Origin of the sequence: Paenisporosarcina sp. TG-14, from assembly GCF_000297555.1 — a bacterium.
Taxonomy (GTDB): Bacteria; Bacillota; Bacilli; order Bacillales_A; family Planococcaceae; genus Paenisporosarcina; species Paenisporosarcina antarctica.
The window spans coordinates 57,672-115,342 of record NZ_AMGD01000007.1 but is presented as its reverse complement, the minus strand read 5'-3'; the positions used below and the strand labels follow the sequence as shown (position 1 = coordinate 115,342).

Here is a 57,671-nt window from a genome sequence, read left to right as displayed (position 1 = left end):
CAGGCTTGAATAAGTCCTTTAATTCATACTGTTTTCCTGTCGTCACATCAAACGTTAAAGATTTAACAATGGTCATTCCATGTGCGCCACCAGTAAAAGCATAAACGGTGAGGATTAAGCTTAAAATATTTCTCTCATTTGTCTTGATTTCAAATTGTCCAACCATCTCAATGAGGTTTGAATCATTATATCCAAGCTCAATCATCGTATTATTTAATGTAGAAACAATGGCTGAGTTTATCTTCATTTCCGCCTGAATATTGCCTAGACCTAATACAAATGGATAATAAACGTTAACTTTTGGCGTTTGTTTTTGAAGTATTCGGTAGCCAACTGCAACTGGTAAATCCAAGAGAACATCCTTTCAATAGAATAGTAGCAAATCAAGTGCTTTTTGATCAGTCATTATCTTCCAAAATAGTTACCTCAAATGTGCCTAGACCAATGGAAGATGATAGTTGATTCGTAAGTTCTTGAATGTAGTTTTCCGCTTTGCTTCGATTTGAATCGATTCCATGTAATACAATGGTCATTTGTTTTTTCTCCATACTAAAAATCGTGTACCCAATACTTCCGGTAGGTTTGTACCCTTCATCTTTTAATTTAGTAATAAGCTTTTGTTGAAAATCAGTTTCAGTTAACTTATTTGTAACTACTTCGACATCATTAACGGAACGAATATAAAGATCCTGATCAGATTCAGGTGACAAATTTGCTAATACAATAATTAAAATGACAACGGTAAGTAACAGGAAACTAAGCAGAATTACTACTTTGTTTGAACTTTTCACACTATTCCTCCAATTAATCAATCGTTGTTAAAGGATATGCGACAAAATATTAAATATTCCCATAATTACAACTACAAAATAGGCAGCTGATGGACTTTTTCAAGTGAAGTATAAAAGATGAAGAGCATAGTTCGAGGGGATTTCACCAACAATTCTTGTAATTAACAATAATAAACCCGACACCATATATGATGTCGGGTTATCCTTTATTCCACTTCTTGATAATCCAAAACTGCTGCGCCCAAAGTTTTTGCAGCTACTAACATGGCATTCTCATCGAAATCAAATTTTGGGTGATGATGAGGATAAACTTCACCTTGAGGCTCTGCACCTGTGAAGAAGAAAGTGCCTGGTACTTTTTCTAAGTAGTAAGCAAAATCTTCGCCACCCATTTGTTGTTGAGTTTCACGAACTTCGCTAACCCCTGGCACTTGTTCAGCCACTTCTTTTAAGAAATGAGTTTCAGCTTCATGGTTAACTACTGCGTTATAGCCTCTTTCATATGAAAATTCATATGTGCAATCATTCGCAAGGCATGTTCCTTGAATTACACGATCCAATTCCTTTTCGATTAAATCACGCACTTCAGGGTTAAACGTACGGACTGTACCGATTAACTTCGCGGAGTCTGCAATGACGTTGAAGGCATTTTGTGCAACGAATGAACCAATCGTCACTACTGCTGAATCAATAGGATTAACTCGACGAGATACAATTTGTTGTAAGCTTGTAACGAGTTGCGAAGCGATGACTATTGAATCTTTTGTTTGGTGTGGGCTTGCTCCATGACCTCCACGACCTTGAATAATAATTTCGAACCGGTCAGATGCAGCCATGATAGGTCCGACTCGGTATTCGATTGTTCCTGAAGGAGTCAAAGACCATAAATGTGTACCAAAGATAGCATCGACGCCTTCTAAACAGCCGGCTTCAATCATCGGTTTTGCTCCACCTGGTGCATACTCTTCTGCATGTTGATGTATTAACACATATTCACCTGATAATTGTTCACGCATGTCATATAAGGTTTTTCCTAGGACTAATAGCGTAGCAGTATGGCCATCGTGACCACATGCATGCATGACACCAGGTACAGTTGATTTATAGGATACATCTTTCTCGTCTTGAATTGGTAATGCATCAAAATCTGCACGTAATGCAACAGTTTTACCTGGCAATCCACCTTTAACACGCGCCACCACGCCATTTCCTCCAACGTTAGGTGTAAATTCAATCCCTAAGTTTGCATAGTAATCTTGAATATACTTCGCTGTATTGGTCTCTTTAAACGATACTTCAGGATGCATATGTAAATGGCGCCGGATAACGAGCATTTCTTCAAATGCGTAATCCAATTTTTCAAATAGTTGTTGTTTCATAGTAATTCTCCTTTCGACTCGCGAAATGGTTTTAATCTTTGTAATTATATCATTCGAAAAGCTACAGAACAATTGAAGGATTTTTAATTATACAATAATTAAGGGGTGTATCTAATTTCAATTAGCTGTTGTTAATGTGAATTAAAATACATTATATATAGGAAGAACAATATACATTTACTTTCTGATAACAGGAGTTTCTTTTTCTTATAGCTAAAAATCATATAAAACTTTCTAATCACATATAATTTCTTCTGCCATACACTATGAATATTGAGCGGAAGGAGTGTAGCATAAGTGAATGGTCAACCAGAGAAATCTGTAGAGTTTGTAAGTCATTTCGATCCATATGTGTATCAAACTTTAACATCAATTATTGGTACAAAAATTGTTGTCCAATTAACAAATAATAGTGTCGTTAAAGGTGAACTAAGCAAGGTTTTGCCAGATCATATTGTTGTTGAAACTAACGAAACACCATTTTTTATCCGTACCCAACAAATCATTTGGGTGTCACCGGCTATTTCCTAGCACAAACAAACATATGCTCTTGATCTCAGTCATATAAATCATATAAATAACAATGCAGGGGCTAAACCCCTTAAATGATTAAATGTGAAAGGAAGATATTTCATTTTTAAACGAATGAATAGGTTGCAAATTGAGCTACCGATACCTGAATATGGTGATGCTAACGCCGCTGCTGCAGTACAAGAGCTTTTAGGCGGTAAATTTGGTGAAATGTCCACATTAAATAATTATATGTATCAATCATTTAATTTTCGTCAAAAAACTAAATTTAAACCTTTCTATGATCTGGTTGCAAGCATTACTGCGGAAGAATTTGGCCATGTAGAGCTAGTAGCTAATACTATTAACTTATTGCAAAAAGGGACTTCATTTGCGGGTGATCCGGATGTAACTCCTTTACAAAATGCCAAAGATAAACGCAACACCTATGCCTTTATCGCAAATGCTCAGACTGCTTTAGCAGGTGATTCAATGGGCAACGCGTGGCGAGGTGATCACGTGTTTTCTAGTGGAAACTTGGTATTGGATTTACTTCACAACTTCTTCTTAGAATGTGGAGCGAGGACACATAAAATGCGCGTATATGAAATGACAAATCACGACACTGCCAGAGAAATGATCGGTTATTTACTTGTACGAGGCGGCACGCATGTTCTGGCTTATGCTAGGGCAATTGAAATGGCAACAGGGGTCGATATAACCAAGATGTTACCAATTCCGAATTTAGATAATCGTGCATTCGATCACGCAAGAAAGTTTGAAGATCAAGGTTTAGGAAACGTCTTATTTACATGGAATGATGAAGGTTATTATAAGGATATTCGATCCATTTGGAAAGGACAAAATCCAAGTAGTGGCGAGCCGCTTATTGTTCAAGAAGGAACACCTAAAGGCGGACCGATTCCAGACCTCGAAGATCTTCCTGAAGAATTTGCGCCAGGAATTGGACCTGATGAATTTGAACAAATTTCCAAACGATTATTGGAAAATATGTAAATATATATGATAACTAGGGATGGTCGGTAGTTATAGTGTTTCTCACCAAGTCAACTTTGTTATAAGAATACAAAAGCGCGCTATTCCGTTACAGGAATTAGCGCGCTTTCACGATTACTCGGTTTCTTCGTCTTTTTTTTCAGTCGTATATGTGGTTACATAAGAGGCACTTGAGAAAATATTAGGACGTTTGTCAATACCATCACCAGTACCGCGTTTTTCATGTGCTTTGTTATATGCTTGTGACGTTTGCCATGCAATAAATGAACTTGGCCCTGTCCACTCTGTCAAAATAATATACGTATCTGACCCAACCGGGCGTAATACACGTATTGCAATAAAACCAGGTTCGTTTTCAATTGCGCGTGCACGATTATTAAAACGATGCTCAAAAATTGGGCGACCTTCATCGGTTACCGGAATATTGTTGAAGACAAAATAGCCTTGATCACTTAAATCGCCGGAAGCGTCAATTATCTCGTATTTTCGTGGCGTTTGAAAAAACGTTTCAGAAGTTGATTCGTGAAGTAGGACCGCGTTTCCTTCACCGTGAAGAACGAATAAATTTTCTTCAGCATGTTTTTCCTTTAAAGAATTCATAAATTCAGGTGTACCTGATGTTAAGTAAATGTTCATTTAATATCCCTCCGCATCTATTATGTACATTATAATCTTCCTTACTCTAAAACGCTCGAAACAAACCTTTGTCAAAAGAGTGTCTCCTAATCTAGACATTTCTATGACAATTGCACGTGAAATCTATACAATAAGATAGTGAAGGTCTATATTAAGAACGAATATAAAATAATAATATAAAACAACAACTACAAATGTGTGAAGTTGAAAGGCGGGTAATGGATTCATGAGAAAGATTAACGATATATTTTTACGTGCTGCTAGAGGCGAGAAGGTTGAATACACACCGGTTTGGTATATGCGTCAAGCAGGGCGTTCACAACCCGAATATCGCAAAATAAAAGAAAAATATTCATTAGAAGAAATAACGCATCAACCAGAACTATGTGCGTATGTCACTCGTTTGCCTGTTGATAATTACAATGTAGATGCAGCTATTTTATATAAAGACATCGTAACACCGCTTCCGGGTATTGGAGTGGACGTGAAAATTAAAGCAGGTGTTGGTCCTGTGATATCAAATCCAATTCGTACGGTTCAAGATGTGGAAAAACTTGGAGAACTTTCACCACAAGATCATATTCCTTTTGTTCTTGAGACAATCAAGATTTTGACAAAAGAACAACTCGATGTACCTTTAATTGGTTTCTCAGGAGCTCCATTTACACTTGCGAGTTACATGATTGAAGGCGGACCGTCAAAAAGCTACAACAAAACTAAATCATTTATGGTATCAGAACCTCAAGCATGGTTTGCGTTAATGGACAAGCTTGCAGATATGATTATCGTTTATACTACAGCGCAAATTGATGCTGGCGCAAAAGCTATCCAAATTTTTGATTCATGGGTGGGTGCATTAAATATTGAAGATTACCGCATCTTTATTAAACCAGTGATGACTCGCATCTTTACAGCAATTCAAGAACAAGGTGTACCAGTTACAACTTTTGGAGTTGGCGCAAGTCACTTAGCAAAAGAGTGGCATGATATGCCAGTAGATGTAGTTGGTTTAGATTGGCGCTTATCGATAAATGAAGCTCGTGCAATGGGCTTAACGAAACCTCTTCAAGGTAACCTAGACCCATCACTGTTGCTAGCAGATTGGTCTGTCATCGAAGCACGTGCAAAAGATATAATTGATCAAGGAATTGCGCATCCAACTCACATTTTTAATTTAGGTCATGGTGTATTCCCTGAAGTAAATCCAGATATTTTAAAAAGATTGACGGACTTTGTTCATGATTATAGCCGACAACAAATAAAAGCACATTCATAAAGCGTTCATATTCGCACTAAAAAATTGAACATGGCAAAATGAAGATTGTAAAAAATTAAATGAGGTGATGAAATTGTCTAAGAAAACGATGGGTCTGCTTGTCATGGCTTATGGTACACCATACAAAGAAGATGATATAGAACGGTATTATACACATATTCGTCGTGGTCGTCCGCCAACTCCAGAAGCGCTAGAAGAATTAACGGGACGTTATCGTGCAATTGGTGGGATATCTCCATTAGCTAAAATTACACAAGATCAAGCGGAAGCTCTGCTTGTTCGTTTGAATGAAGTACAAGACGACATTGATTTCAAATTATATATCGGTCTAAAACATATCGAACCATTTGTAGAAGATGCAGTCGAGCAAATGCATAAAGATGGCATTACAGAAGCTGTTTCAATCGTATTAGCACCTCATTTTTCCACGTTCTCGGTTAAATCGTATAACGGACGTGCAAAAGAAACAGCTGAAAAATTAGGCGGTCCACATATTACTTCAGTAGAGAGCTGGTACAATGAGCCGAAATTTATTCAGTATTGGACTGAAAAAGTATCGGAAACCTTTAGCTCTATGTCTGCAGAGGATCGAGCAAAAGCTTGTTTAATCGTTTCTGCACACTCATTACCAGAGAAAATAATCTCCAATGGAGATCCATATCCAGATCAATTAAAAGAAACTGCAGATTTAATTGCACAAGCAGCAGGTGTGGAAAATTATGAAGTGGGTTGGCAAAGTGCTGGTCAAACACCGGAACCTTGGATTGGCCCAGACGTTCAAGACTTAACTCGTGAATTACACGAACAAAAAGGCTACACAACTTTCGTCTACACACCAGTTGGATTTGTTACAGATCATTTAGAAGTACTGTTTGACAATGATTATGAATGTAGAGTTGTAACGGATGAAATAGGTGCTAAATACTACCGACCTGAAATGCCAAATACACAGCCCCTATTTATTGATGCCATGTGTGATGCTGTAGTAAAACATTTAGCTAACGAAAACAAGTAAACTGAAACCGGAAAGTGATGATGACTGTGTCTCAAGAGAAACGAAAAGTAGCGATTATAGGTGGCGGAATTACCGGATTAGCGGCAGCTTATTACATGCAAAAAGAAGCGAAAGAAAAAGGCTATCCGCTTGAAGTCATCTTGATTGAAGCAACTCATCGATTAGGTGGGAAAATTCAAACTGTACGTAAGAATGGTTTTATTATTGAGCGGGGTCCGGATTCATTTTTAGCGCGTAAAAAAAGCTTTGGACTATTAGCTGAGGATCTGGGTATTAGTGATCAACTTGTCAGCAATGCAACTGGACAAGCATATATACTCGTCAATGATGGCCTTTACCCTATTCCGGGTGGATCTGTCATGGGGGTTCCTACACAAATATCGCCTTTCGTTACTTCAGGACTGTTCTCATGGAGCGGGAAATTCCGCGCAGCTGGAGACTTCATTTTACCTAAGTCCTCGGTTAATGGTGATCAATCGGTTGGACAATTTTTACGCAGACGTTTTGGCGGTGAAGTAGTTGAAAATTTAATTGAACCTTTATTAGCAGGAATATATTCAGGAGACATTGATAAAATGAGTCTCCAAGCAACGTTTCCCCAGTTTTATAAACTGGAACAGGAACATCGCAGTCTGATTATCGGTTCGAAGAAAACTGCACCAAAACAACCCGTCCAAAAGTCCAAAGAAGGTATTTTTAGAACATTTAAAAATGGCTTAGAAACGATTGTAGAAGCAATAGAAGAACAGCTCAATCCAGGCACCGTGATGAAAGGTGTTCGTGTGAAACGCTTTGAAAGAGTTGGGGATAAAGTGAATTTGTTCCTCAACAACGATTCTGAAATGCTTCTCGATCAATTGATCATTGCAACGCCACATCTTGCAGCTCTTCCGTTATTTGAAGAACATGGCTTGATGACTGAGTTCCATGACATGCCTGCTACTTCGGTGGCGACTGTCGCTATGGCTTTTAAAGAAGAATCTGTTAAACAAGAAAAAGAAGGCACTGGGTTTTTGGTGTCACGAAATAGTGATTATTCCATCACTGCCTGTACGTGGACACATCGTAAGTGGCCAACGACCACACCAGACGGACACGTCTTGCTTCGTGGATTTGTAGGACGTCCAGGTGATGAGTCAGCAGTGGAATTATCTGATAGCGAACTTGAAAAAGTTGTTCTCTCAGATTTACGAAAAACCATGAAAATTGATCAAAATCCTCTATTCTCAGTGGTCACGAGATGGAAAAATGCTTCTCCCCAATACGTGGTTGGGCATAAAGAAAAAGTGGCTAAGGCAAAAAAGGAAATTCAAGAACAATTCCCAATGATTAAGCTTGCTGGAAGTTCTTATGAAGGTCTTGGATTACCAGATTGTGTCGATCAAGGCAAAGCGGCCGTGGGTGATGTATTGGAAGAATTGTTTATAAAGACATTTAAATAGTATGGTTAAATCCAAGTCCCAGCATGGGCTTGGGTTTTTTTCTTTTTTATTAATAAATGATGTATATTTAAATTAAGATAAAATGAGTTTAGGAGTGAAGAATATCATGTATGCTATTTTAAAATTTTTAATATTCATGATCCTAATATATGTATTTGATTATCTCTTGAAAATCACCATCTTCCATCCATTAGGTTTTGATGGAATCATGAGCCTTTTTGTGCGAGCCATTATCGCAACGGCATTGGCTATTATTAGCTCGTATTATATTTTAAGGATGATTGATGATTTATAAAGAAGAAAAGATTGATGAAATTTTTACTTGCATTGTATCCACAAAGCAAGTAAGATAATGACTAAATGACCAATATGGTTTTTTAGTCATTTTTTATTTAAGTGAGGTGACATTCAAATGGATCGACGACAGGTAATTTTAGAAGCAGCAACCAAATCATTTTCTTTATTCGGCTACAAAGCGACTACGATGGATCAAGTAGCGAAGCTTGCGAATGTTGGTAAAGGAACAATTTATACATTTTTTTCCAACAAAGAAGAATTGTTTCATGAAATCGTCTTTACGATGATTACTGAAATGAAAGTAGAAAAAGATGCGATCATTTCTGAGCAGTTTTCGTTCCAGGAAAATGCCCATCTCGTGTTAATGAAAATGCTAGAATTCCGTGAACGACATGCTTTGTTAGCTAAATTGATTGCTGAAGAAAAAGATATGCAAACACCAATCGTTCAAGCAGTTCTTGTTAAAGTAGAACAGGAAATTGTACGCTATATTGCAGAGCATATCGAACGAGCTATTGCTAAGGGCGAAATAAGACAAGTTGATGTCGATCTAGTTGCGTATTTATTATTTAAAGCTTATATGGCTTTTGCAGTAGATTGGCAAGTAACACATGAACACGCTTTATCAGAAGAAAAAATTGTAGCCGTATTTAGGGACACAATTTTTCGCAGTCTCATCAGATGAGACTCTTTTTTTGAAGTAATATGACCAATTGAATGATTTAGTCAACGAGTTTTAAAGATATCTTATTAGGAGGGAATTTTAATGATAAAACAAGAATTCTTAAATATCTTTAAGAATAGAAAATTACTTATTCCGATACTAGCTGTGCTTTTTATCCCCGTATTATACGCAGGGATGTTTTTATGGGCATTTTGGGATCCATACGAACAATTAAGCGAGCTACCTGTAGCAATTGTTAATGAAGATGTAGGAGCAGAACTAGACGGTGAACAATTGTCTGTAGGAAAAGATGTTACAAAGAAACTAATTGAAGGTAAACAATTTCATTTTGTAGAAGTATCAAAAGAACAAGGTAAAGAAGCACTTGAAAATCAACAGTATTATATGGTTATAGAAATCCCTTCAAACTTTTCACAACACGCAACAACACTTCTTGATGAGCAACCTGAAAAATTAATGATTGAATACAAACCAAATGAAGGTTTTAACTTCTTATCTGCACAAATTGGCGATACTGCGATGGAACGTATTCGTGCCGAAGTTAATAAACAAGTTGTCGCTAGTTATTCTGAAAAGCTGTTTGCCTCGATTACGAAAATGGGTGATGGCTATGTCGATGCTGCTGAAGGAGCTGGAAGACTATCAGAAGGTGCAAGCAAGCTTTCTTCTGGTGCGACAGATTTAAAAGGTTATTTAGAGCAGTTAGCTAGCGGTTCTGTCGATCTAGCTGATGGGTCTACTAAGTTAGCTTCAGGCACAGTTAAGGCTTCAAATGGAGCAAGTGAATTGAACACGGGACTTGATAAACTTTCTTCATGGGCAACACAACTACAACAAGGAGCAGGCCAAGTATCTTCAGGAGCAGGTCAATTACAAAATGGTGTTGAATCTTATACTCAAGGTGTAGCAGAAGTATCGAACGGGTTGGCGACGGCAAATGAAAAAGAGCGGGAACTTATTGCTGCTTTAATCCAACTCCAAGATGGTGCTTCCACTGCTAATCAATCAGTTGAAAAATTAACTGGAGGTGCATCTGAAGTAACAGCTGGAATAGAGACATTAGCTGAGCAAATGGCACCAATTTTAGCATCTCTACCAGAAGATCAACAAGTTGCTCTCAAAGGAGCTTTTTCGCAACTACAACAAGGAAGTTCACAAGTTTCTCAAGGCTTAGGTGCATTACAAGGAGGAACAGAACAACTTAGTGGTGGCTTGAGTCAAGCATCAACTGGTGCTGAAAAATTATTGTCTGGCCATACGGATTTAGCAAATGGACTTAATACATTAAAACAATCTTCAGCTAAATTAAATGAAGGAGCTACAACATTAGCAACAGGTAGTGGTTCGCTGACGACCAAGCTAAGTGATTTTCAAAAAGGATTAGCAAGCGCATCTGATGGAAGTCAAGAACTTACGAGTGGTTTGCAAAACCTCGTACAAGGTTCAAATCGATTAACTTCAGGTACATCTGAACTTGCTTTAAAATCGGGTGAACTTGCGGAAGGGTCAACTCAGCTCGTAGATGGAACAGCAGAACTTGAGCAAGGCACAAACACTTTACAAGGAAAATTGTCAGACGCTTCAACTGAAGCTAGTGAAGTAAACCCAACAGATGAAACGATTGATATGGCCTCCTCTCCTGTAGAGGTTACAAAGTCTGCAATAAATCACGTACCAAACTATGGAACAGGATTTGCACCCTACTTTTTGTCACTTGGATTATTTGTAGGTGCGTTATTAATTTCAATCGTTTTCCCACTCGTACAATCTGCCATAACTCCGACGAGCGGTTGGGCATGGGCAACGAGTAAAATGGTCGTTTTAGGTATAGTGGGAGTGGTACAAGCATTGATTGCAGTGGCTATTTTAATCTTTGGTTTAGGGTTAGACCCAGTCAATCTCGGTTGGTTTATTGCAACCGCGGTCTTGACGAGTTTCGCGTATTTAGCCATTGTTCAATTTCTCGTTACGGTATTTGGAGACAGTGGACGTTTTGTGGCAATATTAATTCTCATCTTGCAGTTAACAACAAGTGCAGGGACATTCCCTCTTGAATTAATTCCACATCCTTTGCAGATATTTAATCAGTGGTTACCGATGACGTATTCCGTACAAGGATTCAAAGCAGCAATTTCTTCAACAGACATTAGCTTTATTCAATGGAATAATGGAATTTTACTTGTATTCTTTATAGGAGCTATTGTATTTACCACTGCATACTTCCTAATGTTGTATAAACGACGCTATTCACACTTTCAAAAAGAATAAAAACAGCCGTTCAGGATGGTAATCCTGAGCGGCTGTTTTAATGCATGGTATAAATGTGAAAAGTTTGAAAGCCTCCACCTTTTTGCAAGGAAGGCAATGTCTAGCTACCAAGCTCTAGGCCACTTCATTGGGTGAGAAAAGAGAAATACGCCTAAAAATCCTTAAGTTCCGGAGTCGAGTTGAGCTAGAGTGGCGATTTAACCTTTTCTTATAATTGAGTACATTTGTCGCAAGTATTTCCATAGCATTCATGTTGTTCTTCAATTTGTTCGCCACATTGTGTACATTTTTTCGGTGGAAGGTTTTTAAAGAATTCAATTACATTTTCAATCATGGTATTGACCTCCTTTTCTTTTCTGTACTAGTACTGTTAATATATGAATTATTGTATTATAACAGCAGGGCTTTTGTCAATACAAAAGATGAAGATTCCTATATAATATATGTAGAACATTTAAAAGGAGCGATACTACATGTATTTTATTAATAACAAAGGAATTACTGATCCTCGCATTAATTTAGCGATTGAAGAATATGCGTTGAAAACAATGGACGTTGAAAAAGACTCTTTTTTCCTGTTCTATATCAATGAACCAGCCATCATTGTAGGTAAAAACCAAAACGCGATTGAGGAAATCAACACCGACTATGTTGATATCAATGGCATTCACGTTGTGCGTCGTTTATCAGGCGGAGGAGCTGTGTATCACGATTTTGGAAACTTGAATTTTAGTTTCATCACAAAAGACGATGGTGATAGCTTCCGTAACTTCAAAAAATTCACACAACCGATTGTTGATGCACTAAAAGAAATGGGTGTGGACGCAGAACTTTCAGGTCGTAACGATATTTTAGCTGAAGGTCGAAAAATATCGGGAAATGCACAATTTACTACTAAAGGACGTATGTTTAGTCATGGTACGCTGATGTTTAATACAGAAATTGATGCAGTGGTTTCTGCGTTAAAAGTAAGTAAAGATAAAATTGAATCAAAAGGTATTAAATCAATTCGCAGTCGTGTAGCCAACATTACAGAGTTTTTGGACGAGCAAATATCGATTGAAGATTTCCGATTAAAATTACTTCATTCTATTTTTGGTGGAGAACAACAAGTTAAAACAATTGAACTAACAGAAGATGACTGGATCAACATCAAAGCATTATCTAAACAACGTTATGGAAACTGGGAGTGGAACTATGGTAAGTCGCCAGCGTTTAATATGTCACATTCTGAACGATTCCCTACTGGTGGAATTGACGTGCGGTTGCAAGTGAAAAATGGCGTCATTGAAGATGCAAACATTTATGGGGATTTCTTCGGAGTGGGTGACGTCGCTGATATTGAATCACTTTTAAAAGGTGTCACATACGATAAATCAGCTATTTCCGATGCACTTGGTGATATAGAACTCACAACTTATTTAGGTGGAATAACAAAAGAACAATTCCTGCAATTAATTTATTAGAAAATCCTCAACAGTAGTCTGACTTCGGTCAGGCTTTTTTGGTAGAATTAAGAAGTAAAGGGGGAGGTAAAGATGTCGACACATCGTATCTATATCGTAGAAGATGATCGTAAAATCGCCTCACTACTTGCCGATAAGCTACGTAAATATCACTATGAAGTGAAAACGGTTGATGATTTTGATCTCCTATTAGAAGAATTTGAAGATTTTGATCCACACCTTATTTTGCTTGATATTAACTTACCTTCTTATGATGGTTACTACTGGTGCCGTCAGTTCCGCACAAAGACGACGTGCCCAATTGTCTTTATTTCAGCGCGATCAGGGGATATGGACCAAGTATTCGCCCTTGAAAATGGAGGAGATGATTTTATAACGAAACCTTTTCACTATGAAATCGTCTTAGCCAAAATAAGAAGTCATTTACGAAGAACTTACGGTGAGTATGCATTAAAACAAGAAGAACGTACCATCAAACTTGGCAAACTGTGTTTATATTTAGAACGAATAGAAATTCATACTGCAACGCTACAAATTCCGCTTCAAAAGCGTGAATGTACGATATTAGAACTATTGATGACACAGGCACCAAAAGTTGTAACTCGGGAACAATTACTTGAAGAATTATGGGATGATCAAGCTTTTGTTGATGAAAACACATTGAACGTTAACATGACCCGTGTAAGGAAGAAGTTACAAGAATACGGAATTACCTCCACGATTGAAACAGTGCGAGGAGCAGGCTATCGCTTTGTGTTAAGTGGGGAGGAGTCGTAATGAATTTCCGCTTATTTGCAAAAGAGCATGCTGCGTACGTGATTTTCCAACTTATTATGGTGATCTTTATTATGTTGTTGTATTGGTTAGATGGCTTCCGAAATGTTGATACTGCTATTTATTCCGTTGTCATTAGCACGTTATTAATTTTATCATTTTTATTTGGACGCTACGTAAAACGGTATGCATTTTACCAAAAAGTATTGTTGTCACCTAAACAAATGGAAGCTGCTTTACAACGTGACGGGAAGTCACCAGAACAACTACAAGTTGAAGAATATCTCCAGGGATTATATCGCTTGTATCAAAATGAAGTACAAGCTTTATACGCCAATCAAAAACGTCATTTACAATTTATGAATCAATGGGTACATCAAATGAAAACACCCTTAGCCGTTGCAGAATTGCTACTACAAGAAGATGGAAATCTCGTTAAGCGAAGCATGCAAGAAGAAATTGATCGATTAAAACGCGGTCTGGATTCCGTTTTGATGAATGCACGTCTGGATACATTTGAGCAAGACATGCAAATTGAACGGGTCTATGTAAAAATGCTAGTATCCGAAGTGGTATCAGAAAACAAGCGTTTATTTATTACACACCATGTATACCCAGTGATTTCAATTGACGAAAAATTCATGGTACCAACCGATTCAAAATGGATGAAATTTGTTATTGAACAGTTTATTACAAATGCTGTAAAATATACCTTTGAAGAAGGAAAAAAAGTACATATTCGTGCACAATGTCAACAAGGACAGCTATTACTGTCAGTCCAAGACGAAGGAATTGGTATTCCATCAGCTGATCTACCTCGTGTTTTGAAAGCCTTTTTTACAGGAGAAAATGGCCGAAAGACTGGAGAAAGCACCGGAATGGGCTTGTATTTAGCTAATGAAATTTGTGGGAAGCTTGGTCATGAATTGACCATCACGTCTGAACTGGGTAAAGGTACAACCGTTTCAGTATTATTTCAGAAAGTAGCAGAGAGAGGTCTACCAGAAGATGATCATATTAAAAATGGACGAAGTGACGAAGGTATACGAGGGGAAAGTGACACATCGTGCGATTAACCAGTTGAATTTTGAAGTCAATAAAGGTGAATTTGTGTCAGTGATGGGACCTTCAGGAAGCGGCAAAACGACACTCCTCAATCTAATTTCGACCATTGATTCGCCAACTTCTGGTACTATGACAATTGATGGACTATGTCCCGAAGAAATGACTAAAAACGAGTTGGCTATTTTTAGACGAAGGCAGCTAGGATTTGTTTTTCAAGACTTTAATTTATTGCAAATGCTTACAGTAGAAGAGAATTTGGTACTTCCACTTACACTTGACGGACATTCAATAGATGAAATGAAAAAGCGCATAACTGATATTGCAAAAAAATTAGATTTGGATGAAATTCTTGAAAAGAGGCCAAATGAAATTTCAGGTGGACAAGCCCAACGGACGGCGATTGGACGAGCACTTATTCATCAGCCGATGTTTATTTTAGCTGATGAACCAACTGGAAATTTGGATTCGAAGGCATCGCGTGATGTATTAGAGTTGCTTACAAAAATTAACCGTGAACAAAAAACGACGATTCTAATGGTTACACACGATCCCATTGCCGCAAGTTATTGCGATCGTGTTATTTTTATTAAAGATGGCGAGTTTTTCAATGAGATTTATAGCGCTGATCGACGACAAACCTTTTTCCAACGAATCTTGAATGTTTTGTCTTTACTTGGAGGCAATGTCAATGACCTTTCGACAATTCGCTTATCGTAATGTCGTTCGAAATCGACGAATATATGCCGCTTTTTTCATGGCGAGTATGTTTTCCGTGATGGTGTTTTTCATGTACTCGATGCTGTTATTTCATCCTAAAATTGAAGATGAATTTTTGCGGAGCTTTGCAGCATCCGGAATGATTGTGGCTGAAGTCATTTTGTATATCTTTACATTGTTTTTCTTGTTTTATTCAATGAGTGCCTTTTTACAATCACGTTCCAAAGAGTTCGGTTTACTCCTGCAACTCGGAATGGAAAAGAAACAATTAAACAAATTGATTTTCCTTGAAACGATGTTGATTGGTATGGTGTCTGTTGCAACCGGTATTTTTTTTGGTTATGCTTTTTCAAAATTCTTCTTTATGATTGTTCGTGAATTGCTTCAACTTGAGGGTTTGCCTTTGTATGTATCGTTTAAACCGTTTGCTTTAACAATAGGTGCATTTTTCAGTTTGTTCGTCATTATCGCTATGACAAGTGTAGTGTTTATTCGTGAACAGAGAATTATAGAACTCATTCGTGGTTACCGGAAGACAGAAGAACAACAAAGTTATTCAACAGTGAAAGCAATATTTGGGATTTGTATGTTGTTGTTTGCATACGCTGCAGCTGCTTTTACTTCGATGAATGTTGTGTTGGCCCTTGCAATTGTTTTGCCACCAGTTGTCGTACTAGGGACGTATTTTTTCTTTACCGACAGCATTTTGTTTTTACTTCATCAGGTAAAAAAACGGAAGTCACTATACTGGCACCGTATTAACTTAATTTCTATTTCGGAAGTTGGAGTAAAACTACGTGAGAATGCACGAATGTATTTTATCGTTACTATTGTTTCCACAGTTGCATTTTTATCTGTTGGAACTTTAACTTCATTATCTTCGTATACTGGACAATTTCGTGAAATAAATCCACTATCCCTTATTTATTCTAGTGAATTAACGAATCCATATGAATCAAATCATATTTCATTATTGCGAAAAGAATTAGAAGAGCAAGGCTTATCCTATACACTTGTTCCTTTTTTAATTAAAAAACAAACGTCATCTTCTTCACAGAATTCAGTAGATATTTTAAGACAGTCTGATGTAAATAGTTTAGCAGTTGCACTTGGACTGCCTCTTGTTGAGTTGAAACCTGGAAAAGGATTGTTAATTCCGTATTCAGAGGAATCAATTGAAAGTTTAAAAAACAAAGAAATTCAAACAGTGTTAGAAGAAAGCAATGTGCCGATTCAAATTCGTGGTGTTTACCCACAGATGTTATTTCCTTCAATGATTATTGGTTCTAATATTATAGTCGTCAGTGACGAAGATTATCAGTTAATTAATGAACCCCTAGAAGGAAATTCACTGGACTCTTCTTATAAATTCTTTGCTTTTCACGTAGCTGAATGGGAACGAACAAAATCGATTGGATTACAAATAGATTCGCAAGTAACGGACGCTATTTATAATGGAGCTTTTACAAATCTACCATTTTATTTTGAAAACCCAGGATTAAATTACTCTGTTATACGTGCGACGTTTTCTTTGTTATTATTTACAGGTTTAATGGTCGCGGCCGTTTTGTTATTGGCAGCAGGGAGCTTTGTATATTTCAAATTATATACTGGTTTGGAGCGAGATAAACGTCAATTTGAAGTGTTGAAGCGTATGGGGTTAACCGATCAAGAATTAATCAAAATCGTCAATCGTCAACTCGTTCCCCAGTTTTTCTTGCCATGGGGTATCGCAATGTTGCATAGCGCATTCTCATTTTTATCACTTCAAGTCATTTGGCGGAACTTGGCAGAGGTATCGATTTTAAGTGAGATGGTTTTAGTTTTAGTTGGATTTACCTTTATTCAAGTTTTGTATTATTTCTTAATTCGCTGGCGCTATATTGCACATGTTCGGGCATCGTGAAAATTCGCGGTGCTTATTGTATTGTCTGAACATTTCTTATATAATGAAAGTATCAAATAATGAATGATCATTCATTCAATGTTAAGGGGATATACATATGAACTTAGTTACTCGTGTTCGTGAAACTGCTTTACAACAGCCAACTAAAACGGCGTATCATTTTATGGGAATCGATACTTCTTATGCAGAATTTGATCAATCGATTGCACGTTTTGCGTCTGCATTACGTGAATTAGGTGTGGAAAAAGGAGATCATATTGCTTTTTTACTTGGCAATACACCACACTACTTGATTTCCCTTTACGCAACGATGCGTTTAGGTGCAACGGCGATTCCTATTAATCCTATCTATACAGCAGATGAGATTTCTTTTATTATTCAAAACAGTGACACAAAAGTAGTAATTGCGCTTGATATGTTATTACCACTAGTAGAAAAGGCTGCTGGCGCATTCCCATCTGTTCTTACATACGTGATATGTGAAACTTCACCAGAGGCAGGAGATAAGATAGAAGCTCTTCCTGACAGTGTTCGTGAAAAAGTGAAATCGTTTACACAATTAATTACGTCGTCTTCACCTGAAGTATTACCAGTGAAAATCGAGCCAGATGACACAGCAGTTATTTTGTATACATCCGGAACAACAGGACGTCCAAAAGGAGCGATGTTAACGCATGAGAACTTATTCTCTAATGCGCGTGATACAGCGGATTACTTAGGATTTACTGCTTCGGATAAAGTTTTGGCAACATTGCCTGTGTTCCATGTATTTGCATTAACAGTTGTCGTAAATGCTCCACTATTAAAAGGAGCGACGATTTTGCTTGTTCCACGTTTTAGTCCACAAGATGTTTTTAATACAGTGAAAGATCAGCAAGCCACTATCTTTGCAGGGGTTCCGACGATGTATAATTTCCTATATCAATTCCCACAAGCAAATATTGAAGATTTCTCAACGATTCGTTTAGCAATTTCAGGAGGATCTTCACTACCAGTTGCACTACTTCATAATTTTGAAGATAAGTTTAATGTACGCATTTCTGAAGGATATGGTTTGTCTGAAGCATCACCAGTTACATGCTTTAACCCACTAAATCGTGATCGTAAACCAGGTTCAATCGGTATGTCTATACTTAACGTCGAAAATCGTGTTGTAAATGAATTAGGCGATGATGTGGAAGTTGGCGAAGTAGGGGAATTAATCGTACGAGGACCAAACGTCATGAAAGGTTACTACAAAATGCCAGAAGAAACTGCAGCAACAATTCGGGACGGATGGTTGTATACAGGGGATTTAGCTAAAATAGACGACGAAGGCTATTTTTATATTGTTGATCGCAAGAAGGATTTAGTTATTGTTGGAGGCTACAATGTGTACCCGCGTGAAGTGGAAGAAGTATTGTTCGCACATCCAGGTATAGTAGAGGCAGCGGTTATAGGCTTACCGGATGCGAACTTTGGGGAGGCTATACATGCATATGTAGTAGTGAAAGATCAAAACTTAGACGCTCAAGCGTTAAATAGTTTCTGTGCCGAACATTTAGCAAAATATAAAATACCAAGCAACTTTGAATTTTTAACTGAAATACCAAAAAACACGACTGGCAAAATTTTGAGACGGTCATTAAAAGAACAAGCACTAAATAATTAATAGGTGAGCCAGACACAAAGTAATGTGTCTGGCTTTTATATTGTAGACGGATGAAGTTGTCGTAAAATTTGTGGGGAAAGATCTGTGTTTATTTCGTTAATGAAAAGATGTCCGATAATAAGTCTACATAAACAATAAATTGATGAATAAAATTCAAATGAAATGAAGCCATCCCGCAGTTGCGGAATGACTTCATTTCATCGATTTACATCATTTTTTCCAATGCCATTTTTGCTTCTAATGAAGTTTTTTCATCCACGACAATTTGATTGATTACTCGACCTTCAACAAGTTCTTCCAATGCCCATGTTAAATGGGGCAAGTCGATGCGGTTCATCGTTAAACATGGACACATAAAGGGGTTTAGGGACACGATATCACGGTCAGGGTAGGTTGTAATTAATCGGTTTACTAAATTCATTTCTGTTCCAATAGCCCACTTTGAACCAACTTCTGACGCTTCAATCATATCGATAATATATTTCGTAGATCCTGCAAAATCAGAAGCGCTAACTACTTCATATGTGCACTCAGGATGTACCAATATGTTACGGTCTGGTTCTTTTTCACGCAAATTTGCTACGTGTTTAGGCAAGAAATTCATATGCACAGAGCAGTGACCTTTCCATAAAATTACCACAACATCTTCAATAGCACATTGAAGTTCTAGATTTTGTTTAATTGGGTCCCATATAGCCATTCTGTTTAAAGGAATTCCAAGTTTCACGGCTGTGTTGCGACCTAAGTGTTGATCGGGTAGAAAAAGCATGCGCGTTTTTTGAGTTAGAGCCCATTCGACCATTTCTTGAGCGTTTGAAGATGTCACCGTTGCTCCACCATTGCGACCGACAAATGCTTTTATTGCAGCGGTCGAATTGACATATGTTAACGGTACAATCGTATTACCAAAGTACTTCTGTAATTCTGTCCAGGCTCGCTCTGTTTGATCAATATTTGCCATATCGGCCATCGAACAACCAGCACGGACATCTGGGAGAATGACTGCTTGATTTGGAGTAGTTAAAATATCAGCAGTTTCTGCCATAAAATGAACCCCGCAAAATATGATATAGTCTGCCGTTTGTGTTGAGGCAATTTGAGATAGTTGTAATGAGTCCCCTGATGCGTCCGCATAAACAATGACTTCATCTTTTTGATAATGGTGGCCAAGAATATACAATCGATCACCGAGAAGAACTTTTGCTCGTTGCGCTCGTTCATGAAGTTCTTCTGTTGAAGAAGCTAAATAGTGCTTAGGCATTGCATCTGCTAGTTGTAGTTCTTCTAATAACGTAGTCATGCTAATATGGCCTCCTTACTTGAAATGGTTAAATTCAAACTGATATCTAAGTTTGAGACACTATGTGTTAACGCACCAATGGAAATGACATCTACACCGGTATGTCTATATGCCATCAATTTATCTAAATTAATTCCTCCTGAAGCTTCGGTTCGAATGGAAGAGGGGACAAGTTTTACCCAAGTTGTCATCGTTTCAGGTGTTTGGTTATCAAACATAATGACATGTGGTTGTGCTTTTATTGCTTCGTGTAATTGTGCTTCCGTTTCTACTTCTACTTCAATCATCACCATATGACCAAGTGTGGCACGAACTTTTTTTACTGCTTGTGTAATAGAACCTGCTGCAGCAATATGGTTATCTTTTAGCATTACCGCGTCGTATAAGCCAATGCGATGGTTGAATCCGCCGCCTATTCGCACGGCATATTTTTCAAACATACGAAGTCCAGGTGTTGTTTTGCGTGTATCCACAATTCGTGTATGAGAAGAGCCTAAAGTCTCCACACATTTAGCTGTTAGCGTCGCAATAGCACTTAATCTCTGAACTAAATTCAATAACACACGCTCGCCTGAAAGTAACGAAGCGATAGGACCCTTTAATCGAACAATGGCTTCGCCAGATACTACGTGGTCACCATCTTTTTTCAATAGTTCTACGTTAACCGCATCGTCTAATAAGCCGTAACCCCATTTAAAACATTGTATGCCAGCAACTACACCGTTCTCTTTAAAACGGATAATAGCTTCACCTATGTCTGTCTCTTGAAAAAGGACAGATGACACGTCACGGTCTCCTATGTCTTCAATTAAAAAATGTTTTAGCGCTTCTTCTACTTTAAAACGGTTCATTTTACAGTCTCCTTACGTTCAATTTTACGCGTACCAATCGACACCCCATAGATGGATTGTTCGATTACTTTTCCTGTCCAGTCAGTAGAGGAGGTCGGATAATCATGTCGATAATGACCTCCGCGGCTTTCCGTACGAAGATAAGCGGATTTTGCAATTAAACTACTTGTTGTATAACGATGGAAATATTGTATTTGTTGATTGCTATAATCACAAAGCTTTAGCCGTTTGACAGGAAAATCGCTAATAAACTCATGTAACTCATTTTCTTGCCGAATGATCCCAACTTGTTCGGTCATTCGAAGTTGCATGTTGGTAAGTTCACCATGTGGCATGTGCGTCTGTATCTGCAGCGTCCGCTTTTGTCCAGGAAGAATCAGGTTTTCTACCAATCTTGTGGCTAATCTCTCTGCAAAAACTAGACCTTCTAATAAAGAGTTGCTCGCTAAACGATTGGCACCGTGCACACCGGTTGATGCAACTTCACCAAGGGCATACAACTGAGGAATCGAAGTTTCTCCGACATCATTTGTTTGTACACCACCCATATGGAAATGGGCACCAGGACGCACTGGCAATAACTCATGAAGTGGATTTATACCATGTCTAACGCAGTTTGCGTAAATCGATGGGAATTTCTTTTCAAAGCCATGAATATGACGTGCATCCAGATAAACAGGGTCATTTTTTTGCCAGCTCCACTCAATGACGCGGGCGACAATATCGCGTGGGGCTAGCTCGAGTAATGGATGAACATCATTCATTACTCGCACTCCGTCTTGATTGACGAGAAAAGCGCCTTCTCCTCTGACTGCTTCAGAAATAAGACCGCATGATTTTCCGTTCAATGTGAAGATGGTTGGGTGAAATTGAACAAACTCTAAATCTTCTAATATAGCGCCAGCATGATAGGCAAGAGATAAACCATCTCCAGTTGCAACAGATGAATTGGAAGTTTGACTATAAAGTTGACCAATCCCACCTGTTGCGAGAACTACATGTGTAGCGTAAATGATGTGTCTGTGACCATGTTCATCACTTACTAAAACACCAGTGCAACGACCTTCATCTATTTTTAATTCTAAAACGGTATGAAAAGGGAGTCGGGTTACTTTTTCTTGCGTTTGTTTAAGCAAGTAGTGCATTAAAATCTTCCCAGTTTGATCGCCACCTGCATGTAATATTCTTCGTTTAGTGTGTGCAGCTTCCTGACCAAGATCAGGTATCCCACTAGAAGTCGCGTCAAAAGGAAGGCCTTGTGACATTAATTTCTCCACAAGAGCTTTTCCTTCATGCACAAGAAGATCCACTCGTTCCGTGTTTGCATGATTTGCAGTGGCAAGCATCGTATCTAGGGCATGTGTCGAAGGTGAATCATAGGGAGCAAGGGAAGCTGCAATCCCGCCTTGTGCAAGAGATGTATTACTAGTGAAAGAATCTTCTTTTGTGAGGATGACAATTGACATGGAAGAGGGGAGAGAGTGAGCGAGCATCAACCCTGCGACACCACCACCGATTATGCAAATATCAAACATTGTTTACACCAACTTTACGATAAGTTTACAGATGTCTTGACACTATTAATGACATAAAGATAAAGTGATTACAAGTAGAAAATCTTATTTTGGAAGGAATTTGGTGAATAGATGATGATTTATTTAGATACAGCTGCCACATCACCAATGAGAAAAGAGGCAATAGACGCCTATATAGAAGCTGCAAAGACAGCTTTTGGGAATACACAAAGTTTGCATGATGCAGGTTCCACAGCTGCTGAATATATAACATCATGTAAACAAATGTGGGGCCGCTTTTTTAATGGGCGTGCCGAAGGTGTTTACTTTACAGCAAATGCTTCTGAAGGAAATCAATTCACGATTCGTTCTCTTTTAAGAGGTAGGCCTTCAGAATTTAGAGATATCATTACAACGAAATTAGAACATGCTTCTGTACTAACAACTATGCATGAGTTAGAAAAAGAAGGATACCGCATTCATTACATTCCGGTAGACTTATTTGGAGTCCTAGATATAAAAGAATTTGAACGAGCTGTGAATCAAAAAACGGCATTAGTTGTCATGCAACTTGTAAATTCTGAAATGGGTGCGATTCAACCTGTTGAGGCATGTGCAACTTATGCGAAGCAATTAGGTGTTCCTATTCATTGTGACATCGTTCAAGGCTTCGGAAAGATTCCGCTAGACTTGACTACTCTTGGCGTCACATCTGCCGTTTGCTCGGCACATAAGATCGGTGGACCAAAAGGAGTAGGGATCGTCTATATAGACCCTGCAGTACACTGGGAATCGGTTTATGAAGGCACAACACATCAGAATGGATTTCGTGGAGGTACAGTCGATGTTCCTGCCATTGTAGCAGCGACAATCGCCGCTAAATATGCGTTAGCTGAGCAACAGGATGCTTATCAACAGGCAATATATTTACAGGATTTTATGTCGTACAATTTACCCGAAGGTGTCCAACTTGTGGGGAACGTAGAAACAAAATCTCCTTTTATTCAAGGGTTGATTCTGCCGCATGTTGAGGGGCAATGGATGATGCTTGAATGTAATCGTCAGCAAATTGCAATTTCGACAGGAACGGCATGTAAAATAGGATTTGGAGAAGCGATGTCTGCTATGGGTGCAATCGGTTTTGAAAGTGACGTAGCAAGAAAATTTGTACGCATTTCTTTTAATCCACATACGACCCTTAGAGAAGTAAAAGCATTTATAGAAGTCGTAAATCAATCTTTGATTGAAAACAAAACGAGAGCCACCCAATAGCAGGTGGCTCTCGTTTTATGTATATAACAACTTGTGTAAGCATCAATTAATAACTGAACTTACATTGTGTAAATAAAATGAAATTCTAACAACCTTTACTTAACATTACCCTCATACTCTATATCAATGGCAAAAAAACAAAAACAAAAACAAAAACAACTTAACCGAATTGAATGTTCACTTTCAGAGGGAAATTTAAAAAACAAATTAAATAAAAAGCAGAAATGACTTGAAGTGAATCAAGTCATTTCTGCTTTTTTGTTAGTAGCTTAGAGTTACAAATGTACCTGGTAAGCTGGTGATTCTTGGTCGTTCCTGCTCCGCTTGTGTAGATTGTTGGTTTACAAAACCTAAAATAAGAAACGCAGCAAATAATGTAACTACTAATTTTTTCTTCATTATAATTCCTCCAGAAATGTAATAGACTTTTGTGAAAATTGATATTCAAGTGCTTTTTGGTACATTAATGATGAATTCTTATATTTTCTGTGGTGACTATATAAATCAGCTAGTTTTATAGCGTATTTATTTGCATGTCTGAAATCTTTAGTATGTTCAAAAAAATCTATAGAAGCCTTAAATAGGTCTTCATCCTTAAGATTATTATTGTGAAAAACACTATAAATTTTAAAGTGATGAAAATAAGAAAAGTTTTTATCTGTAAGGTTTGAATCTAATAAACTTAAACCTTTTCCACACCATTCAAGAATTTTATTTGTATTTTTTTGTTTAGAGTATTCCTTAATAATTGAAAATATAGTCAGTAAGTAACCATCTGTGTTTTTGTTGCTATTTAAACTTTCAATATAATAATCGATGGCTTTGGAATGGTTATTCTGTTGAGCGTATAAAAACCCTAAATTCTGAGCTATAATACCTTCATATTCTTGCAACTTTAAGTCTTTTGCAAGTTTTTTTGCAAGTAGATAACTTTCTTCTGCACTTTTATATTTAGAAGTAATAGTCTGGGCAATCCCAATGACTATATAACAATCAATCGCTCTTTTAAAAATTAAATTATCTTTATAAAAATTAAGAGCTTTAGTTGAGTATTCAATAGTATTTAACAAATGATTGTTGGAAAGATAAGAAATGCTTAAGGCATTATAGAAATCAGTAATTTCCCATTCATCCAGATGGAATGTACTAATAAGCTCTAAAGAAGTTTCGAGATGTTTAAGTGAGATTTTATATTGTTGATCAACATAAAATAGTAATCCAGAATTGGTGTTAAGTAAAAATTGTTGTCGAGGGTCAAACTTTTCTTGCATTTGCTCCAATGCATTCATAAGATTTTTCACAGTATCAATATCAGTATCAGTTATTAAATATAATCGAAATAAATAGAGATTATACGTATAGAAATTACTCTCATCTTTAAAGAGAAAATTTCTCTCCTTGTAGGATAGTAGCTTTTCCTTAATGTCATCTTTATTTCTATCAATAATTGCTTCTTTGTAAAGCAAATAAAGCTCGGATAGGAATTCAATTTCTTGTTCAGTAGAAATGTCCTCATAATCCAGGTTGAGTCTATCCGACAAAAGTTGCAGTACATCTTCACTAGGGAAGGTCTGGTTATTTTCAATCTTACTTAGGTAGGACGTTGAACAGATTCCTTTAGCAAGGCTAACTTGTTTCATATTCTGTTGTATGCGGGACATTTTTATGAGCAATCCTATATTATTCATATATCCACCTTTTATACTACTAGAGTAATTGAGCAATATCTACTACTTGAAGTTGGGAAACATAATGTGAATATCATTAAAAAAACGCGTGTTTTGGAAATAAGTTTCCCAACCTAATTATCTTCCTTATTCCATCTTAACGAATTATGATTATATTGTAACTAATTAAACAATTAATATGTCTATTCTTCGAATTTTAAATTTATTACAAATATTTAGCAACTAATAACTTTCAACAAACAAAACCATCATTAAAAAGGGAGCTGTTCACTATGTTTAGAGGAAGAATGTACAAATTGGATCGATTTGAAGAAGATTTAGCTGTTCTTTTAGAATTCCCTAGTGAATCAAATGTATTAGTAGTTCCAACAGATGACTTACATCATGATATGAAAGTTGGCGACGTATTATTAGTGGATATAAAAGAAGAAGGATTTAATATTTCTAAAGTGAACAAACGAACTGCTAATCAACAGAAGAATGTAGAACCAATTTGTCCATCTCAGAAAATTAGTAGTTACTATATCGACTACGAGCATGGTTGTTTAGTTTATACGACGGCAAGTTAACAATTGCGTTCAAAGACATTCTTGCCAATGTCTATGACATATATATATAAACCTGTAACTATTCCTACGACCTCGGGAAATAGCTACAGGTTTTTTGCATTTTATAAATCTTCCCAACAAGAAATCTTGTTTTTTTTGAACATATTTTCATTAGATAAGGCAAAGTATTTCGCTGCATTTTTGTATTTACTATTTTTATAATAGAAGTTGCCTAATAATAATGAGTACTTTTCAGTATGACGATAGTCTTTAATATCTCTAAAGAAATTATATGCACTTATGGTTGTTTTCTCAAAGAGTAGTTGGTCGGTTTCTCTAGCCAAATAAACGCTAAAATGGTGTGAGAATGTTTCAAAACCAGGGTTCTGATTTTCATTAATTAATGAAAGGCCAAATTTAGCCCACGTTATAATTTGCTGGGAATTCTTTAATTTTGAGTATTCTTTTACTAATGAATAAATAGTAGGTAATTTTTCATCATTATCTTTTCTAGATTCAAGACTCTCTAAAAAATATTGAATGGCTTTATCTGAATGACCTCTAACAGAAGCAGTATTTCCTAAGTTTTGTGTAATTATTGGGAAATGTTCTTTTAAATTAAGTTGTAATGCAATTTTTTGAGCGAGTAACAGATTTTGATAAGCTTTTTCATATTGATAAGAATTGTCTTGAGCAACAGCCAGCATTAAGTGACATTCAACAACTCGCGTATTGAAGAACCCATTCTTAAAAAACTCTAAAGATTTTAGAATGTATTCAATTGAAATGACCCAACGTTGTTGCGTTATGTAACAATGACCTAATTGGTAGTGAAAATCAGCTTCTTCCCATTTTTCCATATTAATCTTTTGGGAGTAAGTAATTGCTTTTTCATATGCTTGGAGTGTCGAATTAAAGTCTAATTTAAATGAATAATAGCTTCCCACACATGAGTTAAACAAAAACATCTGGTATTCATTAAAGTTCCCAGAAAGCTCAGATAAAGCCATAATCAACTCACTTGTGTCATGGCGGATATCTTGTACGATGAGGGTTAATCTTAGGACCATAAGTTGATAGGTATAATAGTTCGTTGAATCACTGAACAGATAACGTTCAGTATTAATTTCCTTTAGTTGTATAGCTGCAAGTTCACGGTCTTTATTCATGACTGCATTAAAATTGATTTCCCGTATTTGTTTAAGATAACTTTCATCGTTTAAAGTTTTATTTTGGCTGATCGATAGTTCAAGTCGTTTTAATAGTAAATCGATTACCTCTTGGCTTGGTACAATTGAATTATTTTCAATTTTACTGAGGTAAGAAGGGGTACAAATCCCTTGAGCTAATGTTATTTGTTTCATATTCTTTCTAACTCTCTCAAGCTTGATAACGTGTCCAAAGTTATTCATAATTGTTTGCTCCTTAGTTGCACGCATTTTACAAGTCTAACTTTAATTCTACTATACGGTGAATGGACTTTAAATAAAAGGTTGTATAGGAAATATATTTCTTGAATTTACTGTTTTTATGCTTAAAATGTGAATACTTTCCCAACTTATTCGACATTTTTCGACGTTTTTTTCAAGTAGACTAGTACTAGAGAAAAGATTTGAAGAAATATTGTGTATTATGGAGGGGAGAGATGGCATGAAGTATGCAACGTTGGGGTTCGTTCTCGTTGAGATAGCTTTTAGTTTGTTGCTTATACCCAAGAAAGGCACTCTGACTAAACCAATTCACTTTATTGCAATCACTTTTTTTTCGTTGCTTATGATCTATGCGATAGGTACCTTGCTCCCAATTATGGGTGAAGGTGTAGATGTTGTGTTGAAACATATGAACACAGATGCATTTCGATTTTAAACGTGATATTACAAATAATGTTTTATAATACATAGTAGCGGGAAATAGTTGATTCACAATTGGGTTATAATAATTCATTAAAAAGTGAGAAAGATAAAAAGCCAAACCTTTTTGATTCAAAAAGGTTTGGCTTTTTTACAATCACATTTTTTCCAAAGGATTCACAGCAGGCCCTTCTAAAACTTCTCCTTTATAAGAGAAACGTGAACCGTGGCATGGACAATCCCACGAACGTTCCCCGTCATTCCAATGTACATCACAACCTAAATGGGTACATGTTGGTTTGACTAAGTGAAGTTGACCATTTTTATCCTTATAGGCACCTGTTTTATGGTTATCCACCATTACAATGCGTCCTTCATCATTTTTTAAATCATCCACAGAGTCTGAAGGACGATTGAATTTACCAGTCACTAATTCTTTTGCGACATTAGTGTTCATTTTCACAAAATGTTTAATGTCTTCTTTTTTAATTTTTGTTCGAGTTGGTGAGTATAAGGCCGAATATGAATTAAATTTATTTTGTGCGAGATCTGCAAGTAAAAGACCTGCCATTGTTCCATTCGTCATCCCCCATTTATCGAATCCCGTTGCTACAAACACATCAGAAAAGCCACTCGTCATTTCCCCAATATAGGGTAGACGATCGAGGGTCTCATAATCTTGAGCTGACCAATGACTATCGATGGATTCAACCGCAAAATGTTGTTTGGCAAATTGAGTTAGCGTTTTATAACGATCATTAGTAGAGTCATCATGACTAGAGTCTTCATGCTGTCCGGTTTTGTGTCCTTCTCCCCCGACTATCACATAACTTTCCCCTTTTTCTCCTTTCGCTGTTCGAATGGAGCGGGTTGGCTTTTCGACATTAATGTACATGCCATCTAGGTCAACACTAGGTACTTTTACACAAACTACGTAGGAACGTTGAGGTGACAAGCGTGAAAAATAGAGACCTTCTTTATCATTAAATGGAAAATGACTTGTTACTAGAACTTGTTTGGTCTTAATTTTATTCCCTTCGATCGTTTCAATGAGAATATTTTCACCATGAATTAGTGTTGCTGCGCGCGTATTTTCGTGAAAAGTCACCCCTAGATTTTGTGCTTCTTTAACTAATCCATACATATATTTGACCGGATGAAATTGTGCTTGATTAGGTAATGTTAACGTTTCACTAACTGGAAATGGAAGCTCATTTTTGGAAGTGGACAGGTCACCAGGGATTCCAAGTTGTTCATAAGCTGATTTCTCTTTCTTCAATTGTTCAACACCTTCAGGAGTTTGTGCGTAGAGAACAGCATGTCTTTCTTCAAAATCACAATCAATAGAAAGGGTGTCTATCCAATCTTTTATTTGTTCGAGTGCATGTTGATTGGCATCAAAATATTGACGTGCTTGCGTCTTACCAAATATTTTCGTTAATTCATCATAAATAACTCCGTGCTGGGCAGTTATTTTAGCCGTCGTAAACCCTGTTGTCCCACTGACGATTTTACTACCTTCAATAACCGTTACATTGACACCTTCTTTAGCAAGTACATACGCTGCGGTAATGCCCGCAATTCCAGCTCCGACAATACAAACATCCGTTGTGATATCCGAATCTAATGCTGGAAATGTTTTGTTTGATAGTTTTTTTCTCCAATATGATTTTGTGAATTTTGGCAACTCGAGTGCACACATAGTAAACCCTCCCACTCATTATTTACTAGTCATTACCTATTTCGAAGGAAAACAATCAATTACTATAGGAATAATTTGTTGAAAATTAAAGGGAAACTCTTACGGTTGTCGAAATAGTATAGATGCGACAACGATAAATGAGGAGGAAATAGCGTGATAAAGCGTAAATTGACGATAGAAGATTTAAATAGATTGGTGTCGGTTACACAGCCTACTTTGGCGCCGAATCAACAAGAAGCGGTTTTTGTTCAAACAAAAATTGATGAAAAAGAAAATACATATCAAGCAAATTTATGGCATGTAGATTTAGCTTCCAAAAAAGTAACTCAATGGACACATGGAAAAGAAAAAGTTTCAAGCCCAACATACTCTCAAGATGGAACAGAGCTTGCTTATCTTTCCACGCGTGAAGATATAAATCAATTATATGTAGTACCTACTAACGGCGGAGAAGCACGCAAAGTTACATCATTAGAGAAAGGTGTAACTAGCTTTTTATGGTCTCCATGTGGAAAGAAAATTTGGTTTGTGGCTTCTTTAAAAGAAGGAAAGCTTTTTACTGACGATCCGGAAAAAGAAGAAAATAAAAAGCCTGAACCTTATATAGTGGATAAAATGAAGTACAAAATGGATGGTACGGGTTTACTTCCTCAAGATACCTATAAGCATATTGGCGTCATTGATACTCAAACGGGTGAAGTGACACAATTTACAGAAGGTAATTATTCGTATGCCTTGCACGCTATTTCTCAAGATGGAACGAAAATCGTATTCAGTGTTAACCGTTCTGAAAATCAAGACTTTGAATTCCGTCAACCGTTGTATTTGGTAGATGTAGAATCGAAACAGGAAACGACGATTATTGAAGAAGATGGAAATTTTGGTGGAGCCGCGTTTTCATTTGATGACGCGAAGTTAGCGTTTGTAGGGAGTGAAGGAGCTTACAAGAATGCGACTCATTCGGAACTTTATGTCTACGATATAGAGTCAGGTTCACGGGAAGTTTTGACGGAAGGCATTGATGCTCCGGTGGGAGATTATGTCGTTGCAGATCATCAACAAGGATCAAATGCACCAAGTGTTGTGTGGACGAAGGATAATCATCTGTATTTCCAAGTTTCAACAATGGGCGACGTACGTTTATATGCTGCTTCTTTAGAAGGAGAAATGTATCCAGCTACGGGTGACGATGAACATGTATATGGTTATGATGTAGCGAAATCTGGTGAGTTTGCGCTCGTTACTATTTCAAATCCTACGAAAGTCGGCGAACTCTATCTACATACAATCGCTACGGGTGAACGACAAGCTTTAACTTCATTCAATGCGTCATTTGAAAACGAAGTTGAACTTATTCCAGCACAAGCTATTTTTTACAAGGGGGCAAAAGAGTGGGACGTTCATGGTTGGCTAATGAAACCAACAGGTTATGTAGAAGGACAAAAGTATCCGTTAATTGTCGAGATTCATGGTGGTCCACACGCAATGTATGCCAATACATTTTTCCATGAGCTTCAGCTTTTAACAGCACAAGGGTATGGAGTTCTTTATGTAAATCCACGTGGAAGTCACGGTTATAGCCAACAATTTGTAGATGCTGTACGAGGCGATTATGGGGGTGGCGACTATGAAGATATTATGGCAGGCTTGGACTTCGTTTTATCCGAAAATACCTGGATAGACGAAAGTCGTCTTGGTGTAACGGGTGGAAGTTACGGTGGCTTTATGACGAACTGGATAGTCGGTCATACAAATCGATTTAAAGCAGCTGTTACACTGCGTTCTATTTCGAACTGGGTCAGTTTCTTTGGTGTTTCTGATATTGGTTATTATTTTAGTGATTGGCAAATTGGGGCAGATATGACAGACGTGGAAAAGTTGTGGGACCATTCTCCACTGAAATATGCCAAAAATATTGAAACGCCTTTATTAATTATGCACAGTGAAAAAGATTTCCGTTGTCCAATCGAACAAGCAGAGCAACTCTATATCACGTTGAAACAAATGAAGAAAGAAACTGGCTTTGTACGTTTCCCAGACTCTGACCACAACTTGTCACGGACTGGCTATCCTAATTTACGTTATGCAAGGCTGAAACAAATCACAGAATGGTTTGATAAATATCTATGAAGTGATGTTACTTAAACGATGGAGTTGGACATGTATTTATTAATAAGTTTTAGAATTTCTAATAATTTTTAACAAGGACCCCTTTCGTAAATAGAAAGGGGTCCTTTACGATTTGAGGGTAGAAAAAAAGAATAAACTATGTTATAAATAAGTCTATTAACCTAATACCAAGTAAACAGGTTGGAATAATATATATAAAAAGGAGAATTTACTATGGGACGTGAATTCGTAGAAATATTTGATGAGTGGGTACATTCTTATGATGAGTCAGTTTCTGGCAAAGATCCTGAATATCGGGATGTATTTGCAAAATATGATGAAATTCTTTTGGCAGTTGCAAAAAAATCTTTTGGTACGGTTGTTGAATTTGGCACAGGAACTGGCAACTTAACGGCGAAGTTAATAGCAGCCGGTTATTCGGTTATTGGCATTGAACCAAACGCTGCGATGCGCACTGTAACAGCGAAACGTTTTCCTGAATTGACGATAATAGATGGTGATTTATTAGTTTTTGAGGCACCTCAAAAAGTCGATACGTTTGTCAGTACGTATGTATTTCACCATTTAAAAGATCCTGATAAAGAAAAAGCTTTATCCTTATATGCTAGTTTACTGCCTATTGGTGGTAAAATTGTATTTGCAGACACAGTATTTACGTCTGAAGAAGCAAAACAAGCTCAGATTTCAAAAGAACGTGCACGTGGTTTTAACAATGTAGCAGACGACTTGGAACGTGAGTACTACACTACGATTCCTGTTTTGACAGAAACATTTGAAAAAGCAGGATTTACTGTTCAATTTGAACAGATGAATGATTTTGTGTGGCTAATGGATGCAATTAAAAAATAAGGAGTGGAACCGATGAAACAGATGAATGTTGAAAGTTTTAACTTGGACCATACGAAAGTAATAGCACCATATGTACGATTAGCAGGACAAAAACTAGGCATAAATGGCGATGAAATTTTAAAATATGATATTCGTTTTAAGCAACCAAATAAAGAACATATGGAAATGGCTGGGTTACATTCTATTGAGCATTTAATGGCTGAAAACATCCGTAACCATACAGATAAAGTGGTAGATATGAGTCCAATGGGATGCCAAACTGGATTTTATTTGGCCGTTATCAATCATGACAACTACGAAGAAATCTTAACTATTTTAGAAAAAACGTTGGAAGATGTTTTGCAAGCAACTGAAGTTCCAGCTTGTAATGTGTTGCAATGTGGATGGGCTGCTAACCACAGTTTAGAAGGAGCAAAAGACATCGCGCGCGATATGTTAGCGAAGAAAGATGAGTGGCGTACGGTATTTGCGGAGGAAGCATAATGAATGTATACGGTAGCGTTCATGAACTGATTGGGAATACTCCAGTCGTAGAAATTAAAAATATCGACATTCCAAATAACTGTCGTATTTTTGCTAAGCTTGAGTTTATGAACCCAGGTGGTAGTGTAAAAGATCGTTTAGGAGTGTCTTTATTAAAAGATGCTGAAGAATCGGGTAAACTGCAACCAGGTGGAACAATTATAGAGCCTACAGCAGGTAACACAGGAATTGGTGTAGCTTTAGCCGCAATCGGTAAAGGCTACATAGTTAAATTTGTTGTTCCACAAAAATTCAGTATGGAAAAACAAACATTAATGCGTGCACTTGGTGCTGAAATAGTAAATACACCGACTGAACTTGGAATGAAAGGTGCCATTAAAAAAGCTGAGGAGCTCGTAAAAGAAACCCCGGGTGCTTTTTCACCGTCACAATTTTCCAACCCAGCAAACCCGGAAACTTATGTTCACACATTGGGACCTGAACTTTGGCGTGATTTAGACGGCCAAATTGACGTCTTTGTCGCAGGAGCAGGTTCTGGTGGAACATTTATGGGCACTTCAACGTATTTGAAAAGCCAGGATTCTAATATTAAGACGGTAATTGTTGAACCCGAAGGATCCATTATAAATGGAGGAGAACCAGGTTCTCATTATACGGAAGGCATAGGCATGGAATTTTTGCCAGCCTATATGGACAAAGAGTATTTTAACGCGATTCATACCGTTACTGATAAGAATGCTTTTGCAAAACTAAGAGTGTTGGCTAAAGAAGAAGGTCTTCTTGTTGGCAGTTCTTCAGGAGCAGCGTTTTATGCTGCTTTAGAAGAAGCGAAAGTTGCCAAACCAGGCAGTCATATTGTAACTATTTTTGCTGACTCAAGTGAACGCTACTTAAGTCAAAATGTCTATGAGTTATTAAAGGAGGACGATTTAAAATGAGAATTAAAACGAAATTAATTCACGCTGGAATCGTTGGAGATGAAACGACAGGTGCCGTTTCTACACCTATTTATCAAGTTAGCACGTATAAACAAGATGCAGTAGGAGATTTCCGGGGATACGAATATTCACGTACAGGGAATCCTACTCGTCATGCCCTTGAAGTATTAATTAGTGATTTAGAAGGTGGCCACGCTGGCTTTGCTTTTGGTTCAGGGATGGCAGCTATTAGTTCTGTAATGATGCTATTTAATGCAGGAGATCATATTGTCATGACGGATGACGTATATGGCGGTACATACCGTGTCATGACAAAAGTGTTAAACCGTTTTGGCATTGAATCAACATTTGTCGACTCTTCAAATATCGCTGAATTTGAAGCGGCAATTCAGGAAAACACAAAAGCAGTATTTTTAGAAACACCGACCAATCCTTTGTTGAAAGTAACGGATATCGCAGAAATTGTAAAACTCGCAAAATCAAAAGGATTATTAACAATTGTCGATAGCACATTTATGACGCCTTACTTGCAACAACCGATCTCACTAGGTGCTGACATTGTTTTGCATAGTGCAACGAAGTATATTGGTGGTCACAGTGATGTTGTAGCTGGTTTAGTTGTTGTAGCGACAGAACAATTAGCTAAAGACTTGCATACTGTTCAAAACTCAGTTGGTGCGATTCTAGGTCCACAAGATTCATGGTTACTTATTCGTGGATTAAAAACACTAGGTATTCGTATGGAAGAAACGAATTCAAATGCACAACGTATTGCTGAATTCTTAGTGGCACACGAAGCGGTAGGGAAAGTGTACTACCCAGGATTAGAAGCTCATGCAGGTCATGATATTATGAAGAAACAAACGACCGGTTTTGGTGGGATGATTTCGTTTGACGTGGGAAGCACTGAAAAAACAACACAATTGTTGAAAAAATTACGTTATTTCACATTAGCTGAAAGTCTAGGGGCAGTTGAAAGTTTAATTTCTGTTCCAGCTCAAATGACGCACGCTTCAATTCCTGTAGAGCGTCGTCAAGAATTAGGGATTGTTGACGGGTTAGTTCGTATCTCTGTGGGTATCGAGGATATAGAAGATTTACTTGAAGATTTAGAGCAAGCACTAGCTTAAAGTTGGTAAAGGTATGTAAAAAATCTATTTAAAGATTAAAGAAGCTAATTACCTACTCAATATAGGTAATTAGCTTCTTTTTTGTCTGTATGAATATATTCCCTTAAGTTTTTCGGACTTTTCCGCAGTCCTATTTGTTAGGGAAAGTTAAAATGTAAACATTATTTCTAAGGCCTTAAAAAACGAAATATGCCACCGAAATGGCTTTTTGTTATTTTCCTTTAAACACAGGTTTGCGTTTTTCACCAAAAGCAATTAATGCTTCAACGCGGTCTTCTGTTGGAATGGTTATTTCATAAGCTTTACGTTCAATATTTAAACCAGTATGCAAGTCAGCGTTCATGCCATGTTTAACAGCAAATTTCGCTTGTTGCAAGGCAATCGGTCCGTTCGCAAGCATCATATCAGCGAATTTTCCTGTTTCGTCTAGTAAACTATTCTCTGAAACCACTTTTGTCAAAATACCATAAGACAAAGCTTCTTCCGCTTTTAATCGACGAGCAGTTAAGATTAATTCTAATGCTTTTGCTTCTCCAATTAAGCGAGGTAAACGCTGAGTACCACCTGCTCCTGGAATGATTCCTAAGCTCGTTTCGGTTAAACCGAGTACAACATGGTCAGCTGCGATGCGGAAATCACACGCAAGCGCTAGTTCCATTCCTCCACCAAATGCGTAACCGTTCATCATAGCTATCGTAGGTTGAGGTAAGTTTTCAATTGTTGAAAACACTTCCCCTATTTTATAGATATTACGTTTTACTTGTTGCTCAGTTAATGTTTTCCGCTCTTTTAAGTCTGCCCCTACACTAAATGCTTTTTCTCCAGAACCTGTGAAAATAACAACGCGAATGTCTGGATTAATACGAATGGACTCTGCTATATGACCAAGATCACGCAGCATTTCATAGTTAAAGGCGTTCATAGAATCAGGACGGTTTAATGTGACGATGGCTAAATTTCCGTTTTGTTCGTAGCGAATGGCTTCCATAGTAATTCCTCCTTATGTTGTTCACAATATAGAAATTTTTTCTCTTACAAAACATATCACTATTTGGACGTTGTTACCATCTCTCTCTATAATGAATTCAAGGGAGGCTCTCCAAATGGATCGTTTAGCAATCTATCGGATTTATCGCATTGTCTGGATGTCCGTAAAATTTTTCACGCAAGTAACGCTTTTTCAGCGTCGATATAAAGGACGTTTTACACCTGTAGTAAACGAAAAATGGGAACGTCTTGTGACGAAACAAGCGAAAGAATACAAACGTACTGCGCTTAAACTAGGCGGGCTAATGATTAAAATGGGGCAGTTTTTATCCACACGTGCTGACATTATGCCGCCTTCATTTATAGAAGAACTAGAAGGATTAACAGATCGTGTGCCTGCTGTTCCTAGAATGAAAGCCATTGCTCTTCTAGAAGAAGAGTGGAATACGTTACATACCGATTATGTCACAAATTTATCGGATAAACCGGTCGCATCTGCATCTATTGGTGAAGTTTATAAAGGTATGTTAAAAGATGGCACACCTGTAGCGGTTAAAATTCAACGCCCAGATATTGATCGTATTTTACGCTCTGATTTCCGTGCCATGAAAATTGTCATTTGGTTAGCCAAACGCTTTACGGCATTTGGTAAACAAATTGATTTTAACTTATTGTATAACGAAATGGTTGATACGATTGGTGCAGAGCTTAATTTTTTGCAAGAATTGCGTAATGGTCGTAGTTTTTCGGGTCGTTTTGAAGCAATGCCTGGTGTTCGTTTTCCTGTGTATTATGATGAATTTTCTACACGTCGTGTCCTTGTAATGGAATGGATTGAAGGAGCACGTATCACTGATCTTGCATTTATTGACGCGAATGGAATAGATCGTCGCGATTTATCGGAGCGATTATTCCAGTTGTTTTTAGAACAAGTATTAAACGGCGGACAATTTCATGCTGATCCTCACGGCGGAAATATACTAATTAAGCCAGATGGTACGATTGTATTAATTGATTTTGGAATGGTAGGATCCATTACTACAGATGAAGCACGTTCTGTATTGAAAGTCGTCGAAGGGATCATTTTTAAACAATACGAACAAGTATTAGATGGTCTAGAAGAATTACGGTTCTTGTTGCCTCAAGCGGATCGTCGAATACTCGCTGATGCAATTTCACGAGTAGTTGCAGCTTATGAATCGGAAGAATTAACACAGATGGATAGCTTTGTTGTGGATCGATTACTAGATGATATAAAAGGAATTGTTCGTACACAACCTGTGCAACTTCCTGCAGAATTTGCCTTTTTTGGCCGAGCTGTTTCAACGCTTATTGGTGTTCTCCACGTTCTTGATCCAAAGGTTGATTTACTGGCTATTGCCCGACCACGCGTTTTGGAATGGGCAACGACACAAAAAGGTGGAGAAAAATCATTTTCAAAAGAAGATGTGCTGCGTCTTGCTTTAAATGCGGTTGGTCCATTACGTTCCCTCCCACAAAAGGTGCTCACGTTTTTAGAAGAACCGACACGAATGCGCGAATATATGCAAGCACGAGATACACGAGAGCAAGTAGAGCGCTCACGACTACAAACGCGTATGTTTGCAGGAACCGTTTCAGTGTTATCACTAGCCTCAACATTGTTTGGAGTTTGGAATGAACATATTCCGCTAATTGCTACATCTGGATTTTTCTTTTTGATAGCAGCCTTTGTTTTTAAAGGGAAATCACCTAAATAATTTAAAGCCATCTCTTTGTGGGGTGGTTTTTTTACAAAATAAGAAAGTATATAAATTTAGTGAGCCATGAATCCAGTATTCCGGGTATTTTAAGGAGTAGCGCCACCTGCGCTTCAATCAACTAGTGTGAATTTATCCATCATTACAACGAATTCTATTTTTAGTGACAATTATTTGAAATCTTGAGCGATGCAAAGCTAGCAGGAATACTTCTTCTACACTATTTTTAAAAAGAGAAATACTTGCTCAAAATACCAGAATTTCAGTGTTCATCTACTCGTCGCAAAGATATTTGACGAATGACAGTTCGTCCAATATCTTTCCTACGGGATTAGCGGGACAGGTGAGACCCCGCAGTGGAGCGCTAAGTGGAACAAAGGCTAAGATACGTCACATCATGTGTTGGCCTGAGGAGACTCTCCGCCCGCCCCGTAGAAGCGTCCGCCTGTTTCTGCATCGCTACGCTAGCTTCGAAACATGAAAGTGCGCTGTAACGGAAATCAAAGTTGATACTGTATGGAATATCCCTTTAAACTGATACTTTAATCATCTGTACTTTCTTAAAGGACCGGGCGTACTTTGCCCGGTTTTTCTTATGTCTTTTTAGGTTGAACAATTCTATCTATCTCATATACAAGTTAACCTGAAGTGAGATATAGCAAGGCTTTTAATGAGAAATACCCTAAATTCCCACTTGTAATTTCTTGAAATGAGCGTACAATATAAAATACGAACAAACGTTCTTTAAGGAGGTAGAAAGATGCCGCTCATTCCATCCGAAAGTTTGCCTTATTTCGAGAAAATGATTTATTTGCCCATGGTGTTAACCATTTTAGAGCGCGACCGAGAATCTGTGGAAAAGGGTTCCTTCAAATTGAAGAAACCTTATGTTGCGATGATTGATCATGCCGTAAAAGTAGCACAACGTGATGTGAAAGATACTAAATTGTATTTGCGTCAACATAATATGAAAGTCATTCGTGGCAAGCGCGATGACACTTTTACGGAATATGTTTTTTACCATAGTGGGTATGAAGAACATCGTCGATATTTAAATGTGCGCTTGCGTAATCGGGTAGAGGAACTGCTTGGTGTGTATTTGTCGATTGCAAAACAAGTGAATTGATATAGATATAGGGAAAGAAAGCGGAAGCGAAAGTAAAAAAAGCCCTCTCAAAAAACAAAGGGCTTAAAAATATATGTACTATTTTTTAGTTGTTTTATTAGTTGGCATAAGTATTGACTGAGAAAAAGGATGGTCAATTTTGGTGCGCTTTTTTTGGAATCCCCTCGTGAGGAAATGGGAAAACGTATGTTGTCTGCACATCGTTGATTGAGATACATTTACCGGGAGAACAAATGAGTTGGTGAAATGCACTAAACATCGATTGTGAGAGTCAAAAGTAAAGAAATCGATAGCAGAAGAAGAAAACCAAATACTCCCTTCAGATTCTCCAGAAAGAGTCGGAAACATTATTAAAGGAACGCCATAATCATGCGAAATCAAAAGAGGTGGTTTGTGTACACGCCCAATTACTTCGCGAGAGTAAAATGTAGCTAGTTTATACGAATTACCATAATAAATAAGCGATTTTTTAATAATGGAACTTGGCTTCATTTTTACTAGAAATTCAGTATGATTTTCAATTACTCGGGTGTAAAGTTTATTCTCAATTCGAATTGGTACAAGTGCAATTGTATTGAATGAAACAAGGTAATTCGATGCTGCTGAACAGTTTTTATCCATAAGTCACATCCCCTATTTTAGACTACAAATTCTATTGTAGAGAAATTTTGGGATTATGCAATAGTATTTTATTAATAATTAAAAATATTTAGAAGAAAATAAATTATAGGGAATTTTCAGAAAAAAACATTTGCAAATTTATAGTATTATTAATTATAATAGATAAAAGGCATCCGAGGTGATTGCAATGGATAAGTACTATTCATATGCTGATTTTCTAAAAGCGATGGGGCGAAATCAAACCGTTAGTGAAGCGGAAAAACTGTTGAACGATATCTACATGGATTTGTTTTTAAATCATGTACATCGAGAGCAACGAAAAGAACGCTTGCTTACCTTGATTGATGGTGCGCTCGATCAAAAAGATGAGGGGTCATTTGTAACTTACGCAAGCGAACTACGTCAATTGCATCAAGATAGTGTGTAATAAGTGTTTCTATAGACATGTGATTCATCCGCTCTTTTCGAAGAGCGGATTTTCTTTATGTCTAGTTCCGAAGTCGAACTAATGTCGAACTAATAAGGTACTTTCTGTTTTTCATGTTGTATAGCTTCAAGTGCTAGTCTGCAGCGTCCCTTTATGGAATAAAAATGTCGCTTTTTCGCCTTTCAAGGTTCCATCACAGGTGTCGATCAAGCCCAACTTTTCGTTTCTTTAGTCTAGTTTCGACCGCCAGCCCGCACCTAATCTTGGGCAAACAGGGTGTGGCTGATGAAGGAGTCGCAACAAGATTTCTTAGCACTGCATTTTGGTTTCCTTCCTAAACTTATTCGCAAACAGGTTTCCGAGTCGTTCCTTCTAGGGGCAGTGTCGAGCTCTCCACTTTTCTTTCAAAAAAACATACGTTCGCTTTTTGTTCGTATTCAATTGGGGAATATGATAAAATATAAACAATAAATAAAAATAATTTAGCACAGATAAAATAGACATTTACGCTCTTAATAAGGAGAGGAAACCATGGAACAATCTTTTGATTTGCAGGCTCCTTATAAACCAGATGGAGACCAACCACAGGCGATTCGTGAATTATTAAAGGGAATAGAAGAAGGTAGAAAATATCAAACTTTGCTCGGTGCGACGGGTACTGGCAAGACATTTACCGTTTCTAATGTAGTAACAGAAATAAAAAAACCTACACTGGTCATGGCCCATAATAAAACACTTGCTGGACAACTGTATAGTGAGTTTAAAGAGTTCTTTCCTAATAATGCGGTGGAGTATTTCGTTAGTTTCTACGATTACTATCAACCGGAAGCTTATATGCCTCAAACTGATACGTATATTGAAAAAGACTCCAGCATTAATGAAGAAATTGATAAGCTACGTCACTCTGCGACGTCGGCTTTATTCGAACGTGAGGATGTCTTAATAGTTGCATCTGTTTCATGTATATACGGGTTGGGTAATCCTGAAGAATACCGCGAGATGGTCTTATCACTACGAATGGGTATGGAAATCGAACGTAATCAATTGCTTCGTAGACTAGTGGACATCCAATATGAACGAAATGATATAAACTTTATGCGTGGAAAGTTCCGTGTACGTGGAGATGTTGTTGAAATTTTCCCAGCTTCTCGAGATGAGCGCTGTATACGAATTGAATTTTTCGGGGACGAAATTGATCGAATTCGGGAAGTGGATGCTTTAACTGGTGAAATCATCGGTGAACGTGAACATGTTGCGATTTTCCCTAATTCCCACTTTGTTACTCGTGAAGAAAAATTGTTAAAAGCAATTGAAAACATTGAAATCGAATTAGAACAACAACTAAAGGTTCTTCGCAGTGAGGATAAGTTATTAGAAGCACAGCGGTTGGAGCAACGTACTCGTTACGACTTAGAGATGATGAGAGAGATGGGCTTTTGTTCAGGGATTGAAAACTATTCCCGACATTTAACACTTAGAGAGCCAGGGGCCACACCCTATACATTGCTTGATTACTTCCCAGATGACTTCTTAATGGTGATCGATGAAAGCCACGTGACATTACCGCAAGTGAGAGGGATGTTCAACGGTGACCAAGCACGTAAAAAAATGTTAGTAGAACATGGCTTCCGTTTACCGTCTGCAATGGATAATCGACCGTTAACATTCCAAGAATTTGAGGGGCATATGAGTCAAGCGATTTTCGTTTCAGCAACACCAGGGGCCTATGAATTGGAACACACACCAGAGATGGTTGAGCAAATTATTAGACCAACAGGACTGTTAGACCCTACAATCGATATTCGCCCTAGTGAGGGACAAATTGATGATTTAATTGATGAAATTCGTCAACGTTCAGAACGTAATGAACGTGTGCTTGTTACCACATTAACGAAAAAAATGTCTGAAGATTTGACCGATTACTTAAAAGAAATTGGAATCAAAGTAAACTACTTACACTCAGAAATAAAAACACTTGAACGGATTGAAATTATTCGAGAACTTCGAATGGGAGTTTATGATGTATTGATTGGAATTAATCTGCTGAGAGAAGGATTAGACATACCAGAAGTGTCGCTCGTAACCATATTAGATGCAGATAAAGAAGGGTTTTTACGTTCTGAACGCTCACTCATTCAAACAATGGGACGTGCAGCTCGAAATGCAAATGGACATGTCATCATGTATGCTGACCGCATGACGGATTCGATGACGAAAGCGATTGGAGAAACAGATCGACGTCGTAACATTCAAATCGAGTATAACGAGAAACATGGAATTACACCTAAAACTATTCAAAAGAAAATTCGCGATACTATTCGTGCATCTCATAATGCAGAAGAAACATCTAGTTATATGGAAAAAGTGACAAAAGGTAAGAAGTTAACGAAAGATGAGAAAAAAACGCTGTTGTTAACGCTAGAAAAAGAAATGAAGGACGCAGCGAAGGCGCTCGATTTCGAACGAGCTGCCGAACTTCGCGACACGATTTTGGAACTGAAAGCGGAAGGATGAAGCGAATTGAAAAAACAAGAAATTCGTATACAAGGTGCACGTGCACATAATTTAAAAAATATAGATATAACCATTCCACGAGATAAGCTTGTCGTTATGACAGGGTTGTCTGGTTCTGGTAAATCATCACTCGCTTTCGATACCATTTATGCAGAGGGGCAAAGACGCTATGTCGAATCGTTATCAGCCTACGCACGTCAGTTTTTAGGGCAAATGGACAAGCCCGATGTGGATGTAATTGAAGGTTTGTCGCCTGCAATTTCTATCGATCAAAAAACGACAAGTAGAAACCCACGCTCTACAGTAGGTACTGTAACCGAGATTTACGATTATTTACGTTTATTATTTGCTCGTGTAGGAAAGCCGATATGTCCCAATCATGGAGTGGAAATATCTTCTCAAACTATCGAGCAAATGGTTGATCGTTTAATGGAATTCCCGGAACGTACACGTATGCAAATTTTAGCACCAATTGTCTCTGGTCGAAAAGGGACCCACGCTAAAATGCTAGAAGATGTGAAAAAGCAAGGCTATGTACGTGTTCGAGTAAACGGTGATTTAATGGATTTAGATGACGATATTAATTTAGATAAAAATAAAAAGCACGATATTGAAATTGTTATTGACCGGGTTGTAATAAAAGAAGATATCGCCGCAAGACTTGCTGATTCTTTGGAATCTGCACTGAGACTTGCAGATGGACGTGTATTAATTGATGTCATGGAACACGAGATATTGTTGTTTAGTGAACATCATGCTTGTCCTATTTGTGGATTTTCAATAGGTGAGTTAGAACCACGTATGTTTTCATTTAACAGTCCTTTCGGTGCGTGTCCTGAATGTGATGGTCTTGGTACGAAGCTGGAGGTCGACCAAGAACTTGTCATACCTGATTGGTCAAAATCGTTAAACGACGGTGCTATTGCCCCGTGGGAACCAACAAGTTCGCAATACTATCCACAACTATTAGCTGCCGTTTGCAAGCATTATAAAATAAATATGAATAAGCCTGTCGACAAGTTGCCAAAAGATCAAATAGATAAAATTATTCATGGATCCGGTACAGATAAAATTCGATTCCGATACGAAAATGATTTCGGACAAGTTCGAGATAATGAAATATATTTTGAAGGTGTTTTAACAAATATCGAACGTCGTTATAAAGAAACGTCTTCGGATTATATTCGAGATCAAATGGAAAAGTATATGGCAAAACAAGCTTGTCCAACATGTAAGGGATATCGCTTAAAGCCGGAAACATTAGCTGTAAAAGTTGCATCACTTCATATCGGACAAGTAACGGCATTTTTTATTCAAGAGGCCGATGCATTTTTCAAATCACTGGAATTATCTGAAAAAGACATGCAAATTGCACGACTCATTTTACGTGAACTCCACGAACGACTTGGTTTCCTTCTTAATGTTGGTTTAGATTACTTAACGTTAAGTAGGGGTGCGGGTACGTTATCAGGTGGTGAGGCTCAGCGCATTCGCTTGGCAACTCAAATCGGTTCACGATTAACGGGAGTACTTTATATATTAGATGAACCTTCAATTGGCTTGCATCAGCGTGATAATAATCGACTGATTTCCACACTTAAAAATATGCGAGATATTGGTAACACTTTAATTGTTGTTGAACACGATGAAGATACGATGATGGCTGCGGATTATTTAATAGATGTAGGTCCTGGAGCAGGAGTCCATGGTGGTGAAATCGTGGCATCTGGAACACCGACACAAGTAATGAAGAACACTAAGTCCATAACAGGTCAATATTTAAGTGGCAAGAAATTTATTGCGCTTCCAGCAGAACGTCGAAAACCAGATGGTCGAATAATTTCGATTAAAGGAGCGACGGAAAATAACTTAAAAAATGTTACGGTGGATATCCCGCTTGGTATCTTTACTGCTGTTACGGGTGTTTCAGGTTCAGGGAAAAGTACGTTAATCAATGAAGTTTTGCATAAATCACTCGCACAAAAGTTAAATGGTGCTAAAACAAAACCAGGACAACATAAAGAAGTGACTGGTATCGAACAGCTTGAAAAAGTTATTGATGTTGACCAATCACCGATTGGGAGAACACCAAGATCAAATCCAGCAACATATACAGGCGTTTTCGATGATATTCGTGATGTTTATGCATCAACGAACGAAGCGAAAGTACGAGGCTACAAAAAAGGCAGGTTTAGTTTCAACGTTAAAGGTGGGCGCTGTGAAGCATGCCGAGGAGACGGCATTATTAAAATTGAAATGCATTTCTTACCTGACGTATATGTTCCGTGTGAAATTTGTAATGGAAAGCGTTACAACCGTGAAACACTTGAAGTGAAGTATAAAGGAGAAAATATTGCGGACGTATTAAAAATGACTGTTGAAGATGCACTTAAATTCTTTGTAAACATTCCAAAGATTAGCCGTAAACTTCAAACAATCGTCGATGTTGGATTAGGATATATGCAACTGGGTCAACCGGCAACGACGTTATCAGGTGGTGAAGCACAACGTGTAAAATTGGCTTCTGAATTACACAAACGCTCGAATGGAAAGTCCTTCTATATTTTAGATGAGCCGACAACCGGATTACATGCACATGATATTGCACGTTTACTTGAAGTGTTACAGAGATTAGTGGAAAACGGGGACACGGTATTAGTTATCGAGCACAACTTAGACGTTATTAAAACATCGGATTATGTGATTGACTTAGGTCCTGAAGGTGGCGATAAAGGGGGAGAGATTTTAGCTGTAGGAACCCCTGAAGAAATAGCCAAAGTGAAGAAGTCATATACGGGTCACTATTTAAAGCAAATACTCGACCGCGATCGTAAACGCATGGATGAACAAATAAAAAAAGCCTCAACAAAGAGAAAGAATAAAAAAGACGCAGTTTTGATAAAATGAAACCTTTTTTGCTTTTAAACCGTATGTATAAGAGAAGAACAAAGTTCCGCGTAAAGCGGCTTTGAAGGAGGCCAAAAATATGCAAGAAGAACGTAAACGCATTTTAGATTCAGTCGAAAAAGGGACGATATCTGCTCAAGAAGCGTTAATATTGCTAGAGGCTTTAGGAAATGGAAAGACGAAAGCAAGCGATTCAACGTATGCTGCGCCAGACCAGTCTGAAAAAAAATCTCATTCAACACATACAAACGATGAAAACCACAACAAGAAAACCACATCTTCTCAAGCAGACGATTTTATGGAAGACATTAAACGCGATTTTACACAGATTGGCGAACGATTTATGCAATTCATGCAAACCACGGTCGGAAAAATGAAATCATTTGATTTCGAAACGCCTTTTGGTGAGCCAAATGAATTTCATCACACCTTTACGAAAGAAGATTTAGACATTAAGGAGATTTCAGCAGATCTTGCCAATGGCAAGTTTGAAATTTACCCTTCACAAGATGGTCAAGTACGTGCAGATTGCCATGTGAAAGTATATCGATCACCTTCTGAAGAAGATGCAAAGAAAGAATTCCTTGATAAATTTGTATTTGTCGTTGATCAACAAAAATTACGTATTATTAGTGATTTAAAAACAACATCTGTGAATGTTGTCTTATATGTACCAAAACAAATGTACGATTCAATTTCTATTCGATTATTCAATGGGGCTTTTATTGGTAAGCATATAGACGTTGATCGTCTCAAAGTCAAAACCGCGAATGGCAAAATTGAACTGAAAGATGTTCAACTAGAAGATGCAGAAGTTCAAACAGCGAATGGTACTATACAAGTAAAAGAGGCAAAAGGAAATAAAATTGATGCTGAAACAATTAATGGACGCATTTATATCGATGGTTATTTAAAAGGGATTGAAGCACAGTCGGTTAATGGTCACGTCGTTGTCACAACGAAAAGTCTAGAGGCTCACAAAATTGAAGCACGAGCGGTAGCTGGTACAGTAGAAATATATGTACCATCTACTATCGGCTTACAAGGTGAAATAGCTTCGAACTTTGGTAAAATGGATGTGGCATTATCTGATGTAACACGAATAAATGAACAAGAGCATTTCTTGCAAAAAAATATTCGTTTTACAAAAGATATTGAAGGCTCAACAACAGCTCCTCTTTACATTAAGGGTGAAGCCAAAACAGGATCAATTCTAGTTCGTTACATCTCTTCTGAATAATGAAGGGTATATATAGCAAATAAAAATGCCCCGTATCTCAGACATTGAAAAAATGTCTAGATTCGGGGTTTTTTATATCTCTTTTTACCTTAAGAGGAGAAGTAGAAATTCAGTAAAGTTTTAATTAAGTCGTCCAATTCATTATTAAAAGTTCAATTTTTATCATTTGGATACACAAGACCTATTTCAGCTCGTACTCTATCAACAACTAACATGTTTGTATAGGAGTTATCATGTGAATTTATATCGGATTCCAATTTCCCTGCGTTTATTAAATCAATAAATTCTTTTACTTCATAATACATAACGGGATGTGATTGATTGATAGTTAATTGTTCAAAAGTTCCGTCATTGTAGTGGATTTCAACTTTTTCAGGCGAATTTATTTTGTCAATAATCAAGGTTCCTTCTTCGCCTTGAATTTCACTTGGTAAAGAAGAATTAGATATTTTGGAATACATTACAACCGCATCTTTATCGTCATAGCTTAAAACTACGCTACCTTCACCATCCACACCTGAATCAAGTATAATGCCAGTTGCCTTCACTTCAATTGGTTCACCAAATAATGCTATAAGTGGATATAAACAATAAACGCCAAGATCCATTAAAGCCCCATTTGCAAACTTTGGATTGAAAGCATTGAGTACAATGCCTTCTTTGTATTTATCATAACGAGATGAATACTGACAATAGCTGGCAAAGTATCTACGGATTGGGCCAATTTTATATAGGTTATCTTGAATGACCTTGAAGCCAGGAAGTAATGTTGATTTCATGGCTTCCATTAATAGAACCTGATGATCTTTTGCAGCTTGAATCATTGTCGTTACTTCGTAAACATTCGCTGCTAATGGTTTTTCACATAAAACATGTTTGCCATTTCGCAAAAATAAAATAGCTTGTTCAGCGTGAAATGAATTAGGTGAAGCAATATATACCGCATCAATTTCTTCACTAACTGCCATTTCTTCTAAGTTTGTAAAGAGTAGGTTTATTCCGTATTTGTTTGCGAATTGTTCAGCCTGCTCAATTGTTCGAGAATAAACTGCTGTTAGTTTAAAATCTTCGACAGCCTCTGCAGCTTCAAGTAATCTTTCAGTAATAAAATTCGTACCAATTATCCCGATTCGAACCATTTAACAGACCCCTTTTCTTTGTTTCATACCTTTAATTATAGACTTCATGTATCGTATTATTATAGAGATAAAATAACTTCAAGCAAATAGACATAGAAATACAAATACCTAAAAGAAAATAGGGATCTCTATGACAAGGCTATAAGTGAAATCAATTTATACAACAAACTTAGAGTAAATAACTGAAAAGCTGTATAAATAAGAGAAATTCATTTCATTTTTCAGAGTGCATGCTAAAATAAAGGACATAAAGGTAATTTGAATTTCGGAGAAAGTAGGTGTTTTTTGGTGCAAGTTACTACAAAAGATGTAATGGAAAAGTTTGAGTTAACCCTTGTTAGTGGTCAAGAAGGTATCGGCAAACATATTGCTGTCAGCGATATATCACGCCCGGGTTTAGAAATGGCCGGATATTTCACACACTATCCAGCAAACCGTGTACAGTTACTTGGAAAAACAGAACTTTCTTTTTACGATATGTTATTGCCTCATGAACGAGTAGAACGCATGCAGAAACTATGTTCACCTGATACACCAGCGATTATCATTTCACATGGTTTGAAAGTGCCGCAAGAACTGAAAATCGCTTCAAATGAAGAACATGTTCCAGTCCTTACAGCCAAAATGGCAACCACACGTTTTTCGAGTTTACTGACAAACTTTCTAGAAAGTAAACTAGCACCTACTACGGCAGTACATGGAGTACTTCTCGATATTTATGGTGTCGGCGTATTAATTACAGGTAAAAGTGGTGTTGGTAAAAGTGAGACTGCTTTAGAGCTTGTAAAAAGAGGGCACCGACTAGTTGCTGACGATTGTGTTGAAATTAGACAAGAAACAGAAAATACGCTTGTTGGAAATGCTCCCAAACTGATTGAACATTTACTTGAAATTCGTGGTCTGGGCATTATTGATGTTATGACTTTGTTTGGTGCAAGTGCAATACGTAGCTTTAAACGAATTTCTCTTGTAATTGAATTAGAGAATTGGGATGAACAGAAGACGTATGATCGTTTAGGACTAGAAGATGAAAAAATGAAAATTATGGAAACAGATTTGACCAAACTTACGATTCCCGTTCGACCTGGTCGAAACTTAGCAGTTATTATAGAAGTAGCAGCTATGAACCATCGTTTGAAGCGAATGGGTTTCAATGCAGCAGAGGAATTCTCCAATCGTTTAAACGATGTTATTAGTCAAAATGAACATTCTACATATTAAATTTAGGAAGTCTGGAAGGGGTACAACATGAATTTATTACTTGAAGCAATTAATCCCATTGCAATTTCAATTGGGCCGATTGCAGTACGATGGTACGGAGTCATTATTGCGTTCGGCATTGTCCTAGCGTTTATTGTTGCGCAACGTGAAATGGTCAAACGGTCATTTCATCAGGATTTTTTAACAGATTTATTAATTTGGGCAGTACCGCTAGCAATTTTAGGGGCGCGTCTATATTATGTGTTATTTAAATGGGAGTATTATGCTGAAAATCCTAGTAAAATCCTTCAAGTATGGGAGGGGGGATTGGCGATACATGGTGCGTTGATAGCCTCATTTATTACAGCCTATGTTTTTACAAGAAAACGTAATAAATCATTTTTAAAAGTTGCAGATATTGTGGCGCCAAGTCTTTTAATTGGCCAAACAATTGGACGTTGGGGAAACTTTATGAACCAAGAAGCTCACGGAGGAGAAGTGTCACGTTCTTTTTTAGAAAATATGTTTTTACCGGATTGGATTATTAATCAAATGCGTATTGATGGTATATATTATCATCCTACGTTTTTATATGAATCACTGTGGAACTTTGCGGGTGTAGTATTACTAATATTATTACGTCGTGTTAACTTAATGCGTGGAGAAATGTTCTTATTTTACATTATTTGGTATTCATTAGGGCGATTCTTTATTGAAGGTATGCGTACCGATAGTTTGTATTTAATTGGTGACCTTCGCACAGCACAAGTGATATCAATTGTTGCAATAGTTGTGGCAATCATATTAGTTGTTTACCGTCGCGTAACTATTAAAAAGCCTGTGCGTTATAAAGACGCATAAGTAAGGAAGTTATAAGTATGTCTACAATAAAAAATGGATTATTAGCTGGATTAAAAACATCTTGGACACTTAGCAAGATTATTTTCCCTATTACATTGTTGATTGTCATCTTGCAGTATACGCCTGTGTTGCCCTGGATTATCGACTTCGTATCTCCCGTCATGGGGATTTTTGGGCTACGAGGAGATGCAGCAATTCCATTAGTTTTAGGGAACGCTCTCAACTTGTATGCAGGAATTGCTGGAATTCTGTCATTAGAATTGACAGTAAAAGAAGTATTTATTTTGGCTGTTATGCTATCGTTCTCCCATAATATATTTATTGAAACTGGAGTCGCGTTAAAAGTTGGCGTTAAACTGTGGGTTGTTCTTCTCGTGAGATTTGGACTAGCCGCAATATCTGCGATTGTGATCAACCTTGTTTGGTCGGGTGGTTCAGACATTGCTCAATATGGGATGGCTCCAAAAGTGGCTGAAATACCTGAAGGTTGGCTGGAAATCATCTTACTAGGGTTTCAAAAAGCAAGCTTCGGTGTCTTGCAGCTAGCAATGGTGGTTATCCCACTTATGATTGTTATTCAATACTTAAAAGACAAACAATATTTACTAAAGTTTTCGCGAAAAATGGCACCGTTTATGAAGTTACTTGGCATTGAGCAAAATGCTTCGATGACGCTAGTCTCAGGGTTAGTAATTGGCTTAGCATTTGGAGCAGGAGTGATGATTCAAGCAGTACAAGATGACGGCGTCAGTAAGAAAGACGCCACTCTGGTATTTATCTTTTTAGTCGCTTGCCACGCAGTAATAGAAGATACGCTCATTTTTATACCGCTAGGGATTCCAATATGGCCATTATTCTTACTTAGACTTGGGACTGCATTTGTTTTAACTATAGTAGTAGCCACGATTTGGAAACGGGCTGAACAAACGAAACGAAAGGAAGTGCTCCTTCATGACAATTAAACTGATTACCACACTTCTTTTCGATTTTGACGAAACGTTACGCCATACTAAGGAACTTATCATTCAAACTTGTTTAAATGTAATGGGTAAACACCTACTTGAAATTGTAGAGGGTCAATCGTCATGAGGAGGACTGAACGTTTTGTTGTAGAAGGAGCAAACTCCCTTTGGCATATATACAAGACGGTATCATTTTGGAAAGTGATGAAAAATTTCATCGTTATTCAACTTGGGAGATACAGTCCTTCACTGTCATTTAAAAACTTTCTGTATCGGCATTTTTTACATATGAAAGTTGGAGATGAGACGTCGTTTGCATTAATGGTCATGCCAGATGTAATGTTTCCGGAAAGAATTACGATAGGAAAAAATTCAATTATTGGCTACAATACGACTCTTTTAGCACATGAATACTTAATTAATGAATATCGAATTGGAGAGGTCTGGATAGGTGACCGTGTTCTAATAGGTGCAAACTCTACGATTCTCCCCGGTGTAAATATTGGGGATGATGCAATCGTATCTGCTGCCACGCTTGTGCATAAAGATGTCCCAGCGGGTAGTTTTGTCGGTGGAAACCCAATGAAAGTTATTTATACAGCAGAAGAAATGGCGACTCGTCGTCTTATGCAACCCGAAAAGACCTCATGAAGAGAATTACATTGCTTCAAGGGGTCTTTTGTATTGACTCACCTTGTCATTTGGGTTAAAATAAATTTTATTTCATTCTACTAGCATGCTAGTGTACTAAAGTAAAATATCCTTATTTAGGAAGTGAGTAATAAATGACACCAATAAGAAAATTCGAAAAGCCACTTGGAATGAGAGATTCTTTTCCACTAATTAATGAGAAAAAAGAAAAGGTGCGTGACATTGGAAGACAATTTTTCCAATCACGTGGTTTTGATTTTATAAAAACGCCAACTGTAGAATACTATGAGACCATCGGAAAAGCATCTGCTATTCCGGATTCTGCCCTATTTAAACTAGTGGATCGCCAAGGAGAGACACTCGTTTTAAGACCTGATATGACAACGCCGATTGTTCGTGTTGCAACCTCAAAACTGTTAAAAGAACAAATCCCATTGCGACTAGCGTATTTCGCTAATGTATTTCGTGCACAAGAACATGAAGGCGGAAGACCAGCTGAATTTGAACAGATGGGTGTTGAGTTAATAGGGGATGCCTCTGTTTATGCTGATGCCGAAATGATTATAACAGCTTCTGAGTTTGTTCAGAAACTTGGGATAAATGATTATCGATTAACAGTAGGACATGCAGGTCTATTGCAATCGATTTTGATACAACTTACGCAATCTAAAGAACAAGTGAGAGAATTACTTAAATTACTGGTAGAAAAGAATTTGGTTGGATTTGAAGAAGCAGTAAAAACATATAAGCTTTCAAAAGAAGATGAAAATCGCTTTATTGAATTTATTGGACAGGCTTCCAATGTTCAATCGATTCAACAATTACGTCCATTTATCGATGAAACCAATCACACACAAGTGAATATGTTTTCTTATCTAAGCAATTTGTCAGCGTTATTAGAAAACGCAGGACTTTCAAATATGGTGACGTACGATTTAACATTAACGAGTGAAATGAGTTATTACACAGGAATGTTGTTCGAAGTCTTTGCGAGTGGATCTGGTTTTGCGATTGGCAACGGAGGCCGCTATGATGGCTTACTACAAGAATTTAATTCAGACGTAGGTGCAACTGGATTTGGGTTGCGAGTCGATCGGCTGCTCGAAGTGATGACAACTTCAACTAAACGTGAATCCCGAACACTTATCTTTTTTGATGAAGCTAATTATATGAAAGCTGTTAAAGATGCAAAAATATTAAGAAATGAAGGGGTTCAAACGACCATTCAGTTTCTTAAAAGTGTTGAAGACCAACAAGCATTCCAAATGAATTTTACAGACGTTGTGTGGTTAATAGAGGGAGATGCCAATAATGAGTATGAGTGAACTGACAATTGCAATGCCGAAAGGACGGATTTTTGAAGAAGCGTATGTGTTGCTTCAAAAAGCAGGTTTTCAGTTACCCGATGATTTAGAAGATTCTCGAAAACTCATCGTCGAAGTTCCTAATGAAAAAATTCGCTTTATTTTAGCAAAGCCAATGGATGTACCTGTTTATGTAGAACATGGAGTTGCAGATATTGGAATAGCAGGTAAAGACGTATTACTTGAGCAAAAACGTAGCGTTCATGAATTGCTTGATTTGAAGATTAGTCAATGTTATATCGCGACAGCAGGATTACCAAATACTATGTTAAATGATATTGCACCTCGCGTAGCAACTAAATATCCGAAAATTGCTTCTGATTTTTATAAAGAAAAAGGCGAGCAAGTAGAAATTATCGGCTTGAATGGCTCAATTGAGCTGGCACCGATGATCGGATTAGCTGATCGAATTGTAGATATTGTATCAACTGGGCGAACATTAACAGAAAATGGATTAGTTGAATATGAGCATATTGTAGATGTGACATCAAGGTTAATTGTAAATCCAGTAAGTTACCGATTAAAAAGTGAACGGATACGGGACATGGTAAGGCGACTAAAAGAGTCAATGGAGTAGGGAGGAAGTACCGTGCAAATCGTTTCTTTATCAAAAGATATTTCATTAAAACGATCATTAGAGATGGGCAATGCAGAACAATTAAATACAGTGAGATTGGTTTTAGCTGATGTGAAAAATCGTGGTGATAATGCTATCAAGGAATACAGCGAGAAATGGGATCATGTTACATTACATAATTTCCGTATTTCAAAAGCAGAAATTGAGAATGCAAAAGATAACTTCGATCCACAACTTAAAAAGGATTTAGAAGAAGCTGCTCATAATATTCGTGTTTTTCATGAGAAACAAAAACGATCGTCATATGAGGTAGATGTAAAAAACGGATCGTTTATCGGTCAACGAGTGAATCCACTCGATGCTGTGGGACTATACGTTCCCGGTGGTTCAGCTGCCTACCCTTCTTCGCTATTAATGAATGTTATCCCAGCTCAAGTGGCCGGTGTGGAACGAATTGTGATTGTCTCTCCTCCAAACGATCAAGGTGCACTTCCTGATGCAGTATTGGTAGCTGCATCAATTTTAGGCATTGAAGAGATTTATAAAATAGGCGGGGCTCAAGCAATTGCTGCTTTGGCATATGGCACAGAATCAATTGAATCTGTGGACAAGATAACCGGTCCAGGGAATGTTTTTGTGGCACTAGCAAAACGAGAAGTCTTTGGAGTAGTCGCAATTGATATGATTGCAGGTCCTAGTGAAATTGCAATAATTGCTGATGAAACAGCATATGCCGACGAAGTAGCTGCAGATTTATTATCTCAAGCCGAACATGATCCAATGGCTTGCCCAATATTACTAACCACAAGCGACTTCTTTGCGCATGAAGTCGCTCACGAAGTTGAAAAACAACTAATTACGCTACCACGCGAAAAGATTGCTCGGGCAGCTGTTGAAAAGTTCGGTAAAATCTATGTAGCAGAAACAATCGACGATATTATTGAAGCAGTTAATAAGTTAGCACCCGAGCATTTAGAAATCATTGCAAATAATCCACATGATATTGCACATAAAATTCGTCATGCAGGAGCGATTTTTATAGGTAGATACAGTTCAGAGCCTATTGGGGACTACTTTGCTGGAACGAACCACGTATTACCGACAAATAGTACAGCACGATTTTCGAGTCCATTATCGGTTGATGATTTTATTAAGAAGACAAGCGTGATTTATTATACAAAAGAGACTTGGCTTGAGCACGCACCTAAAATTGCGCGTCTTGCAAGGATGGAAGGTTTAGAAGGTCATGCACGAGCTGTAGAATCAAGAGGATGGACAAAGGAGATGGACCAATCATGACACGTGAAGCAACCATAATTCGAATAACCAATGAAACACAAGTGAATGTTACATTTCAATTAGATGGAGAAGGTAAAGCAACGATTGATACAGGCGTTCCTTTTATGGACCATATGCTTGATTTATTTGTAAAACATGGACTCTTTAACGCGACCATTCAAGCGTCTGGGGATACACATATAGATGATCACCATACAACTGAAGATATAGGTATTGTTTTAGGACAAGTAGTACAAGAATCACTAGGGGATAAAAAAGGGATTCGTCGTTACGGCAATGCTTTTGTACCTATGGATGATGCGTTAGCTCAAGTAATTATCGATTGTTCGAACCGACCTCACCTTGAATTTAGAGCTACTTTTCCCAATGAAAAAGTAGGGACATTCGATACAGAACTTGTCCATGAGTTTTTATGGAAGTTTGCACTCGAAGCACGTATGAATGTGCATGTCATTGTTCACTACGGTCACAATACACATCACATGATTGAAGCGATTTTCAAAGCATTGGCAAGAGCATTGGATGAAGCGGTCACAATCGATCCACGTGTCAAAGGAGTACCGTCTACGAAAGGGTTATTAACATGAAGATTGGTGTAATTGATTATGGGATGGGTAATTTATATAGTGTCGAACAGGCTTTACTCCGACTTGAATGTGAAGTATTCATTACGTCAGATATAAACAAATTAAATCAAATGGATGGATATCTTTTACCGGGTGTAGGGGCATTTCCTGATGCCATGAGTCAATTAAGTGAATTAGGTTTGGATGACTATATTAAGCAACTTGCAAAAACGAATAAACCATTACTAGGCATTTGTTTAGGCATGCAACTTTTATATGAAGACAGTAATGAAAATGGCTTAACAAAAGGTTTAGGCATTTTCACAGGCAATATTCAAAAATTTGATGAACTTGACTCACTACAACAACGAGTGCGAATTCCTCATATGGGCTGGAATCCTCTGTCTTTTACACATCAACCTGAATGGTTAGATGGTCTAGATAAAGAAGATTCAACACATGTGTACTTCGTGCACTCCTATTTGGCTCAAAATACGCGACAAAATGAAGTAGTCGCAAGTAGTACATATGCTGGTCAATTCGTACCTGGTCTCGTTCAAAAAGATAATTCCACGGGCATGCAGTTTCATCCAGAAAAATCGGGACCGTTTGGTAAATACTTATTAGCTAAATGGGTTAAGCAAGTTCAAAAGAGGAGAGATCAAACATGACATCGATTGACATATATCCAGCAATTGATATGCGTGGAGGCAAGTGTGTTCGCTTGTTTAAAGGTGATTACAATCAAGAAACCATCTATGCAGACTCTCCTTTTGAAATGGCCAAATCCTTTGCAAACCAAGGTGCAAAGTGGATACATATGGTTGATTTAGATGGAGCGAAAGATGGCAAACGCATTCATGATAAGGATGTCATTCGAGCTGCAACAGAGTTAGGTGTGAATGTTCAAATAGGTGGCGGGATTCGTACAGAAGAAGATGTAAAGCATTATCTGGATAATGGAGTCACTCGAGTAATTATAGGAAGCTTAGCTATTTCCCAACCAGAGTTAGCAGTGTCATTAATTAAGAAATTTGGTGGAGCGCGAATTGTTATAGGGCTTGATGCAAAAGATGGAATGGTTGCGACTCATGGTTGGTTAGAAACGTCAACGAAGTCGGCGATTGAAGTTGGACAGTATTTTGCAAACCATGGTGCAGAAGTCTTGATTTTTACGGATATTGCGACAGATGGTACATTAACAGGACCTAATATAGCTGCGAATGAAACCCTTGCTGAAGCGACAGGAGCTGAAGTAATTGTTTCTGGTGGAATTAGCTCACTTGCAGATATTAAAAGAGTAGTACAAGCAGGTGCTCAGTCAACAATTGGTGGCGTCATTATAGGCAAAGCACTTTATGAAAACCGATTCTCTTTACCTGAAGCATTAAATGAGGTGACTTCATGTTAACAAAACGTATCATTCCTTGTTTAGATGTGAAAGAAGGTCGTGTTGTAAAAGGTGTTCAATTTGTATCGTTACGTGATGCTGGAGATCCAGTAGAACTTGCAAAGTTTTACGACGAACAAGGGGCAGATGAGTTGGTTTTTTTAGACATTTCTGCTTCACATGAAGGCAAAGAAACGATGGTCGATATGGTACGTCAATCTGCATCCGAATTAGCCATTCCTTTCACAGTTGGAGGGGGAATCCGTACACTTGATGATATGAAAAACATGTTGCGTGCAGGCGCGGATAAAGTTTCAGTAAATACATCAGCAATAGAGCGCCCTGAATTAATTGCAGAAGGTGCAGCATTTTTCGGTTCACAATGTATAGTAGTCGCAATTGACGCTAAATGGTCAGAAGTAGATGACACATGGATGGTTTATACGCATGGTGGTCGCCGTGTAACGCAGTGGACAGCTGTTAATTGGGCGAAAGAAGCAACACGTTTAGGAGCAGGCGAGATACTCCTAACTTCAATGAATCAAGATGGTGAAAAAAGTGGTTTTGATTTAGCTTTAACGAAAGCTGTTAGAGATGCTGTCAACGTTCCTGTAATTGCAAGCGGCGGAGCAGGTAATGCGCAACACTTTTATGATGTTTTTACAGAAGTCGATGTAGACGCGGCACTTGCAGCTTCTATTTTTCATTACAAAGAAACAAGCGTAAAAGAAGTGAAAAGTATCTTGCGAGAAAAGGGAGTGTCAGTTAGATGACAAAATACCAAATAGAATCTATACAGTTTGATGAACGTGGACTGATACCAGTGGTTGTTCAAAACGCACAAACGAAAGAAGTGCTTACGGTCGCGTATATGAACCGAGAGTCACTTGAAAAAACAATTGAAACAAAAGAAACTTGGTTTTATAGTCGTTCAAGACAAGAGTTATGGAA

The 57,671-nt window shown here is 37.6% G+C and carries 56 protein-coding genes (2 of these 56 cut by a window edge); 41 read left to right on the top strand and 15 right to left on the bottom strand.

The genetic code is table 11. The features are described from left to right. From C406_RS0103640 to C406_RS0103630, 3 genes are all read right to left on the bottom strand, one after another. Positions 1–352, bottom strand: partial view of a DUF3298 and DUF4163 domain-containing protein gene (locus C406_RS0103640; protein ID WP_017379233.1) — the 5' portion only. It extends 257 nt beyond the left edge of the window; only the first 352 of its 609 coding nucleotides appear in the window; its start codon is at positions 350–352; its stop codon lies off the left edge, out of view. Between the two features lie 46 nt (positions 353–398). Beyond that, positions 399–791, bottom strand: a complete 393-nt coding sequence (locus tag C406_RS0103635) for a hypothetical protein (protein WP_017379232.1) — start codon at positions 789–791, stop codon at positions 399–401. A gap of 206 nt (positions 792–997) precedes the next feature. Next, positions 998–2,170: a M20 family metallopeptidase gene (locus C406_RS0103630; protein ID WP_017379231.1), complete on the bottom strand. Its 1,173-nt coding sequence runs from the start codon at positions 2,168–2,170 to the stop codon at positions 998–1,000. 297 nt (positions 2,171–2,467) lie between these two features. Here C406_RS0103630 and C406_RS0103625 point away from each other — a divergent pair, with 297 nt between their 5' ends. Both C406_RS0103625 and C406_RS0103620 read left to right on the top strand, forming a co-directional pair. Further along, positions 2,468–2,701 carry a YuzF family protein gene (locus tag C406_RS0103625; protein WP_017379230.1) on the top strand — a complete coding sequence of 78 codons (234 nt, stop codon included), beginning with the start codon at positions 2,468–2,470 and terminating at the stop codon, positions 2,699–2,701. 102 nt (positions 2,702–2,803) lie between these two features. After that, complete coding sequence (locus C406_RS0103620) at positions 2,804–3,697, top strand: manganese catalase family protein (RefSeq protein WP_026045594.1); 894 nt, start codon at positions 2,804–2,806, stop codon at positions 3,695–3,697. Positions 3,698–3,811: 114 nt separating this feature from the next. Here C406_RS0103620 and C406_RS0103615 read toward each other — a convergent pair whose 3' ends face one another. Beyond that, the gene (locus tag C406_RS0103615; RefSeq protein WP_017379228.1) at positions 3,812–4,333 is read right to left on the bottom strand and encodes an antibiotic biosynthesis monooxygenase family protein; all 522 of its coding nucleotides are present in this window, start codon (positions 4,331–4,333) and stop codon (positions 3,812–3,814) included. 226 nt (positions 4,334–4,559) lie between these two features. On the opposite strand from C406_RS0103615, the gene hemE reads away from it, so the two are divergent. The 6 genes from hemE (at position 4,560) to C406_RS0103585 (ending at position 11,316) form a co-directional block, all read left to right on the top strand. Continuing rightward, positions 4,560–5,609, top strand: coding sequence for a uroporphyrinogen decarboxylase (gene hemE, locus C406_RS0103610; RefSeq protein WP_017379227.1), 1,050 nt, complete (start codon positions 4,560–4,562; stop codon positions 5,607–5,609). Between the two features lie 73 nt (positions 5,610–5,682). Continuing rightward, the gene (gene hemH, locus C406_RS0103605) at positions 5,683–6,624 is read left to right on the top strand and encodes a ferrochelatase (protein ID WP_017379226.1); all 942 of its coding nucleotides are present in this window, start codon (positions 5,683–5,685) and stop codon (positions 6,622–6,624) included. Between the two features lie 17 nt (positions 6,625–6,641). Beyond that, a complete protein-coding gene (gene hemY / locus C406_RS0103600) occupies positions 6,642–8,066 on the top strand; it encodes a protoporphyrinogen oxidase (protein ID WP_237740503.1) in 1,425 nt (474 codons plus the stop codon). Between the two features lie 136 nt (positions 8,067–8,202). After that, positions 8,203–8,361 (top strand): hypothetical protein, encoded by a 159-nt coding sequence (locus C406_RS0103595; RefSeq protein ID WP_237740500.1) that lies wholly within the window; start codon positions 8,203–8,205, stop codon positions 8,359–8,361. A gap of 117 nt (positions 8,362–8,478) precedes the next feature. Continuing rightward, positions 8,479–9,048 (top strand): TetR/AcrR family transcriptional regulator, encoded by a 570-nt coding sequence (locus C406_RS0103590; protein ID WP_017379223.1) that lies wholly within the window; start codon positions 8,479–8,481, stop codon positions 9,046–9,048. Positions 9,049–9,129: 81 nt separating this feature from the next. After that, on the top strand, positions 9,130–11,316 hold the full coding sequence (locus tag C406_RS0103585; RefSeq protein WP_017379222.1) for a YhgE/Pip domain-containing protein: 2,187 nt from the start codon (positions 9,130–9,132) through the stop codon (positions 11,314–11,316). A gap of 208 nt (positions 11,317–11,524) precedes the next feature. On the opposite strand, the gene yhfH is transcribed toward C406_RS0103585, so the two are convergent. Next, positions 11,525–11,650: a protein YhfH gene (gene yhfH / locus C406_RS20085; protein WP_017379221.1), complete on the bottom strand. Its 126-nt coding sequence runs from the start codon at positions 11,648–11,650 to the stop codon at positions 11,525–11,527. Positions 11,651–11,789: 139 nt separating this feature from the next. Between yhfH and C406_RS0103575 the strand changes: the two genes are divergently transcribed. The 6 genes from C406_RS0103575 (at position 11,790) to C406_RS0103550 (ending at position 18,895) form a co-directional block, all read left to right on the top strand. After that, entirely contained in the window at positions 11,790–12,782 is a 993-nt protein-coding gene (locus C406_RS0103575) for a lipoate--protein ligase (RefSeq protein ID WP_017379220.1), read from the top strand. Between the two features lie 72 nt (positions 12,783–12,854). Further along, entirely contained in the window at positions 12,855–13,559 is a 705-nt protein-coding gene (locus C406_RS0103570) for a response regulator transcription factor (RefSeq protein ID WP_017379219.1), read from the top strand. Beyond that, positions 13,559–14,632 (top strand): sensor histidine kinase, encoded by a 1,074-nt coding sequence (locus C406_RS0103565; RefSeq protein WP_017379218.1) that lies wholly within the window; start codon positions 13,559–13,561, stop codon positions 14,630–14,632. The genes C406_RS0103570 and C406_RS0103565 overlap by 1 nt, the downstream gene beginning before the upstream one ends. Beyond that, the gene (locus tag C406_RS0103560; protein WP_026045593.1) at positions 14,565–15,338 is read left to right on the top strand and encodes an ABC transporter ATP-binding protein; all 774 of its coding nucleotides are present in this window, start codon (positions 14,565–14,567) and stop codon (positions 15,336–15,338) included. The genes C406_RS0103565 and C406_RS0103560 overlap by 68 nt, the downstream gene beginning before the upstream one ends. Beyond that, positions 15,310–17,244, top strand: a complete 1,935-nt coding sequence (locus tag C406_RS0103555) for an FtsX-like permease family protein (RefSeq protein ID WP_017379216.1) — start codon at positions 15,310–15,312, stop codon at positions 17,242–17,244. Before C406_RS0103560 ends, C406_RS0103555 begins: the two co-directional genes overlap by 29 nt. Before the next feature lie 97 nt (positions 17,245–17,341). Beyond that, positions 17,342–18,895 carry a fatty acid--CoA ligase family protein gene (locus C406_RS0103550; RefSeq protein WP_017379215.1) on the top strand — a complete coding sequence of 518 codons (1,554 nt, stop codon included), beginning with the start codon at positions 17,342–17,344 and terminating at the stop codon, positions 18,893–18,895. A 205-nt stretch (positions 18,896–19,100) separates the two neighbouring features. On the opposite strand, the gene nadA is transcribed toward C406_RS0103550, so the two are convergent. The 3 genes from nadA to nadB are packed head-to-tail and all read right to left on the bottom strand — an operon-like array spanning position 19,101 to position 22,581. Continuing rightward, positions 19,101–20,195, bottom strand: coding sequence for a quinolinate synthase NadA (gene nadA / locus C406_RS0103545; protein ID WP_017379214.1), 1,095 nt, complete (start codon positions 20,193–20,195; stop codon positions 19,101–19,103). Further along, positions 20,192–21,046, bottom strand: coding sequence for a carboxylating nicotinate-nucleotide diphosphorylase (gene nadC / locus C406_RS0103540; protein WP_017379213.1), 855 nt, complete (start codon positions 21,044–21,046; stop codon positions 20,192–20,194). Before nadC ends, nadA begins: the two co-directional genes overlap by 4 nt. After that, the gene (gene nadB, locus C406_RS0103535) at positions 21,043–22,581 is read right to left on the bottom strand and encodes an L-aspartate oxidase (protein ID WP_017379212.1); all 1,539 of its coding nucleotides are present in this window, start codon (positions 22,579–22,581) and stop codon (positions 21,043–21,045) included. The genes nadC and nadB overlap by 4 nt, the downstream gene beginning before the upstream one ends. Positions 22,582–22,695: 114 nt before the next feature. Here nadB and C406_RS0103530 point away from each other — a divergent pair, with 114 nt between their 5' ends. Beyond that, positions 22,696–23,832, top strand: coding sequence for an IscS subfamily cysteine desulfurase (locus C406_RS0103530; RefSeq protein ID WP_017379211.1), 1,137 nt, complete (start codon positions 22,696–22,698; stop codon positions 23,830–23,832). Between the two features lie 261 nt (positions 23,833–24,093). Here C406_RS0103530 and C406_RS20455 read toward each other — a convergent pair whose 3' ends face one another. Beyond that, positions 24,094–24,231: a hypothetical protein gene (locus tag C406_RS20455; RefSeq protein ID WP_017379210.1), complete on the bottom strand. Its 138-nt coding sequence runs from the start codon at positions 24,229–24,231 to the stop codon at positions 24,094–24,096. Further along, a complete protein-coding gene (locus C406_RS0103520) occupies positions 24,231–25,520 on the bottom strand; it encodes a helix-turn-helix domain-containing protein (protein ID WP_017379209.1) in 1,290 nt (429 codons plus the stop codon). Before C406_RS0103520 ends, C406_RS20455 begins: the two co-directional genes overlap by 1 nt. Before the next feature lie 272 nt (positions 25,521–25,792). Here C406_RS0103520 and C406_RS0103515 point away from each other — a divergent pair, with 272 nt between their 5' ends. Beyond that, entirely contained in the window at positions 25,793–26,089 is a 297-nt protein-coding gene (locus C406_RS0103515; protein ID WP_017379208.1) for a DUF3006 domain-containing protein, read from the top strand. Positions 26,090–26,190: 101 nt separating this feature from the next. Here the strand turns inward: C406_RS0103515 and C406_RS0103510 are convergent, their stop codons facing one another. Further along, positions 26,191–27,507, bottom strand: coding sequence for a helix-turn-helix domain-containing protein (locus tag C406_RS0103510; protein ID WP_237740499.1), 1,317 nt, complete (start codon positions 27,505–27,507; stop codon positions 26,191–26,193). A gap of 211 nt (positions 27,508–27,718) precedes the next feature. Here C406_RS0103510 and C406_RS0103505 point away from each other — a divergent pair, with 211 nt between their 5' ends. Further along, entirely contained in the window at positions 27,719–27,934 is a 216-nt protein-coding gene (locus C406_RS0103505; RefSeq protein ID WP_017379206.1) for a hypothetical protein, read from the top strand. 141 nt (positions 27,935–28,075) lie between these two features. On the opposite strand, the gene C406_RS0103500 is transcribed toward C406_RS0103505, so the two are convergent. Then, complete coding sequence (locus C406_RS0103500) at positions 28,076–29,620, bottom strand: FAD-dependent oxidoreductase (protein WP_017379205.1); 1,545 nt, start codon at positions 29,618–29,620, stop codon at positions 28,076–28,078. A gap of 153 nt (positions 29,621–29,773) precedes the next feature. Between C406_RS0103500 and C406_RS0103495 the strand changes: the two genes are divergently transcribed. The 5 genes from C406_RS0103495 (at position 29,774) to C406_RS0103475 (ending at position 35,150) form a co-directional block, all read left to right on the top strand. Next, positions 29,774–31,750, top strand: coding sequence for a S9 family peptidase (locus C406_RS0103495; RefSeq protein WP_017379204.1), 1,977 nt, complete (start codon positions 29,774–29,776; stop codon positions 31,748–31,750). A gap of 213 nt (positions 31,751–31,963) precedes the next feature. Continuing rightward, positions 31,964–32,599: a class I SAM-dependent methyltransferase gene (locus C406_RS0103490; protein WP_017379203.1), complete on the top strand. Its 636-nt coding sequence runs from the start codon at positions 31,964–31,966 to the stop codon at positions 32,597–32,599. Between the two features lie 12 nt (positions 32,600–32,611). After that, positions 32,612–33,082 carry an S-ribosylhomocysteine lyase gene (locus tag C406_RS0103485; protein WP_017379202.1) on the top strand — a complete coding sequence of 157 codons (471 nt, stop codon included), beginning with the start codon at positions 32,612–32,614 and terminating at the stop codon, positions 33,080–33,082. Then, a complete protein-coding gene (locus C406_RS0103480; RefSeq protein ID WP_017379201.1) occupies positions 33,082–34,020 on the top strand; it encodes a PLP-dependent cysteine synthase family protein in 939 nt (312 codons plus the stop codon). The genes C406_RS0103485 and C406_RS0103480 overlap by 1 nt, the downstream gene beginning before the upstream one ends. Continuing rightward, a complete protein-coding gene (locus C406_RS0103475) occupies positions 34,017–35,150 on the top strand; it encodes a bifunctional cystathionine gamma-lyase/homocysteine desulfhydrase (protein ID WP_017379200.1) in 1,134 nt (377 codons plus the stop codon). The genes C406_RS0103480 and C406_RS0103475 overlap by 4 nt, the downstream gene beginning before the upstream one ends. A 211-nt stretch (positions 35,151–35,361) precedes the next feature. Here C406_RS0103475 and C406_RS0103470 read toward each other — a convergent pair whose 3' ends face one another. Next, positions 35,362–36,138, bottom strand: coding sequence for an enoyl-CoA hydratase-related protein (locus C406_RS0103470; RefSeq protein ID WP_017379199.1), 777 nt, complete (start codon positions 36,136–36,138; stop codon positions 35,362–35,364). A gap of 115 nt (positions 36,139–36,253) precedes the next feature. On the opposite strand from C406_RS0103470, the gene C406_RS0103465 reads away from it, so the two are divergent. Further along, positions 36,254–37,876 carry an ABC1 kinase family protein gene (locus tag C406_RS0103465; protein ID WP_017379198.1) on the top strand — a complete coding sequence of 541 codons (1,623 nt, stop codon included), beginning with the start codon at positions 36,254–36,256 and terminating at the stop codon, positions 37,874–37,876. Between the two features lie 760 nt (positions 37,877–38,636). Continuing rightward, positions 38,637–39,002, top strand: coding sequence for a hypothetical protein (locus tag C406_RS0103460; protein WP_017379197.1), 366 nt, complete (start codon positions 38,637–38,639; stop codon positions 39,000–39,002). Positions 39,003–39,080: 78 nt separating this feature from the next. Here the strand turns inward: C406_RS0103460 and C406_RS0103455 are convergent, their stop codons facing one another. Beyond that, positions 39,081–39,623: a competence protein ComK gene (locus C406_RS0103455; protein WP_017379196.1), complete on the bottom strand. Its 543-nt coding sequence runs from the start codon at positions 39,621–39,623 to the stop codon at positions 39,081–39,083. 187 nt (positions 39,624–39,810) lie between these two features. Here C406_RS0103455 and C406_RS0103450 point away from each other — a divergent pair, with 187 nt between their 5' ends. The 4 genes from C406_RS0103450 (at position 39,811) to C406_RS0103430 (ending at position 46,711) form a co-directional block, all read left to right on the top strand. Beyond that, a complete protein-coding gene (locus C406_RS0103450) occupies positions 39,811–40,050 on the top strand; it encodes an IDEAL domain-containing protein (RefSeq protein WP_017379195.1) in 240 nt (79 codons plus the stop codon). 531 nt (positions 40,051–40,581) lie between these two features. Beyond that, on the top strand, positions 40,582–42,564 hold the full coding sequence (gene uvrB, locus C406_RS0103440; RefSeq protein WP_017379193.1) for an excinuclease ABC subunit UvrB: 1,983 nt from the start codon (positions 40,582–40,584) through the stop codon (positions 42,562–42,564). Positions 42,565–42,570: 6 nt separating this feature from the next. Next, positions 42,571–45,471 (top strand): excinuclease ABC subunit UvrA, encoded by a 2,901-nt coding sequence (uvrA, locus tag C406_RS0103435; protein WP_017379192.1) that lies wholly within the window; start codon positions 42,571–42,573, stop codon positions 45,469–45,471. 79 nt (positions 45,472–45,550) lie between these two features. Then, a complete protein-coding gene (locus C406_RS0103430) occupies positions 45,551–46,711 on the top strand; it encodes a DUF4097 family beta strand repeat-containing protein (protein WP_017379191.1) in 1,161 nt (386 codons plus the stop codon). Between the two features lie 152 nt (positions 46,712–46,863). On the opposite strand, the gene C406_RS0103425 is transcribed toward C406_RS0103430, so the two are convergent. Further along, a complete protein-coding gene (locus C406_RS0103425) occupies positions 46,864–47,850 on the bottom strand; it encodes a Gfo/Idh/MocA family protein (RefSeq protein WP_017379190.1) in 987 nt (328 codons plus the stop codon). A 285-nt stretch (positions 47,851–48,135) separates the two neighbouring features. On the opposite strand from C406_RS0103425, the gene hprK reads away from it, so the two are divergent. The 13 genes from hprK to hisIE form a co-directional block, all read left to right on the top strand. Beyond that, on the top strand, positions 48,136–49,071 hold the full coding sequence (gene hprK / locus C406_RS0103420) for an HPr(Ser) kinase/phosphatase (protein ID WP_026045592.1): 936 nt from the start codon (positions 48,136–48,138) through the stop codon (positions 49,069–49,071). Positions 49,072–49,098: 27 nt separating this feature from the next. After that, positions 49,099–49,911, top strand: a complete 813-nt coding sequence (gene lgt / locus C406_RS0103415; RefSeq protein ID WP_017379188.1) for a prolipoprotein diacylglyceryl transferase — start codon at positions 49,099–49,101, stop codon at positions 49,909–49,911. A 17-nt stretch (positions 49,912–49,928) separates the two neighbouring features. Continuing rightward, positions 49,929–50,873 carry a nucleoside recognition domain-containing protein gene (locus C406_RS0103410; RefSeq protein WP_017379187.1) on the top strand — a complete coding sequence of 315 codons (945 nt, stop codon included), beginning with the start codon at positions 49,929–49,931 and terminating at the stop codon, positions 50,871–50,873. Then, the gene (locus C406_RS20450) at positions 50,863–51,000 is read left to right on the top strand and encodes a hypothetical protein (protein WP_017379186.1); all 138 of its coding nucleotides are present in this window, start codon (positions 50,863–50,865) and stop codon (positions 50,998–51,000) included. The genes C406_RS0103410 and C406_RS20450 overlap by 11 nt, the downstream gene beginning before the upstream one ends. Then, positions 50,997–51,524, top strand: coding sequence for an acyltransferase (locus C406_RS0103400; protein WP_017379185.1), 528 nt, complete (start codon positions 50,997–50,999; stop codon positions 51,522–51,524). Before C406_RS20450 ends, C406_RS0103400 begins: the two co-directional genes overlap by 4 nt. Before the next feature lie 134 nt (positions 51,525–51,658). Beyond that, positions 51,659–52,849, top strand: coding sequence for an ATP phosphoribosyltransferase regulatory subunit (locus tag C406_RS0103395; protein WP_017379184.1), 1,191 nt, complete (start codon positions 51,659–51,661; stop codon positions 52,847–52,849). Then, entirely contained in the window at positions 52,842–53,465 is a 624-nt protein-coding gene (gene hisG / locus C406_RS0103390; protein ID WP_026045591.1) for an ATP phosphoribosyltransferase, read from the top strand. Before C406_RS0103395 ends, hisG begins: the two co-directional genes overlap by 8 nt. Positions 53,466–53,477: 12 nt before the next feature. Then, positions 53,478–54,764, top strand: a complete 1,287-nt coding sequence (gene hisD, locus C406_RS0103385; protein WP_017379182.1) for a histidinol dehydrogenase — start codon at positions 53,478–53,480, stop codon at positions 54,762–54,764. Continuing rightward, positions 54,761–55,351, top strand: coding sequence for an imidazoleglycerol-phosphate dehydratase HisB (gene hisB, locus C406_RS0103380; protein ID WP_017379181.1), 591 nt, complete (start codon positions 54,761–54,763; stop codon positions 55,349–55,351). The genes hisD and hisB overlap by 4 nt, the downstream gene beginning before the upstream one ends. Next, positions 55,348–56,001: an imidazole glycerol phosphate synthase subunit HisH gene (hisH, locus tag C406_RS0103375; protein ID WP_017379180.1), complete on the top strand. Its 654-nt coding sequence runs from the start codon at positions 55,348–55,350 to the stop codon at positions 55,999–56,001. The genes hisB and hisH overlap by 4 nt, the downstream gene beginning before the upstream one ends. Beyond that, positions 55,998–56,741, top strand: coding sequence for a 1-(5-phosphoribosyl)-5-[(5-phosphoribosylamino)methylideneamino]imidazole-4-carboxamide isomerase (hisA, locus tag C406_RS0103370; protein WP_017379179.1), 744 nt, complete (start codon positions 55,998–56,000; stop codon positions 56,739–56,741). Before hisH ends, hisA begins: the two co-directional genes overlap by 4 nt. After that, positions 56,735–57,493 (top strand): imidazole glycerol phosphate synthase subunit HisF, encoded by a 759-nt coding sequence (gene hisF / locus C406_RS0103365; protein WP_017379178.1) that lies wholly within the window; start codon positions 56,735–56,737, stop codon positions 57,491–57,493. Before hisA ends, hisF begins: the two co-directional genes overlap by 7 nt. Continuing rightward, a protein-coding gene (hisIE, locus tag C406_RS0103360; RefSeq protein ID WP_017379177.1) for a bifunctional phosphoribosyl-AMP cyclohydrolase/phosphoribosyl-ATP diphosphatase HisIE crosses the window boundary here: on the top strand, positions 57,490–57,671 show its 5' portion. 454 nt of this gene lie beyond the right edge of the window; only the first 182 of its 636 coding nucleotides appear in the window; it begins with the start codon at positions 57,490–57,492; its stop codon lies beyond the right edge, outside the window. The genes hisF and hisIE overlap by 4 nt, the downstream gene beginning before the upstream one ends.

Excerpts from the sequence above, each read along its gene's own strand:
- C406_RS0103630 (WP_017379231.1), bottom strand. The coding sequence starts at position 2,170 with ATGAAACAACAACTATTTGAAAAATTGGATTACGCATTTGAAGAAATG.
- C406_RS0103615 (WP_017379228.1), bottom strand. The coding sequence starts at position 4,333 with ATGAACATTTACTTAACATCAGGTACACCTGAATTTATGAATTCTTTA.
- hemE (WP_017379227.1), top strand. The coding sequence starts at position 4,560 with ATGAGAAAGATTAACGATATATTTTTACGTGCTGCTAGAGGCGAGAAG.
- hemY (WP_237740503.1), top strand. The coding sequence starts at position 6,642 with ATGATGACTGTGTCTCAAGAGAAACGAAAAGTAGCGATTATAGGTGGC.
- C406_RS0103595 (WP_237740500.1), top strand. The coding sequence starts at position 8,203 with ATGATCCTAATATATGTATTTGATTATCTCTTGAAAATCACCATCTTC.
- C406_RS0103590 (WP_017379223.1), top strand. The coding sequence starts at position 8,479 with ATGGATCGACGACAGGTAATTTTAGAAGCAGCAACCAAATCATTTTCT.
- C406_RS0103585 (WP_017379222.1), top strand. The coding sequence starts at position 9,130 with ATGATAAAACAAGAATTCTTAAATATCTTTAAGAATAGAAAATTACTT.
- yhfH (WP_017379221.1), bottom strand. The coding sequence starts at position 11,650 with ATGATTGAAAATGTAATTGAATTCTTTAAAAACCTTCCACCGAAAAAA.
- C406_RS0103575 (WP_017379220.1), top strand. The coding sequence starts at position 11,790 with ATGTATTTTATTAATAACAAAGGAATTACTGATCCTCGCATTAATTTA.
- C406_RS0103570 (WP_017379219.1), top strand. The coding sequence starts at position 12,855 with ATGTCGACACATCGTATCTATATCGTAGAAGATGATCGTAAAATCGCC.
- C406_RS0103565 (WP_017379218.1), top strand. The coding sequence starts at position 13,559 with ATGAATTTCCGCTTATTTGCAAAAGAGCATGCTGCGTACGTGATTTTC.
- C406_RS0103560 (WP_026045593.1), top strand. The coding sequence starts at position 14,565 with ATGATCATATTAAAAATGGACGAAGTGACGAAGGTATACGAGGGGAAA.
- C406_RS0103555 (WP_017379216.1), top strand. The coding sequence starts at position 15,310 with ATGACCTTTCGACAATTCGCTTATCGTAATGTCGTTCGAAATCGACGA.
- C406_RS0103550 (WP_017379215.1), top strand. The coding sequence starts at position 17,342 with ATGAACTTAGTTACTCGTGTTCGTGAAACTGCTTTACAACAGCCAACT.
- nadA (WP_017379214.1), bottom strand. The coding sequence starts at position 20,195 with ATGACTACGTTATTAGAAGAACTACAACTAGCAGATGCAATGCCTAAG.
- nadC (WP_017379213.1), bottom strand. The coding sequence starts at position 21,046 with ATGAACCGTTTTAAAGTAGAAGAAGCGCTAAAACATTTTTTAATTGAA.
- nadB (WP_017379212.1), bottom strand. The coding sequence starts at position 22,581 with ATGTTTGATATTTGCATAATCGGTGGTGGTGTCGCAGGGTTGATGCTC.
- C406_RS0103530 (WP_017379211.1), top strand. The coding sequence starts at position 22,696 with ATGATTTATTTAGATACAGCTGCCACATCACCAATGAGAAAAGAGGCA.
- C406_RS20455 (WP_017379210.1), bottom strand. The coding sequence starts at position 24,231 with ATGAAGAAAAAATTAGTAGTTACATTATTTGCTGCGTTTCTTATTTTA.
- C406_RS0103520 (WP_017379209.1), bottom strand. The coding sequence starts at position 25,520 with ATGAATAATATAGGATTGCTCATAAAAATGTCCCGCATACAACAGAAT.
- C406_RS0103515 (WP_017379208.1), top strand. The coding sequence starts at position 25,793 with ATGTTTAGAGGAAGAATGTACAAATTGGATCGATTTGAAGAAGATTTA.
- C406_RS0103510 (WP_237740499.1), bottom strand. The coding sequence starts at position 27,507 with ATGCGTGCAACTAAGGAGCAAACAATTATGAATAACTTTGGACACGTT.
- C406_RS0103505 (WP_017379206.1), top strand. The coding sequence starts at position 27,719 with ATGAAGTATGCAACGTTGGGGTTCGTTCTCGTTGAGATAGCTTTTAGT.
- C406_RS0103500 (WP_017379205.1), bottom strand. The coding sequence starts at position 29,620 with ATGTGTGCACTCGAGTTGCCAAAATTCACAAAATCATATTGGAGAAAA.
- C406_RS0103490 (WP_017379203.1), top strand. The coding sequence starts at position 31,964 with ATGGGACGTGAATTCGTAGAAATATTTGATGAGTGGGTACATTCTTAT.
- C406_RS0103485 (WP_017379202.1), top strand. The coding sequence starts at position 32,612 with ATGAAACAGATGAATGTTGAAAGTTTTAACTTGGACCATACGAAAGTA.
- C406_RS0103480 (WP_017379201.1), top strand. The coding sequence starts at position 33,082 with ATGAATGTATACGGTAGCGTTCATGAACTGATTGGGAATACTCCAGTC.
- C406_RS0103475 (WP_017379200.1), top strand. The coding sequence starts at position 34,017 with ATGAGAATTAAAACGAAATTAATTCACGCTGGAATCGTTGGAGATGAA.
- C406_RS0103470 (WP_017379199.1), bottom strand. The coding sequence starts at position 36,138 with ATGGAAGCCATTCGCTACGAACAAAACGGAAATTTAGCCATCGTCACA.
- C406_RS0103465 (WP_017379198.1), top strand. The coding sequence starts at position 36,254 with ATGGATCGTTTAGCAATCTATCGGATTTATCGCATTGTCTGGATGTCC.
- C406_RS0103460 (WP_017379197.1), top strand. The coding sequence starts at position 38,637 with ATGCCGCTCATTCCATCCGAAAGTTTGCCTTATTTCGAGAAAATGATT.
- C406_RS0103455 (WP_017379196.1), bottom strand. The coding sequence starts at position 39,623 with ATGGATAAAAACTGTTCAGCAGCATCGAATTACCTTGTTTCATTCAAT.
- C406_RS0103450 (WP_017379195.1), top strand. The coding sequence starts at position 39,811 with ATGGATAAGTACTATTCATATGCTGATTTTCTAAAAGCGATGGGGCGA.
- uvrB (WP_017379193.1), top strand. The coding sequence starts at position 40,582 with ATGGAACAATCTTTTGATTTGCAGGCTCCTTATAAACCAGATGGAGAC.
- C406_RS0103430 (WP_017379191.1), top strand. The coding sequence starts at position 45,551 with ATGCAAGAAGAACGTAAACGCATTTTAGATTCAGTCGAAAAAGGGACG.
- C406_RS0103425 (WP_017379190.1), bottom strand. The coding sequence starts at position 47,850 with ATGGTTCGAATCGGGATAATTGGTACGAATTTTATTACTGAAAGATTA.
- lgt (WP_017379188.1), top strand. The coding sequence starts at position 49,099 with ATGAATTTATTACTTGAAGCAATTAATCCCATTGCAATTTCAATTGGG.
- C406_RS0103410 (WP_017379187.1), top strand. The coding sequence starts at position 49,929 with ATGTCTACAATAAAAAATGGATTATTAGCTGGATTAAAAACATCTTGG.
- C406_RS20450 (WP_017379186.1), top strand. The coding sequence starts at position 50,863 with ATGACAATTAAACTGATTACCACACTTCTTTTCGATTTTGACGAAACG.
- C406_RS0103400 (WP_017379185.1), top strand. The coding sequence starts at position 50,997 with ATGAGGAGGACTGAACGTTTTGTTGTAGAAGGAGCAAACTCCCTTTGG.
- C406_RS0103395 (WP_017379184.1), top strand. The coding sequence starts at position 51,659 with ATGACACCAATAAGAAAATTCGAAAAGCCACTTGGAATGAGAGATTCT.
- hisG (WP_026045591.1), top strand. The coding sequence starts at position 52,842 with ATGAGTGAACTGACAATTGCAATGCCGAAAGGACGGATTTTTGAAGAA.
- hisB (WP_017379181.1), top strand. The coding sequence starts at position 54,761 with ATGACACGTGAAGCAACCATAATTCGAATAACCAATGAAACACAAGTG.
- hisH (WP_017379180.1), top strand. The coding sequence starts at position 55,348 with ATGAAGATTGGTGTAATTGATTATGGGATGGGTAATTTATATAGTGTC.
- hisA (WP_017379179.1), top strand. The coding sequence starts at position 55,998 with ATGACATCGATTGACATATATCCAGCAATTGATATGCGTGGAGGCAAG.
- hisF (WP_017379178.1), top strand. The coding sequence starts at position 56,735 with ATGTTAACAAAACGTATCATTCCTTGTTTAGATGTGAAAGAAGGTCGT.